Source organism: Parabacteroides distasonis, assembly GCF_004793765.1.
Classification (GTDB): Bacteria; Bacteroidota; Bacteroidia; order Bacteroidales; family Tannerellaceae; genus Parabacteroides; species Parabacteroides distasonis_A.
In genome coordinates, this window is record NZ_SRYM01000004.1 from 1 (window position 1) to 57,671 (window position 57,671).

Annotated in this window: 47 protein-coding genes and 2 pseudogenes (1 of these 49 running past the window's edge); 34 read left to right on the forward strand and 15 right to left on the reverse strand. The window is 47.9% G+C overall.

Translation table 11 applies throughout. The features are described from left to right. Positions 1 to 80: 80 nt before the first annotated feature. A complete protein-coding gene (gene mfd / locus E5342_RS02060) occupies positions 81 to 3,443 on the reverse strand; it encodes a transcription-repair coupling factor (RefSeq protein ID WP_135958712.1) in 3,363 nt (1,120 codons plus the stop codon). A gap of 111 nt (positions 3,444 to 3,554) precedes the next feature. Between mfd and E5342_RS20080 the strand changes: the two are divergent. Then, positions 3,555 to 3,716, forward strand: a pseudogene (locus E5342_RS20080) (transposase family protein); the annotation flags it as partial. Here E5342_RS20080 and E5342_RS20085 read toward each other — a convergent pair. Beyond that, a complete protein-coding gene (locus E5342_RS20085; protein WP_349237374.1) occupies positions 3,706 to 3,825 on the reverse strand; it encodes an integrase core domain-containing protein in 120 nt (39 codons plus the stop codon). The pseudogene E5342_RS20080 and the gene E5342_RS20085 sit on opposite strands and share 11 nt — an antisense overlap. Positions 3,826 to 3,980: 155 nt before the next feature. Here E5342_RS20085 and E5342_RS02075 point away from each other — a divergent pair, with 155 nt between their 5' ends. Together E5342_RS02075 and E5342_RS02080 are read left to right on the forward strand one after the other, a co-directional pair. Then, on the forward strand, positions 3,981 to 6,347 hold the full coding sequence (locus E5342_RS02075) for an outer membrane beta-barrel family protein (RefSeq protein WP_121735630.1): 2,367 nt from the start codon (positions 3,981 to 3,983) through the stop codon (positions 6,345 to 6,347). A gap of 203 nt (positions 6,348 to 6,550) precedes the next feature. Beyond that, positions 6,551 to 7,876 carry a PhoH family protein gene (locus E5342_RS02080; protein ID WP_121735631.1) on the forward strand — a complete coding sequence of 442 codons (1,326 nt, stop codon included), beginning with the start codon at positions 6,551 to 6,553 and terminating at the stop codon, positions 7,874 to 7,876. Between the two features lie 74 nt (positions 7,877 to 7,950). On the opposite strand, the gene E5342_RS02085 is transcribed toward E5342_RS02080, so the two are convergent. The 5 genes from E5342_RS02085 to E5342_RS02105 form a co-directional block, all read right to left on the reverse strand. Then, positions 7,951 to 8,373, reverse strand: a complete 423-nt coding sequence (locus E5342_RS02085; protein WP_135958713.1) for a putative quinol monooxygenase — start codon at positions 8,371 to 8,373, stop codon at positions 7,951 to 7,953. A gap of 355 nt (positions 8,374 to 8,728) precedes the next feature. After that, positions 8,729 to 9,814: an LptF/LptG family permease gene (locus E5342_RS02090; RefSeq protein ID WP_121735633.1), complete on the reverse strand. Its 1,086-nt coding sequence runs from the start codon at positions 9,812 to 9,814 to the stop codon at positions 8,729 to 8,731. A gap of 12 nt (positions 9,815 to 9,826) precedes the next feature. After that, positions 9,827 to 10,957 carry a tRNA guanosine(34) transglycosylase Tgt gene (gene tgt, locus E5342_RS02095; protein WP_135958714.1) on the reverse strand — a complete coding sequence of 377 codons (1,131 nt, stop codon included), beginning with the start codon at positions 10,955 to 10,957 and terminating at the stop codon, positions 9,827 to 9,829. Positions 10,958 to 10,993: 36 nt separating this feature from the next. Beyond that, positions 10,994 to 12,631, reverse strand: a complete 1,638-nt coding sequence (locus E5342_RS02100) for a 4Fe-4S dicluster domain-containing protein (protein WP_135958715.1) — start codon at positions 12,629 to 12,631, stop codon at positions 10,994 to 10,996. Between the two features lie 6 nt (positions 12,632 to 12,637). Next, complete coding sequence (locus E5342_RS02105) at positions 12,638 to 13,570, reverse strand: DUF362 domain-containing protein (protein WP_135958716.1); 933 nt, start codon at positions 13,568 to 13,570, stop codon at positions 12,638 to 12,640. Positions 13,571 to 13,910: 340 nt separating this feature from the next. Here E5342_RS02105 and E5342_RS02110 point away from each other — a divergent pair, with 340 nt between their 5' ends. Next, complete coding sequence (locus tag E5342_RS02110; protein WP_135958717.1) at positions 13,911 to 14,690, forward strand: hypothetical protein; 780 nt, start codon at positions 13,911 to 13,913, stop codon at positions 14,688 to 14,690. Between the two features lie 3 nt (positions 14,691 to 14,693). Continuing rightward, a complete protein-coding gene (locus E5342_RS02115) occupies positions 14,694 to 15,575 on the forward strand; it encodes an aldose 1-epimerase family protein (protein ID WP_135958718.1) in 882 nt (293 codons plus the stop codon). A 69-nt stretch (positions 15,576 to 15,644) separates the two neighbouring features. Here E5342_RS02115 and E5342_RS02120 read toward each other — a convergent pair whose 3' ends face one another. Together E5342_RS02120 and E5342_RS02125 are read right to left on the reverse strand one after the other, a co-directional pair. Further along, on the reverse strand, positions 15,645 to 16,331 hold the full coding sequence (locus E5342_RS02120) for a potassium channel family protein (protein WP_121735639.1): 687 nt from the start codon (positions 16,329 to 16,331) through the stop codon (positions 15,645 to 15,647). A gap of 12 nt (positions 16,332 to 16,343) precedes the next feature. Next, positions 16,344 to 18,164, reverse strand: a complete 1,821-nt coding sequence (locus E5342_RS02125; RefSeq protein WP_121735678.1) for a TrkH family potassium uptake protein — start codon at positions 18,162 to 18,164, stop codon at positions 16,344 to 16,346. A 243-nt stretch (positions 18,165 to 18,407) separates the two neighbouring features. Between E5342_RS02125 and E5342_RS02130 the strand changes: the two genes are divergently transcribed. From E5342_RS02130 to E5342_RS02150, 5 genes are all read left to right on the forward strand, one after another. Beyond that, positions 18,408 to 19,148: an NUDIX hydrolase gene (locus E5342_RS02130; protein WP_121735640.1), complete on the forward strand. Its 741-nt coding sequence runs from the start codon at positions 18,408 to 18,410 to the stop codon at positions 19,146 to 19,148. Between the two features lie 12 nt (positions 19,149 to 19,160). Further along, entirely contained in the window at positions 19,161 to 20,645 is a 1,485-nt protein-coding gene (locus tag E5342_RS02135; RefSeq protein ID WP_121735641.1) for a xylulokinase, read from the forward strand. Positions 20,646 to 20,680: 35 nt separating this feature from the next. Continuing rightward, a complete protein-coding gene (gene xylA, locus E5342_RS02140) occupies positions 20,681 to 22,009 on the forward strand; it encodes a xylose isomerase (RefSeq protein ID WP_135958719.1) in 1,329 nt (442 codons plus the stop codon). Between the two features lie 97 nt (positions 22,010 to 22,106). Further along, positions 22,107 to 23,654, forward strand: coding sequence for a D-xylose transporter XylE (xylE, locus tag E5342_RS02145; protein ID WP_121735643.1), 1,548 nt, complete (start codon positions 22,107 to 22,109; stop codon positions 23,652 to 23,654). 22 nt (positions 23,655 to 23,676) lie between these two features. Next, positions 23,677 to 24,315, forward strand: a complete 639-nt coding sequence (locus E5342_RS02150) for a hypothetical protein (protein WP_135958720.1) — start codon at positions 23,677 to 23,679, stop codon at positions 24,313 to 24,315. A gap of 108 nt (positions 24,316 to 24,423) precedes the next feature. On the opposite strand, the gene E5342_RS02155 is transcribed toward E5342_RS02150, so the two are convergent. Then, positions 24,424 to 25,221 (reverse strand): DUF6261 family protein, encoded by a 798-nt coding sequence (locus E5342_RS02155; RefSeq protein ID WP_121735646.1) that lies wholly within the window; start codon positions 25,219 to 25,221, stop codon positions 24,424 to 24,426. Positions 25,222 to 25,753: 532 nt separating this feature from the next. Here E5342_RS02155 and hypD point away from each other — a divergent pair. From hypD to cysQ, 4 genes and pseudogenes are all read left to right on the forward strand, one after another. After that, complete coding sequence (gene hypD, locus E5342_RS02160) at positions 25,754 to 28,114, forward strand: trans-4-hydroxy-L-proline dehydratase (RefSeq protein ID WP_432707213.1); 2,361 nt, start codon at positions 25,754 to 25,756, stop codon at positions 28,112 to 28,114. A gap of 3 nt (positions 28,115 to 28,117) precedes the next feature. Next, positions 28,118 to 29,023, forward strand: a complete 906-nt coding sequence (locus E5342_RS02165; protein ID WP_135958722.1) for a glycyl-radical enzyme activating protein — start codon at positions 28,118 to 28,120, stop codon at positions 29,021 to 29,023. Positions 29,024 to 29,069: 46 nt separating this feature from the next. Then, positions 29,070 to 29,241 (forward strand): annotated as a pseudogene (locus E5342_RS20090) (TolC family protein); the annotation flags it as partial. A 53-nt stretch (positions 29,242 to 29,294) separates the two neighbouring features. Further along, on the forward strand, positions 29,295 to 30,104 hold the full coding sequence (cysQ, locus tag E5342_RS02175; protein WP_121735649.1) for a 3'(2'),5'-bisphosphate nucleotidase CysQ: 810 nt from the start codon (positions 29,295 to 29,297) through the stop codon (positions 30,102 to 30,104). A gap of 262 nt (positions 30,105 to 30,366) precedes the next feature. Here cysQ and E5342_RS02180 read toward each other — a convergent pair whose 3' ends face one another. Continuing rightward, a complete protein-coding gene (locus E5342_RS02180; protein ID WP_183128539.1) occupies positions 30,367 to 30,558 on the reverse strand; it encodes a transposase in 192 nt (63 codons plus the stop codon). Positions 30,559 to 30,798: 240 nt separating this feature from the next. Between E5342_RS02180 and E5342_RS02185 the strand changes: the two genes are divergently transcribed. From E5342_RS02185 to E5342_RS19265, 8 genes are all read left to right on the forward strand, one after another. Further along, a complete protein-coding gene (locus tag E5342_RS02185) occupies positions 30,799 to 31,917 on the forward strand; it encodes an acyltransferase family protein (RefSeq protein ID WP_135958723.1) in 1,119 nt (372 codons plus the stop codon). 8 nt (positions 31,918 to 31,925) lie between these two features. Continuing rightward, positions 31,926 to 32,780 carry an acyltransferase family protein gene (locus E5342_RS02190; RefSeq protein ID WP_135958724.1) on the forward strand — a complete coding sequence of 285 codons (855 nt, stop codon included), beginning with the start codon at positions 31,926 to 31,928 and terminating at the stop codon, positions 32,778 to 32,780. A 27-nt stretch (positions 32,781 to 32,807) separates the two neighbouring features. Further along, positions 32,808 to 34,019 (forward strand): L-serine ammonia-lyase, encoded by a 1,212-nt coding sequence (locus tag E5342_RS02195; protein WP_121735651.1) that lies wholly within the window; start codon positions 32,808 to 32,810, stop codon positions 34,017 to 34,019. Between the two features lie 38 nt (positions 34,020 to 34,057). Continuing rightward, the gene (locus E5342_RS02200; protein WP_135958725.1) at positions 34,058 to 35,062 is read left to right on the forward strand and encodes a glycoside hydrolase family 43 protein; all 1,005 of its coding nucleotides are present in this window, start codon (positions 34,058 to 34,060) and stop codon (positions 35,060 to 35,062) included. A 132-nt stretch (positions 35,063 to 35,194) separates the two neighbouring features. After that, positions 35,195 to 35,713: a hypothetical protein gene (locus E5342_RS02205; protein ID WP_236651421.1), complete on the forward strand. Its 519-nt coding sequence runs from the start codon at positions 35,195 to 35,197 to the stop codon at positions 35,711 to 35,713. An 18-nt stretch (positions 35,714 to 35,731) separates the two neighbouring features. Then, on the forward strand, positions 35,732 to 36,253 hold the full coding sequence (locus E5342_RS02210; RefSeq protein ID WP_121735653.1) for a DUF4833 domain-containing protein: 522 nt from the start codon (positions 35,732 to 35,734) through the stop codon (positions 36,251 to 36,253). Between the two features lie 56 nt (positions 36,254 to 36,309). Next, the gene (locus E5342_RS02215) at positions 36,310 to 36,459 is read left to right on the forward strand and encodes a hypothetical protein (protein WP_432707212.1); all 150 of its coding nucleotides are present in this window, start codon (positions 36,310 to 36,312) and stop codon (positions 36,457 to 36,459) included. Between the two features lie 71 nt (positions 36,460 to 36,530). Further along, positions 36,531 to 36,686: a hypothetical protein gene (locus E5342_RS19265; RefSeq protein WP_160217460.1), complete on the forward strand. Its 156-nt coding sequence runs from the start codon at positions 36,531 to 36,533 to the stop codon at positions 36,684 to 36,686. Positions 36,687 to 36,732: 46 nt separating this feature from the next. Here the strand turns inward: E5342_RS19265 and E5342_RS02220 are convergent, their stop codons facing one another. Continuing rightward, positions 36,733 to 38,277, reverse strand: a complete 1,545-nt coding sequence (locus E5342_RS02220) for a sensor histidine kinase (protein WP_135958726.1) — start codon at positions 38,275 to 38,277, stop codon at positions 36,733 to 36,735. A gap of 197 nt (positions 38,278 to 38,474) precedes the next feature. Here E5342_RS02220 and E5342_RS02225 point away from each other — a divergent pair, with 197 nt between their 5' ends. Beyond that, positions 38,475 to 40,346, forward strand: a complete 1,872-nt coding sequence (locus tag E5342_RS02225) for a glycoside hydrolase family 127 protein (RefSeq protein WP_135958727.1) — start codon at positions 38,475 to 38,477, stop codon at positions 40,344 to 40,346. 15 nt (positions 40,347 to 40,361) lie between these two features. On the opposite strand, the gene E5342_RS02230 is transcribed toward E5342_RS02225, so the two are convergent. Next, on the reverse strand, positions 40,362 to 41,249 hold the full coding sequence (locus E5342_RS02230; protein WP_121735679.1) for an AraC family transcriptional regulator: 888 nt from the start codon (positions 41,247 to 41,249) through the stop codon (positions 40,362 to 40,364). A 94-nt stretch (positions 41,250 to 41,343) separates the two neighbouring features. Here E5342_RS02230 and E5342_RS02235 point away from each other — a divergent pair, with 94 nt between their 5' ends. The 9 genes from E5342_RS02235 to E5342_RS19565 all read left to right on the forward strand — a co-directional run bounded on the left by E5342_RS02235 (position 41,344) and on the right by E5342_RS19565 (position 53,409). Beyond that, on the forward strand, positions 41,344 to 42,765 hold the full coding sequence (locus tag E5342_RS02235; RefSeq protein WP_135958728.1) for a rhamnulokinase: 1,422 nt from the start codon (positions 41,344 to 41,346) through the stop codon (positions 42,763 to 42,765). 38 nt (positions 42,766 to 42,803) lie between these two features. After that, the gene (locus E5342_RS02240; protein WP_135958729.1) at positions 42,804 to 44,063 is read left to right on the forward strand and encodes an L-rhamnose isomerase; all 1,260 of its coding nucleotides are present in this window, start codon (positions 42,804 to 42,806) and stop codon (positions 44,061 to 44,063) included. Next, the gene (gene rhaT, locus E5342_RS02245; RefSeq protein ID WP_121735680.1) at positions 44,063 to 45,088 is read left to right on the forward strand and encodes an L-rhamnose/proton symporter RhaT; all 1,026 of its coding nucleotides are present in this window, start codon (positions 44,063 to 44,065) and stop codon (positions 45,086 to 45,088) included. The genes E5342_RS02240 and rhaT overlap by 1 nt, the downstream gene beginning before the upstream one ends. Positions 45,089 to 45,099: 11 nt before the next feature. Beyond that, positions 45,100 to 45,900: a rhamnulose-1-phosphate aldolase gene (gene rhaD / locus E5342_RS02250; RefSeq protein WP_121735658.1), complete on the forward strand. Its 801-nt coding sequence runs from the start codon at positions 45,100 to 45,102 to the stop codon at positions 45,898 to 45,900. A gap of 3 nt (positions 45,901 to 45,903) precedes the next feature. Next, positions 45,904 to 47,652 (forward strand): alpha-L-rhamnosidase C-terminal domain-containing protein, encoded by a 1,749-nt coding sequence (locus tag E5342_RS02255; RefSeq protein ID WP_121735659.1) that lies wholly within the window; start codon positions 45,904 to 45,906, stop codon positions 47,650 to 47,652. A 68-nt stretch (positions 47,653 to 47,720) separates the two neighbouring features. Beyond that, on the forward strand, positions 47,721 to 50,303 hold the full coding sequence (locus tag E5342_RS02260) for a family 78 glycoside hydrolase catalytic domain (RefSeq protein WP_135958730.1): 2,583 nt from the start codon (positions 47,721 to 47,723) through the stop codon (positions 50,301 to 50,303). A 147-nt stretch (positions 50,304 to 50,450) separates the two neighbouring features. Further along, positions 50,451 to 52,637, forward strand: a complete 2,187-nt coding sequence (locus E5342_RS02265; protein WP_432707214.1) for an alpha-L-rhamnosidase C-terminal domain-containing protein — start codon at positions 50,451 to 50,453, stop codon at positions 52,635 to 52,637. A 110-nt stretch (positions 52,638 to 52,747) separates the two neighbouring features. After that, positions 52,748 to 52,912: a hypothetical protein gene (locus E5342_RS19270; protein WP_005856488.1), complete on the forward strand. Its 165-nt coding sequence runs from the start codon at positions 52,748 to 52,750 to the stop codon at positions 52,910 to 52,912. A gap of 128 nt (positions 52,913 to 53,040) precedes the next feature. After that, complete coding sequence (locus E5342_RS19565) at positions 53,041 to 53,409, forward strand: DUF6169 family protein (protein WP_282593903.1); 369 nt, start codon at positions 53,041 to 53,043, stop codon at positions 53,407 to 53,409. A 41-nt stretch (positions 53,410 to 53,450) separates the two neighbouring features. Here the strand turns inward: E5342_RS19565 and E5342_RS02275 are convergent, their stop codons facing one another. Then, the gene (locus E5342_RS02275) at positions 53,451 to 54,092 is read right to left on the reverse strand and encodes an HU family DNA-binding protein (RefSeq protein WP_135958733.1); all 642 of its coding nucleotides are present in this window, start codon (positions 54,090 to 54,092) and stop codon (positions 53,451 to 53,453) included. A 412-nt stretch (positions 54,093 to 54,504) separates the two neighbouring features. Between E5342_RS02275 and E5342_RS02280 the strand changes: the two genes are divergently transcribed. After that, entirely contained in the window at positions 54,505 to 55,785 is a 1,281-nt protein-coding gene (locus E5342_RS02280) for an ATP-binding protein (RefSeq protein WP_135958734.1), read from the forward strand. 77 nt (positions 55,786 to 55,862) lie between these two features. Here E5342_RS02280 and E5342_RS02285 read toward each other — a convergent pair whose 3' ends face one another. Beyond that, entirely contained in the window at positions 55,863 to 56,273 is a 411-nt protein-coding gene (locus E5342_RS02285; protein WP_135958735.1) for a hypothetical protein, read from the reverse strand. 639 nt (positions 56,274 to 56,912) lie between these two features. Between E5342_RS02285 and E5342_RS02290 the strand changes: the two genes are divergently transcribed. After that, positions 56,913 to 57,671, forward strand: partial view of a hypothetical protein gene (locus E5342_RS02290; protein WP_135958736.1) — the 5' portion only. The gene runs 450 nt beyond the window's last position; only the first 759 of its 1,209 coding nucleotides appear in the window; it begins with the start codon at positions 56,913 to 56,915; its stop codon lies beyond the right edge, outside the window.

A 57,671-nucleotide genomic window follows, 5' to 3' on the forward strand; every position in this document is an offset into this window, starting at 1 on the left:
CATGAGTATGCTAATTATCGTTAACCGTATTCTGTTTTTATATTATAGTTCATATCTTTTCGTGTTTGTAAGAGGATGTGTCAAAAGTCGGTTGAGTTTATTTTTTCCATCTCTTGCAGGTAACCGCATGCCGCTTCCACCGTAGGGACGTTCTTGATCACGATGCTTCGCTTGCCATTCTGCTCCCGGAGGTTGCATTCACGGGGATGCTTCTGGATGAAGCCCAGCAGCTTGCCGAACGCCTCGCTTTGGTAATACGGGCTATCCGGGTTATTCACCAAGAAGAGGCTCATCTGCCCTTTCTTCAGGACCACTTTCTCCATACCCAGTTTCTTGGCCATGCGGCGGAGGCGCACGATCCGGATCAACTCCTTGCCCTCCTTCGGTATCTTGCCGAAGCGGTCTTTCAAGCGCTCCGTAAAGGCGAGGATATCACGTTCCTCCTCCATATTATCCAACTCCCGGTATAGGGAGATACGCTCCGAGTCGTTGGGGATGTAGGTGGGAGGGAACATCAATTCCAGGTCGCTCTCGATATAGGTCTCCCGGACGTACTCGCTGCCCGTATCCCAGTGCCCTTCGGCATTATCGGCGTAAAGATCGGCGAATTCCTCGCTTTTCAACTCGTCTACCGCCTCCTCCAAGATCTTCTGATACGTCTCATAGCCTAGGTCGGCGATGAAACCGCTTTGCTCGGCGCCTAGCATGTTCCCGGCTCCCCGGATGTCGAGGTCTTGCATGGCGATATGGATACCACTACCCAGCTCGGAGAAGTTCTCGATCGCCTGCAACCTGCGTCGTGCCTCCTGCGTCAGCGAGGTGAGGGGCGGGGAAAGGAGGTAGCAGAAGGCTTTCCGGTTGCTTCGTCCTACACGTCCGCGTAGCTGATGGAGGTCGCTAAGCCCGAATTGCTGGGCGTTGTTGATGATGATCGTATTGGCGTTGGGCACGTCGATGCCGCTCTCCACGATACTGGTGGCGATCAATACGTCGTATTCATAGTTCACGAAATCGAGGATGATCTTTTCCAGCTTCTCCGGCTCCATCTGCCCGTGCCCCACGGCTACCCGTGCGTCGGGGACTTCCCGCCGTACCAAGGCTTCCATCTCGTAAATGTTTTGGATACGGTTGTTGATGAAGAACACTTGCCCGTTCCGGCTCATCTCGAAATTGATCGCTTCCCGGATGATATCGGGGTTGAAACGCTCCACCTCCGTCTGTACGGGATAACGGTTGGGCGGTGGCGTGGTGATGCTGGAAAGGTCCCGGGCCCCCATCAAGGAGAACTGTAGGGTACGGGGGATCGGGGTAGCCGTCATTGTTAAGGTGTCCACGTTCACCTTCAGTTGCCGAAGCTTCTCCTTGACGGATACCCCGAACTTCTGCTCCTCATCGATGATAAGCAAGCCCAGATCCTTGAAACGTACATCCTTGCCGACGATCCGGTGGGTGCCGATCAAGATATTCACCTCGCCCTCTTTCAGCTCTTTCAAGGTAGCCTTGATTTGCGCGGCCGTACGGGCCCGGCTGATATAACCGATCTTGCAAGGGAAATCCTTCAAGCGCTCATAAAACGTCTGGTAATGCTGGAAAGCCAGTACGGTGGTGGGTACCAACACGGCCACCTGCTTATTGTCCGATACCGCCTTGAATGCCGCACGGATAGCTACCTCGGTCTTTCCGAAACCAACGTCTCCACAAATCAGCCGGTCCATCGGACGGGTACTTTCCATATCCGCCTTGACCTCGGCGGTAGCCTTCATCTGGTCCGGCGTGTCCTCGTAGATGAAGCTGGCTTCCAGCTCATGCTGCATGAAGCTGTCCGGCGTGTAGGCGAAACCCGTCTCTTGCTTGCGTTTGGAATAGAGGAGGATCAAGTCCCGGGCGATATCCTTCACCTTCGCCTTGGTACGTTCCTTCATCTTTTCCCAAGCGCCCGTGCCGAGCTTGCTCAACTTAGGAGGCTCGCCGCTCTCTTTCCCCTTGTATTTCGATAATTTATGCAGGGAATGGATGCTGACGAAGATGATATCGTTATTCTGATAAATCAATTTGATGGCCTCTTGCATCTTACCGTTCACCTCGGTACGTACCAATCCCCCGAACTGTCCTACGCCATGATCGATATGTACGATATAATCCCCCTGCGAGAACTGGTTCAGCTCCTTGAGCGAAAGGGTGATCTTTCCGCTTCGTGCTTTATCGCTCTTCAGGTTGAACTTATGGAAGCGGTCGAACAATTGATGGTCGGTGAAAAAGCAGATGCGTAGCGTATCATCGGCGAATCCCTCGTGTATCGTGCGGTTTACGGCGGTGAAAGGGATATTGTCGCCCCTATCCTCGAAAATCATCCGGATACGGTTGGCTTGTTTCTCTTGATCGCTCAATATATATAATGCATAACCCTCGTTGAGGTATTTATGGAACGACTCGCTCACCCGGTCGAAATTCTTATGATAGATCGGCTGCGTTTGCGTAGAGAAATGGATGGTAGCGTCTGCCGTTCCCATCGGTCGTGCCCCGAAATGGATGCGACGGAAATCCAAGACCTCCCGTAGGAAGTCCTCCGCTTGGACTAATTTCTTCCGCATCTGGTCGATATCGGCGAAGGATTCCTCGTCGGCTACCACCGGATCGTCGTTCCATACGCTTCCGATGCGCTCCTTGCACCATGCGAGATCTCTCGCCGCTATGAAAGTATTCCGGGGAAGGGAGCCTAGCAAGGAAGTACTATCCTTGGCGTTCTTGCTCATCTCCGGGACGATATAGATGCTGTCCAGTTTCTCCTTGCTGAGTTGCGTCTCCACGTCGAACGTACGGATGGTCTCCACCTCATCGCCGAAAAAGTCGATACGGTAGGGGAACTCGTAGGAGAAAGAGAAAACGTCGAGGATACTGCCCCGGAGGGCGTACTGCCCCGGCTCATATACATAATCGACCTGCTCGAAGCCATACTCGTCCAGTACGTCGGAGACAAACATATTATCCAGCTTCTCGCCCACGCTGATCTTCAAGGTGTTATCCTTCAATACCTCCCGGGCCACGACTCGTTCCGCCAAAGCGTCCGGATACGTAACAATCACGAAAAAGGCGTCCGGGTCTTGCAACCGGCTGAGTACCTCGGTGCGCAGGATCTCGTTCGCCGGATCGACATGCCCATACTTAATGGCCCTTCGGTAAGCGGACGGGAAGAAGTATACCTCATTGCTGGCGGTAAGCTGCATCAAGTCGTGATAGAAATAGCCGGCTTCCTCTTGGTCGTTCAACACACACACATAACTTCCCCTTCCTTTCGTAAAAAGAGAGGCAATCGTCATCGCCGGACCCGAGCCACTCAGTCCCTTTAGGAATATATTGTGGGACGTATCGTTTTTCAGTAGGGTGTCCAGCGCCGTCACTTGTAGGTGAGCGGCATATAGTTTCAATAATTCTTGTACTTCCAAAGCGATATCTTGTTTCCGCGAAGGTAACCTTTTCTTATAAAAAATAAGCCACATTATCCTAAATCCAGAGTGACTGCACTCAAATTACTCTAAAGAGTTTACCATTGCAATATGAATCCATCTAATTATTTTTCAGCAGTGACAGATCCTCGTGTAACAGGTCGCAGTCTACATTTGTTGTCAGATATATTAATGATAGCTTTGTGTACTTATCTGACAGATGGAACAGATCATGAAGACATGCGTCTGTTTGCCTTAGAGCCTAGAGAAAAGTTGGATGATATACTTTCTCTACCCAACGGCGTACCTTCAGAAGAGTCTTGCCGTTCAGTGAGGAATGCGGTCGTTTCTTATTGTAGAACTCCTGCCATTCCATAGCCATCGCATTCAAATCAAGTGTATTGTCCGATAATCGGCGATAAGACTAAATAACATTCCTGGTAAGACAAGGTAAGACTTCGTAAGTGAGTGGTAACATACTTTCTTTTAAGAATACGTTTCTTTTGCATAAACGAAAAATGATAAAAGCAAACCGATATGAAACGTACGATTTACTACACGATTTTATGCTTGCTGATGAGTTTTGGTAAGATGATGGCACAAGGTATTTCCGGGAAAGTGAAGGATGGCAAGGAATTGCCGGTAGATGGAGTGGCGGTGATTTTACAGACCCTCGACTCTGTATATGTGGATGCCGTGGTTACTGATACACTTGGGAATTTTCGATTGAATCATCCGCTGGACCAGTTGTATCGACTTATTTTCCAACACATCTTATATAATGCGGTAGAGAAGGAGATAACTACCGCCAACGTAGGTACGGTGGTGCTGGAGGAGAAAGATTATCAGTTGGCCGAAATTACCGTAAAGGGAGAATGCCCGCAAGTGAAGCTAGAGGGAGGCAAACTGACGTATGATGTCCCTCAACTGATGAAGGATAAGACCGCCACGAACGCTTTTGAGATCATCAAGGACTTACCGGGGCTTATCGAACGAAATGATAATCTGGAACTGGTAGGGGCCAGTCGTTTGAATATAATCTTGAATGGCCAGTTGACGACAATGTCGACAGATCAATTAATCCAGTTACTGAAAACTATGCCGGCCTCAAGGGTCGAAAAGGCCGAGGTGATGTATAACGCTCCAGCTAAATATAATGTCAAGGGGGCATTACTCAATGTCGTATTGAATAAGAATGAGTCCGAGACTCCTTCTTGGCAAGGAGAAACGGGTGTGGATTACACCCAATATCGCCATGCGAGGGGAGATGCGCATATGAATTTACTTTATACGAATAAGGGCTTTAGCATGGATTTCCTGTTGGATGGAAATAAGAGACGGGATGTGATGGGGGAGGATATGTTGGCCTACCATACATTAAATAGTGGTATGACGGAAATAAGCCAACATAATCGGGCCCTTGTCCATGTAAATAGAGGAACGGTTCGTCTGGGAATGGATTATACGTTCGCAAATGAGGATAAACTCTCTTTTGCATATTATCTGAAGGGAGATAAAGTCTTATCGGACCGTGATGCCTTTACCTCATATTTGGATCTGTCGAAGCCGGAAAATAAAAGTGAGAGTATGAGCTTGGTCCGTGACGACGGGCACTCCGCTATCCATAATATACGTTTACAGTATGACGGACATGCCGGGATATCGGCAGGAGCGGATTTTACTCGTTATCATTCGCCTTCGGTACTTGATTACCAGGATACGAATACGAATGGTTCCCGGACTGATATGATAAATAATACGAGACAGGATGTATCCCGCTGGTCCGTATTCCTAAATAAGACACATAGTTTCGCTTCTGGGTGGGGATTGAATTACGGTGTGCATGGAGGTTACGCCTCGTCGAAAAACTATTCGGGGTATTTATATGATCAAGGTGCTGGCTATGAGATGGACGAGGAAGCGTTGGAGGATAATACACAAAAGGAATACATCGCTGATATTTTCGCAGAGGTATCGAAAAGCTTCGGAGACCGTTTCTCTGCTACGGTCGGGCTGAAAGGGGAATATTTTAAGTCTGACTACGCCTCTAGCCGGGAAAATATGAACCTATGGAATGAGGGGGCGTTGTTTCCCACCGTATCCCTGAGCTATACGTTTTCTCCCCGACATATTTTACAGTTCGATATAAGTAGCGATAAGACCTACCCCGATTATTGGCAAATCTCCCCGCAAGTAACGCCTCTAAACTCTTACTCGGAGGTGGCGGGAAATCCCTTGTTGAAACCTTATCGCACGTATGAGGGGCAGATGGTCTATATCTTCCGCCAAAAGTATATGCTGGTAGCGTTCTGTGAATACACGCCGGATTATTTCGCCCAACTTCCTTATCAAAGCGATACGGAACTGAAGACCGTTTTTCGTTTCGAGAATATGGATTATAGTCTGGAAGCGGGATTGGCGGTGATCATTCCTTTTAATGTAGGTCGTTTTTGGAATAGCCGCATCACACTGCGAGGTTGGAGGATGCAAGAGAAGAATGATAACTTCCACGGTATCTCATATAACCGTGAGGCTTATCTCGGGTTAGCGCATATGAGTAACACTTTTAACCTATGTGATAAACCGAATTTAAAAATGACGATAGATGGCCAATACGTGACTCCCGGTGCCATCCAAGGTATATACGACTTGGGTTTCATGTATGAGATATCCGCTGGATTAAAATGGACTTTCTTGAATGACCGTGCTAGCTTGACACTTAAAGGAGACGATATTTTCGCCAGCAGCATTCCACGTAGCATCAAAATAAACCAAGGCAATCAATGGAGCCGGATGAGGAAGTTGAATGATGAGAGATGTCTGAAATTATCTTTTGTCTGGAAGTTTGGTGGTTACAAGGAGAGGGAACATGATTCGATAGACACATCCCGTTTCGGAAAATAATAGATACCTTGTAGTTTCATCCTAATGAACTCTTTGTTTCAATAGGATGAAACTGATGCTCTTCTAAAGGAAATCCTATATTGCTTTGAATTGGTCAATATGACGAAATTATTGGTGTGTGTAATTAATTTTAGTAGGCTAGAACTATCAACGTGTCTGAATTGTTATTATATTAGATGCAATAATCATTAAATCGAAAGGCCATGGGAGCAAAGAAGAATTTTGTGTTGGACACGAATGTCATATTACATGACTATAAGTGCGTCGAGAACTTTCAGGAAAATGATATCTATCTACCCATCGTGGTATTAGAGGAATTAGACAAGTTCAAGAAGGGGAGTGAGCAGATCAATTATAATGCCCGTGAATTTGTTCGGGAGCTGGATTTATTGACTAGTAATGACCTGTTCTTAAAAGGTGCCTCACTTGGACCGGGAAAAGGTACACTCTATATCGTGACCGGTGATAAGTACCAGGAGAAAATAGCGCATTCTTTTCCGGATAAAACACCAGATCACCGTATCTTGTCTTGTGCGTTGACAATAGCCGAGAAGAATCCGAAGATCACGACAACCTTGGTCAGCAAGGATGTGAACCTTCGTATGAAGGCTCGTTCTTTGGGTATTCCCGTTGAGGATTATATCACGGATAAGGTCGTGAATGTAGATATTTTCGAGCGTGCGCAAGAGACCTATGAGAATATAGACCCCGATTTGATCGACAAGATCTACAGCTCTCCGGAAGGTGTGGATGCAGATTCGTTGGATATCAAGTCTAAGCTCGACCCCAATGAATGCTTTATCTTGAAAAGCGTACGTAATAGTGTATTGGCTCGCTACAATCCGTTTACGGATAAGATCAAGAAGGTGGATAAAGGCACGAACTTTGGTATCCAGCCCCGTAATGCCGAGCAGAGTTTCGCTTTCGAGGTATTGAACGATCCGAATATCAAGCTTGTGGGGCTGACCGGAAAGGCCGGAACCGGAAAGACATTGTTGGCGTTGGCCTCTGCCTTGAAACAAGCCGGCACGTATAAACAGATACTTTTGGCCCGTCCGATCGTCGCTTTGGCGAATAAGGATCTTGGTTTCCTTCCGGGTGACGAGAAGCAAAAGGTCGCTCCTTATATGCAACCTTTATTCGATAACTTGAACGTGATCAAGACCCAGTTTGCCCCGGGTAATCCCGATGTCCGTAAGATCGACGATATGCAGAAGAACAACCAGTTGGTGATCGAGGCGTTGGCCTTTATCCGAGGTCGTAGCTTGTCTGAGACTTATTGTATCATCGATGAGGCCCAGAACCTCACGCCGCATGAGATCAAGACGATTATCACCCGTGCGGGAGAGGGAACGAAGATGGTCTTCACGGGAGATATCCAACAGATTGACTCCCCGTATCTAGACGCCCAAAGTAATGGCTTGGCCTATATGATCGACAAGATGAAAGGACAGGACTTGTTCGCCCATATCAACTTGATAAAAGGCGAGCGAAGCGAATTATCTGAATTGGCGTCAGATCTTTTGTAATTAAATATAGGGAATTGAAGATTGAAAATAAACGCTTATGTGAAGCTTGATTTTTAATCTTCAATTCTTAACGATTAATCGTTTACGCTCGGACAGACATAAATCTTCCGGAAACTACCTTTATAGGAAGGGTCTCCCATATCCTTGATCTCATTGAGGTGTTGTTTAAGATGAGCTGTCTCTCCATGCTTTTGCAATTCCCTGTCGTTTTTCCAAGTCTCGGCGATAAAGAATTCGGTACTATCGGTGAGGGACTGATACATGCCGTAGTCGATACATCCCGGTTCTAGCAACGTGCTTTCCTTGCATTTCAAGAATGATTCCTTTAAGGCGGAGACACATTCGGGTTTTACTTTTCGTTTGATATTCAGTACGACTTCCATGGATTCTTTGCCGTTGGCGCAGGAATCGGCGGTGGCTTCTTTATTGCTTCCTCCATGCGTACAACCGGATAGAGCGATTAATACGCAGGCCATTGATATAAACACTTTCTTCATGATAGATTGTTTTTAAGTATTTGATACGACAAAAGTAGTAAATGATGGGAGAATATGGAGGCTTTGTTTGTGAGAGATTGATATTATTTTGATCTAAACACAGGAATCGAACATCTGATATTAAATTATTGTTGTTAATGGAAGTTGGAATGGATATATTTGTGAGTGATCTATGATAGAGCCTGCTATCAGTAATTTGATTTGGGGCAAAGTAAGCACTACAACTACTTCCGAACGCAAAAACGTTAGAGTTTGGACTTAATTTCACAAAATAATTGAAAATCCTAGGTTATAGAGACGGAGCGTGCCCCGTCTCTACAACTGGATGAAATTAGGTGGGGTTTAGTCAATTCCTTTACCTTGGTGCTTTCTGATATAAGAATATCGCTATAAACGTATAAATTATATTTGGTATCCAAGCCGCTACGGCAGGACTCACATAACCATTAATAGCGAAGGTGGAAGTAACCGTCATAAACAGGATGTAAGAGAAACTCAACGCCAATCCGATACCGATATTCATACCCATACCTCCCTTTATTTTCCGGGAAGACAACGACGCTCCGATAGAAGTCAAGATAAACGCCGCCATGATCGTAGCGAAGCGCTTATGATACTCGATCTGGAAGGTCTGTATATTCCCGATACCTCTTTTTTTCTGCCGGTTGATATACGTATTCAGCTCGGGCGTTGTCATCGTCTCGCAATCATTCACGGAAATCAGGAAGTCCGAGGGCACGATGGTCAAGGTCGTATCCTTACGGGAGCCTTGGGAAATATGTTCCCGCATGCCATCGAAATCACGGATCATATAATCGATAACGGTCCATTGATAAAGCGAGTCGTATTTGATCGACTTGGCGGTCAGACGGGAGATCAATTTCTTATCTTCGAAATGCTCCAAAGAGAAACGGTATCCCATGTTCGAGCGAGCGTCATAGCTATCGAAATAAGCGATAACACCCGGCTCGATCTCCAATTGGGCGTTCTTCACGTAGTCCACCTTCTTGTTGCGGATATACTTGTTCTGGAAATCAATACGAGTCTCATTCGCAGGGGGAATGATGTAAGCGTTCAGGATAAACGTCACGATAGCGATAATCGTAGCCGAGACCGCATAAGGAAACATTAACCTACGGAAACTCATACCGCTGGCAAGCATCGCTATGATCTCCGAACGATCCGCTAGCTTCGACGTGAAAAAGATCACGGCGATAAATGTAAACAACGGACTGAACAAATTGGCAAAATAGGGGATAAAGTTCAAGTAATAATCCAAGATGATCGCCTTTAAGGGGACATCCGGATTCAAGAATTTATCGATCTTCTCGTTTATATCGAAAACGACGGAGATAGAGATAATCAAGGCGATAGCGAACACGTACGTGCCCAGAAACTGCTTGATGATATACCAATCGATCCGTTTTAGTTTAAATTTCATCTGTCTCGTTTTTTATAACCGGTTCGCTAATTGACGGACCATACCACTTTTCCATGTAGTAAAATCGCCAGCGATGATATGTGCCCTCGCTTCTTTCACCAGCCATAGGTAGAAAGCGAGGTTATGGATAGAAGCGATCTGTAAGCCAAGCATTTCTTTCGCCTTGATCAAGTGGTGCAGATAAGCCTTGCTATATAAGGTATCCACGTAGGAATGTCCGTCCGGATCGACCGGCGAGAAATCGTTCTCCCATTTCTTGTTACGCATATTGATAGTACCGAAGCGGGTGAAAAGTTGGCCGTTGCGTCCGTTACGGGTCGGCATGATACAGTCGAACATATCAATGCCCCGTTCGATCCCTTCAAGCAGATTGATCGGGGTACCTACGCCCATCAAGTAACGAGGCTTATCTTTCGGTAAGATATCGTTTACGACTTCGATCATCTCATACATCTTATCGGTAGGCTCGCCAACGGCCAGTCCCCCGATAGCGTTTCCATCGGCGCCTTTTCGGGCCACGTTCTCCGCCGCCCTCTGCCGCAAGTCCGTATAGACGCATCCCTGTACGATCGGGAAGAGACTTTGTCGGTAGCCGTATTTCGGCTCCGTGCTGTTGAAGCGGGCAAAACAACGATCCAGCCAACGCTCGGTCAGGCCCAGTGATTGCTTGGCGTAATTGTAGTCGGCATCTCCCGGGCAACACTCATCGAAGGCCATGATGATATCTGCGCCGATAGAGCGTTCGATATCCATCACCTTCTCCGGCGTGAACATATGCTTGGAACCGTCGAGATGCGAGCGGAACTCGGCTCCCTCTTCATGCAGCTTGCGATTGTCGGAAAGGGAGAATACCTGAAACCCCCCGCTATCGGTCAATATCGGCCGATCCCACGTATTAAACTTATGCAAGCCTCCTGCCTGCTCCAAGATATGGATACCGGGACGAAGATACAGATGGTACGTATTCCCCAAGATGATTTGTGCCTTGGTATCTTCCTTTAGCTCGGTCATATGTACACCCTTTACCGTACCTTGCGTACCCACGGGCATAAAAATAGGCGTCTCGATTACCCCGTGATCGGTGGTAATCAAGCCCGCCCTAGCGTTCGATTTCGTGTCGTTATACTGTAATTCAAATGTCATGTATCAAAAATTTGTGACAAAGGTAGCATTTTTCTCTTAGAATCCGAAGTCATCTATTTCTACCTTTTTCACCTCTTCCTCTTTGGGCTTCTCCACGAATTTGTGTACCTCGTTTGCCTTGATGATGATCGCTCTCATCGGGCGTACGGGACAGATCGATTCGCAGCCGCCACAACCGATGCAAAGATCGGGGTTTACTTGCGGGATGGTCAGCGTGCCCTCGTAAGGAACCATATGCACGGCTTGGGTAGGGCAGTGCTCCGAGCAGGCCCCGCAGTCCGTCCCCTCTGTCTTTACGATACAGCGGTTGATGAAGAAGGTGGCGATGCCTACTTGCGTAGTCGCTTTCTCTTCCTTGGTAAGCGGCTTTATAGCGTGCGTGGGGCAAACCTCCGAGCAGACCGTGCATTCGTAATTGCAATAACTGTCGATGTAAGCGATACGGGGTTTCAACATATAATCAAAGCCATACTCTAATCCCGTGGGACGTAGTACATGACTCGGGCATTGGGTCACGCAAATCTGGCATCCGGTACATACATCCTTGAAACGCTCTATGCTGATCGCTCCCGGCGGTACGATAGGGAGCCATTTCTTGCCGTGCTTATCTTGCCCGTGCTGTCCTTTACAGTGTCCGTCTTGCCCCTCGCATGAATGTTGCCCTTTGCCATGCCCTTTTTCAATTCCTTGGGCAATGGTGGATACGATCGGGAGGGAGACCGCTACGGTAGCCCCTGCCGTGAGGAACGTACGGCGGCTGTTCGGAGCGGTAGCCTGTTGGATCACGTCTGTTTGTATGCGAGCTGTTTCGGCTTCTTTCTTGAAGGAAGGCTTGAAACGATATTGCAATCCTCCTTTAGCGCACGAGGACACGCAGTTGAAACAATCTACGCAACGGGAGGTATCTACGGCGAGGTTCTTGCTGTCGATAGCCTCCGCCTTACAAGTGTGCTCGCAATTGCCACAGTGCGTACAAGTTTCTTTGTCAAAGGAGATCCGGAAAAACGAATACCGGGAGATAAGGCTCAACAATGTTCCTACCGGGCAAAGCGTATTGCAGAACAACCTTCCCCGGAATACGACCATGATGATGAATACGAGCAAGGCGACCAAAGCGGATATCACGCCGAATACCGTCACGTTACTGATCGTGACGTGATAAAGCGTATAGTTATCCATCTGTGCCAATCCGTCGGCCAGCAGGTTATTGACCCACATGACGGCCGGACGGAACAAGTTGCTCGCGATACGGCCGAAGTTACTGTACGGATCTAGCAACGTACATAATTCGATCATCCCGAAAACAGCCAATACGAATGTAAGCCCGAGAATAGAGTACCGTAAGATATTCATAGGCTTATGATAGCTGAACCTGCGTACTCCTTTCTTTTTCTTCTTTCCGATACAGAAAACCCGGTTGATAATATCTTGCAATACGCCCGCCGGGCAAATGACCGAGCAATAGATCCGGCCGAACAATAAAGCCAATATGAATTGGAAGACCACCAACCCCGCCATTCCCCCTAAAATAGCAGGCATGATCTGGAGATGCAACAACGTGTGCAGGTTGTCCGGCAATACATCGGCGAAATCAACGAAGAATAAAAGTATGGGTGCGAAAATGAGGATCGCGAGTACGACCCGCAATCCTTTTAGGTAATTAGGCTTTTTCATCCTCGATTATATCTTAATACGTTTGATCGTGACATTATCCAGATTCGTCGTACCCAGCTTTAAAGCCTCGCCTTTACCGATATGACCTACGGCGGCCATATCCAGCTTCTTCACTTGGTTGAACAGGCGAAGGGCAGCGGTGTCGATAGTGACGATATTGGTGGAGGCGATCAAGGATTTCAAGGTAGCCACATCGGCCGCGCTCTTTCCTTGCGGGCCGTTTTGGTGCATGATACGATAAGCGTCCACGATGTTCAATACCGGTTTCTTTTGCCAAGTGCAAATATCGGCGATGCATTGTTGCAAATCATTTTGATGGAAGAAACGGCGATCCCATACGATTCCCATATAGTTCTTCATGGCGCAAGTCATCTTCGCCCCACCATGGTTCTTCAATACGGGGACGTTGATCCATGCGTCAGCCTCGATCAGGGCCTCATGGATCTTGGCGCTTTTCAGGTTCACGCCACCCGGGATGGATACTTCCTTGAAATATTTCTCATCGTTGGCAGGCATGATGATACCTCCGGCCTCTTTTACGGCTTCGGCGATCCCGCTCGTCTCATAGCATTTCTGCCAGTTATCGCAGGTGTGGTCGAATACGGTCACTTTAGAGGCGCCGGCCTCCAAACATTTCTTGACCAAGGCTTTCACTAATTTGGGGTTCGTATTACCGGCCAATTCAGGAGAGCGGTCCCAACCGATATTCGGCTTGATCACGATCTTTTGTCCTTTCTTTACGAAGTTTCCGATACCGCCAAGGGCTTCCAAGGCTTTATCTAGCATCACCTCCGGCTCTCCACCCATAACGGCTACCATATCGGGAGCCTTTTCTACGGCTACGGTGTTTGTGGAAAGGGCCGCTTGCAGACCTTCAAAATTTAAGGATAGAGCTGCGCTAGCGATGACACTGGTCTTTAAAAAATCACGACGTTTCATAATTGTATACTATAATTGGTTTATATTTTGATTTACGGTACAGTCTTTTTTTGCTCGTTTGTTATTCTGAACAAAGATAATGATTATTTTGATATGCGAGTCAACTCTTTTTACAAAGTAGAACGAAAGTAGTCAACTAAAATAGCGAAGCTACACGCTGCTTTTTACTGCAACGCTCGTGCAGTGTTACTGCAACAGGCATTGCAGTACCGCTGCATAAGCCTTGCAGTACTACTGCAACCCGGGTTGCAGTAATCTTGCGTAATAAGATAAATTCTTGTCGGAAGGCATATCGGTTCTGATAATATTTTCCTACCTTGCGAGGCAAAAAACAGATTGTATGGTTTTATATTGTAGAGTATCATTGAACGCTTTTGTCGAAAGCTTTCGGAATACCTCGGGGCCTGATTCCTTTTTCACGCTTCCGGCGAAGGGGTTGATGCATATCGTGCCGCAAGAGGAGATCGAGTATGGGCTTTCCTTGCTTAGGGAGTCTATCGGTTTGTATGAGGAACGCAAAGGGATACCTGTGGAAAAGAGCAAGAAAGCGATGCCCTTTTTCAGACAGGACAGCCGGATGCTGGTGGGGCCGGAGATAGGCATGTACGTGATCCCTTTGTATGAGAAACCCGGTGAGCCGGCCCGGTCTGCCGAGCCTTCTCTGCTCCTTGAGCTGGACTATCAGTCGTTGGGCGAGCTTTGCCTGTTCGAGAATTATTCCCTGTTGTCTTGTAAATATGAGAGGGAGCCTATCTTGAACCATTTTACGGCACAATTGGAAAAGGAATACGATACCTTCTTTTTTGATGAGGAGCACACGGGCTTTACGCCTGATTCCCGCTTTTTCTCGATGCTGTGTAACGCCTGTCTGGAGGTGAAGCATCCTTCCTCGGTGGGGGATAAGGAATGGCGGTTGGCCTCGCTGCAAGCTACGGACGAGGTGCTCTATCGTTATGAGCATGGAAACTTGATCCCATACGTCCCGGTATCGATGCCGGTAGACTGCCTGAAACGGGTTTATCTGGAAGATTTCCGGCGGCAGCCCTTATTATTCGGGACTTTGAACGGTTTCTTGAAAAGCAAGGGACTTCCCGCCGAACAATTACTAAACTTATCATAAGGAATGAAGACAGTATCAAATCAAGAACTAACGATCCGTGTCGCCGAACATGGAGCGGAGTTGAGTAGTATCGTAGCGAACGCTACGGGAAAGGAGTATCTCTGGCAAGCGGACCCCGCTTTCTGGAAACGTCATTCCCCGGTATTGTTCCCGATCGTCGGGAGCGTATGGAAGGCCGAGTATCGGAACGAGGGAACCGTGTATCCGCTGTCGCAGCACGGCTTTGCACGGGATATGGATTTTACGTTGATCGATGAGGCGGAGAATGAGTTGCGTTTCGCGCTGGAAAGTACCCCGGACACGTTGAGAGCCTATCCGTTCCCTTTCCTTTTGGAGATCGGGTATCGTTTGGAGGGCAATAAGGTGGAGGTGCTTTGGCGTGTGAAGAATACGGGAGATCAGACGATGCATTTCCAGATCGGCGCTCATCCGGCTTTCCTGTACCCGAATTATGAGGTGGATCAACCGGATCGGGGGTATTTCGCTTTCGATGTGAAAAAAGATCTCGTATACCGTGCGCTGGTGGAGAAAGGGTGCGTAGGGGATGTGGTTCGTCCGGTACCTTTGGATGCGGACGGCTTGCTGCCGTTGAATATCCATACGTTTGATATCGATACGTTTATCTTGGAGGACAGCCAGATTAAGCGGGTGGACTTATTGGATGTGGAGAAACGTCCGTACCTTTCGCTCACCTTTACGGCTCCGGTGGTAGGCTTATGGTCTCCGCCTACGAGAAACGCTCCGTTTGTCTGTATCGAACCTTGGTATGGGCGTTGCGACCGGGTGGATTATACGGGTGAGTATAAAGACCGGGATTGGGTATGGCATTTGGAACTGGGAGAGGTCTTCGATGCCTCCTATACGATAGAAATAGCGGGGGCTTGATCGCTTCGTTGATATTTGCCGTAGGCAGACGACGCTGATTATATCGTGATCGTCTGTCTATGTTTTGCTTTAGATGTTGGCTATTTTATTCAATAGCTCTATCTTCCCGAATAAGATCAGTAGATCATCCGCCTCGATCACCAATTCCTCGGTGATGCGGCTGATAACCTTGTATTCTGTCTGTGTGAGCCCGATCAGGTTCTTTTTCTCGTAAGGGCGTTCGATCGCTATCAGATGGATGCCGAAATTCTCCTCGAAATCGATGTTCTTGATGGTTTGCCCGACAAGAGTGGCCGGTGTCTTGATCTTATAGAGATGTTCCGTGTCGGTTACTTTATACCAATGCCGGAACAGGCCGCCTAAAGACGCTTGGGAGGTGTACATCGTAGAGAAATCCTTTTCCGGGGTGATGATCTCGCTTACCCCGATCGCACGGATTACTGTCTCATGGATCGAGGAGATCGCCCGCACGATCAGTTTGCCCGCATCCAAGCTTTTCAATAAGGCGACAGTCTGAACGGAAGTCCCGAAATCCTTACCGAATGTTACGATAATGGCATCCATCTCACTCAAAGGCAGGGTGTTCAATGCCTCTTTGTCCGTGGAGTCCAAGGCGACCGCCCCCGCTATGTCGTTTTTCAGCATATCGACACGATGCAGATCCATGTCTACGCCGATCACCTCATTGCCGACACGTGTCAAGTCCTTTGCTATCGCACGTCCTAAATTCCCTAATCCGATTACTAAATATTTCATGCTATCTTGTTTTTACATTAATATATTTTCTTGTGGATATGTATAGTCCTTTTTCGTGTATTCCTTGCAGAAACTTACGAGGAAGGCCAATACCCCGATACGTCCGACCAGCATCGTGCTGATAATGATGATTTTCCCGATAGGGGTGAGATGAGGGGTATAATCGATGCTCAAGCCTACGGTACTCAAGGCGGAAACAACCTCGAACAATAGGGAGAACAATGGCGCCCCTTTTTCCGTATAAGATAATACCCACGTAGCGATCGCCACCCACATGAAGTACATCATGATGATAGCGAATGCCCGGCGGATAGCGAATGGGGCGATCTCCCGTTTTCTCACTTCCACTTTATCTTTCTCACGTGCGGCGTTCAGGGTCGTAACCAGAGCTACGAAAACGGTGGTCACTTTCAATCCGCCGCCGGTGGACATAGGGGCGGCTCCAATTACCATAAGGATCCACGTCAGCATTAAGGTCGGAGGGGCCAATGTAGTCATATCCGCCACGTTGAATCCTGCCGTTCTAGGCGTGACGGCGCCTAAGAACGCATTTGCCAGTTTCCCCCGCAAAGGAAGGTCGCCCAAGGTATTGTCATACTCGAAAAAGAGGTAGAAAACTGTTCCGGTAATTAATAGGATCAAGGTAGATATAACAACTATGTACGTATGTACATTAATGATACGGGGCGTATGGATATAATGCTTTTGCTTACCGATCAATATCTTGATACCATTCATCAGCAAGTGATGCAAGAGTTTCAGGTAATTGAAGACGATCGGGAAGCCCAAGCCTCCGAATATAATCAGCATGGCTATCCAGAAATGGAGGTTGTACTTATCCGCCACTAACGGATCGTACATATTGCCGCTCAAGGTAGAGATCCCTGCGTTACAAAAAGCGGACACGGCATGAAACATTGCGTAGAATAATTCCTGCTGCGTACCTCCCGGCAGGCTTCCCCGTACGTCCATATAAATAAAATAGGCACCGATCCCCTCGATAAACAAGGTCACGAAAAGAATATTTAAGATGACCCGGAATAATCCTCCCGTCCGATCCTCGTTCAACATATCTTTCAGCATCATCTTGCTCGTAAAAGAGGATTTCCCCATAAAGGAGAGGGCGAAGAAAGAGGTAAATGTCATGACTCCTATGCCGCCTATCTGTATTAAAATCAGGATGATAATATGACCAATATGCGTGAAACTGGTGGCTACATCGACGGTAGTTAGTCCGGTTACGCATACCGAGGTCGTGGAGATAAACAAAGCGTCGATAAACGGAATCCGGTGCGTAGTGGCGTTCGGCAACGATAGCAACCCGGCCCCGACCAATATCACGAACACGAAACTGAGCAAGAAAAGCAACGAGGGCTTGATCCGTGTCTGCATCAGCGTGAACGTCTGCCGGGATAAGTGAATCGTGCTAAGTAGCAATAATAAGACATATACGAAGAGAGGTTTCGTAAGGAAAGACAAATAAGGCAAGGAGTGCGCTATGGCATCCTTGAAAAATATTTTGCTGGATAATACGGCGAATAAAAGGAAATAGATGCTGATATCGAGATACAACATTTTCTCCTGTATGATTTCTTGGAACCTCACCACGTACCGGAGTGTTATGCCCGTGAAAAAAGCTAGCAGGATGAATGGGCGGGAACGCTCTAGGATATGGACGGAATCGGGTGTCTGTACAAAGCCGAACTGGTAGATCAATACGAAGAAAGAGGCTAAGGAGGCGAGTAGGATGGTCGCTTCCGCTATCCCGTTCAACAATCCCTTCATTTTATCCCAATAAATCAGCCAGGCGAAGTATATGTTTTTTAGATTCATGTCCGATGTTTTATAAATATATAACAAATGTAGGAAATAAAAGTTAGAGGTTCGTGAAGACGCCTTCATTATTTGTTCTCATGCTAATTGTTTTACTTACATTATGTGTTGTATAGCATATTGTACGATTTACGATATTGAAAATATCAGAAAAATAATTGATTAGTAGGTATAAAAAAGGTATTTTGTAATAGCTTTATTAAGAAAAATACTTATATTTGCGTAAATCTAATTACTGATATCATGGATACACAAAACGAGAATAGAGAGATGCTTTCCCCTTATGTTTCCGTAGACTGCGTTCTTCTCGGCATCAATGATGACAAGCTCACCGTGCTGCTGGCAGAGCGGAAAAGCGAGGAGGGCGAGTTGATCGGCTATAAACTACCTGGTAGCCTGATCTATGAGAACGAGGATTTAGATGACGCCGCTTATCGGATACTGAATGATTCGACTGGCTTGAAGCGTGTCCAATTGAAACAATTCCGTTGTTTCGGTTCCCCCGCCCGTACCTCGAACCGCTTGGACGTGATGTGGCTGGAGGCGACTTCCAAGGTGAAGATCGGACGGTTGATCACGGTCGCTTATCTTGCCTTGTGCAAGAACAGTAGGAAGACGTGTTCGGCCGATAAATCCGACTCGATCCGCTGGTGCCCGATCAATGAGCTTCCCCGTTTGCCATTCGATCATAAAGAGATTATCGAGGCTGCCATACAGGAGATCCGTAATTGGGTGGAGAAGGAGCCCGCCATCATTTTCGACTATATGCCGATGAAGTTCACGGCGTTTCAGCTTAGGCGCACGTACGAGGTGATCTATAACCGTGAGATGGACGTGCGCAATTTTCATAAGAAGATGAATTCCTTGGATTACGTGGTGCCCACGGAGGACATGCAAGACGGGGTCGCCCATCGTGCCGCACGGTATTATCGGTTTGATAAGGTGAAATATAATCAACAACGTTCGAAGTTTAATAAGATATAAAACCATACGATTATGTGTCTGTTAGGATGTGACATTGGAAGTTCTTCCATCAAGGTCTCTATTATCGATGAGGAGACCGGGTTAACAATAGGTGCGGATTTTTATCCCAAAGAAGAGGCCCCGATTAAGGCGTTGCGCCCAGGGTGGGCGGAGCAAAATCCAGAGGATTGGTGGTCGTACGTGAAGATCGCTATGAAAGGCGCCATGAGCAAGGCGAAGGTGAAAGGCGAGGATATCAAGGCGATCGGTATCTCGTACCAGATGCATGGCTTGGTGGCGGTGGACAAGAAGATGGAGGTGCTTCGTCCATCTATTATCTGGTGCGATAGCCGTGCTGTTCCTTATGGCGAGCGTGCGTTTAAGAATATAGGCGAGAAACGATGCCTTACCCACCTATTGAACTCGCCGGGTAATTTTACCGCTTCCAAGCTGGCTTGGATCAAGGAGTACGAGCCGGATATTTACGGCCGTATTCATAAGATCATGTTGCCAGGAGATTTCATAGCCATGCGCCTTACGGGGGATATCGTGACTACGGTTTCCGGTTTGTCGGAGGGGATCTTCTGGGACTTCAAGAATAATGCTTTATCGGAGGATTTGATGAATTATTATGGATTCAGTAAGGATCTGATCGCCGATATCCGTCCGACGTTCGGTGTGCAGGGCGAGGTTACCGCCTCGGTTGCGGCCGAGTTGGGATTGAAGAAAGGTACGCCGGTTACCTATCGTGCGGGCGACCAGCCGAATAACGCTTTATCATTGAATGTATTGAATCCGGGTGAGATAGCGGCTACCGGCGGGACTTCCGGAGTCGTGTATGGCGTGAACGGCAAGGTGAATTACGATACGCTTTCCCGTGTGAATACGTTCGCCCACGTGAACCATACGACGGAGCAGACCCGTTTGGGTGTCTTGTTGTGCATCAACGGAGTCGGTATCCTTAATTCTTGGATCAAACGGAATATAGCGCCAGAAGGTATTAACTATAATGAGTTGAATGATTTGGCGGCTACGGTTCCCATTGGTTGCGACGGACTTTCGATCTTGCCGTTCGGAAACGGGGCAGAGCGTATATTGCAGAATAAGCAAATCGATTGCTCGGTTCATGGATTGAACTTTAACATACATACCAAGGCGCATATGGCTAGGGCGGCGCAGGAAGGTATCGTGTTCGCCTTTAAATACGGTATGGATATCATGAATGAGATGGGGATCGATATTCAGGTAATCCGTGCGGGGAATGCGAACTTGTTCTTAAGCCCGATTTTCCGGGATGCTTTGGCGGGCGTGACGGGTACGGTGATCGAACTGTATGATACGAACGGTGCGGTAGGAGCGGCCAAGGGTGCCGGTATTGGTGCCGGTATCTATAAGAATGCGGAAGAAGCGTTCGCTTCCTTGAAGAAGATTAACGTGATCGAGCCGGACGGTTTCAAGGCGAATGCTTATTGTGGGGCGTTCGAGATTTGGAAAGGACGATTGGAGCAATCTATTTAACAGCAGAATTATTTACATTTTTAATATATATTATTATGAGTTACTTTAGAGGAGAGAAAGAATTTTTCCCGGGAATCGGACAGATTCAGTTTGAGGGACGTGAGTCAAAAAATCCGTTGGCATTTCATTATTATGATGCGGATAAGGTAGTAATGGGTAAGACACTAAAGGATCATTTACGCTTCGCTATGGCTTATTGGCATACCTTGTGTGCCGAGGGAGGTGATCAGTTTGGTGGTGGTACAAAATCATTCCCTTGGAACGACAGCACGGACGCTATCACCCGTGCGAAGTACAAGATGGACGCCGCTTTCGAGTTTATGACCAAATGTAATATTCCTTACTATTGCTTCCACGACGTGGACGTGGTGGACGAGGCTCCTACGCTGGGCGAGTTCGAGAAACGTTTGCAGACGATGGTGGAACATGCCAAGGAGCATCAAGCCGCTACCGGAAAGAAACTGCTATGGTCTACCGCTAACGTGTTCGGACATAAGCGTTATATGAACGGTGCCGCTACGAACCCTTATTTCCCGACCGTGGCATGCGCTGGCACGCAGATCAAGAATGCTATCGACGCTTGTATCGCCTTAGGGGGTGAGAACTATGTGTTCTGGGGTGGTCGTGAGGGTTATATGAGCCTATTGAACACGAACATGAAACGTGAGAAGGATCATTTGGCTATGATGTTGACGATGGCCCGTGATTATGGTCGTAAGAACGGTTTCAAGGGTACGTTCCTGATCGAGCCGAAACCGATGGAACCGACGAAACATCAATATGACGTGGATTCGGAGACCGTGATCGGCTTTCTTCGCCATTATGGACTGGACAAGGATTTCGCCTTGAATATCGAGGTGAACCACGCTACCTTGGCCGGACATACATTCGAGCATGAGTTGCAAGCCGCCGCCGACGCCGGCATGTTGTGCAGTATCGACGCGAACCGTGGCGATTACCAGAATGGTTGGGATACGGATCAATTCCCGATGGATATCTATGAGTTGGCACAGGCTTGGCTGGTTATCCTTGAGGGAGGTGGCTTGACTACCGGAGGTACGAACTTCGACGCCAAGACCCGCCGTAATTCTACGGACTTGGAGGACATCTTCATCGCTCATATCGGTGGTATGGACGCTTTCGCCCGTGCTTTGATGATCGCCGCCGATATCCTTGAGCACTCAGACTACCGCAAGATGCGTGCCGAGCGTTACGCTAGTTTCGATGCCGGCGAGGGTAAGGCATTCGAGGATGGCAAACTTACACTGGAAGATCTTCGTACGATCGCTTTGCGTGACGGCGAGCCGAAACAGATCAGCGGTAAGCAGGAGTTATATGAGATGATTATAAATCTGCATATCTAAATAATTAAAAAATCGAGAATTGGGAATTGAAAATTATCGTGCGTAAGCCCTAGTTTTCAGCTCTCAATTCTCGGTTTTTCACTTATAAATCTATTCCATGAAAAATAACAACACTTATATTTTCGCTCTAACCTTGGTTGCTACCTTGGGAGGCCTGCTGTTCGGGTATGACACGGCGGTAATCTCCGGTACGGTAGAGTCTTTGCGTAAGTTCTTCATCGAGCCGCAAGGATTTCCGTTGGATCAGGCGAACGCTTTGGAGGGCTTCGTGGTAAGTAGCGCATTGATCGGATGTATCCTAGGTGCCTCGTTTGCCGGGTGGATCAGCCAGCGTTACGGCAGGAAGCCGACGTTGATCTTGGCCGCTATCCTTTTCTTGCTTTCCGCTATCGGTTCGGCTTGGCCGGAGTTATTTATCGGTATGCCCGGAAGTGGGGATCATACGTTTATGTATGCATTCGTGGCTTATCGTATCTTGGGAGGTATCGGTGTGGGACTAGCCTCCATGGTATCGCCGATGTATATCGCCGAGGTGGCTCCCTTCGATCGCCGGGGGAATCTGGTGGCATGGAACCAGTTTGCCATTATCTTTGGTATGCTGGTGGTCTATTTCGTGAATTATACGATCGCTCTTCAGGGAGATGCCGCTTGGCTGCATACGATTGGTTGGCGTTGGATGTTCGCTTCTGAGATTATTCCGGCGGTATTGTTCCTCTCGTTCTTGGTGTTCGTGCCCGAGACGCCTCGTTACCTCGTGATGCGTGGGCATACGGAGAAGGCGTTGGTGGTCTTGAGGCATTTGATGGATCAGGCGGACGCCGGCCGTGAATTGGAGGACATACGGAATAGTTTCAAGGAGAAAGCTCCATCGATGAAGCCTTACTTTCAGTTTATGGGGACTTGGTTGGCGTTGTTCTTGATTGGTTACGGGTTGTTGTCGTGGGCAGGTAATACGAGCGCATTGGAGATCGCCTTGTTGGCTAGCTTCTGTATCGCCTTGCTGTTCCCGATCCGGTCGTTTGGCGTGCTGATCATCTTGGTGGGCGTGTTGCTCTCCGGTTTCCAGCAATTCGTGGGGATCAACGTGGTGCTTTACTATGCCCCGGAGATCTTCAAGACGATGGGAGCGGCTACGGACGCCGCCCTTTTGCAACAGATCGTGGTAGGGGCGGTGAACCTGTCGTTTACTGTATTGGCTATTTTCACGGTGGATAAGTTCGGACGCCGTCCGTTGATGATTATCGGGGCGCTCATCATGGCGGTGTCCATGTTGATCTTGGGAACTACTTTCTACACCCATTCGGTGGGTATGGGATCGTTGGTTTGCATGCTGGTTTATACGGCGGGGTTCGCCATGTCGTGGGGGCCGGTCTGCTGGGTGTTGCTGGCGGAGATCTTTCCGAACTCTATCCGATCCACGGTGATGAGTATCGCCGTGGCGGCACAATGGATCGCCAACTTTTTGGTATCATGGACTTTCCCGATGCTGGATAAGAACCAGTACCTGACTGATATGTTCAATCACGGTATGGCCTATTGGATCTATGGCGTGATGGGTATATTGGCGGCGTTGTTCATCTGGCGTTTCGTCCCCGAGACGAAGGAGAAGACGCTGGAGGAGATGGATGACTTTTGGCGGCGTTAATTCGGTATAATTGATAGTGATTATGGAAAAGGAAAATATAGACCCCAAACTGGTTCTCGCCCTCATGGAGCGTGAGATTTGTCGCCGGGCGTTATTGATGCACATGTTGATGCAGGGTTACGAGCATTTCGTCTCGATCCATATGCTCAAGCAGTCGATGAAGGCCCGGAAATTCACCTACGAGGAAGCGGAGCGTTTTGCCGATGTGTTGGAGCGGCACACGGGTATCAAGGTCGCTCCCGAGAGGTTCATCCGTAATGAGGACGAGGATGCGAACGAGCTTCTGGAGCATTACACGGAGCTGGAGCGAATGCGCAACAGTCAGTTGAGCGATACGATGCGGCCGATCCACGATGGCTTCAATCGGTATCTGCATCATAATCTTCACGTGGATGTAACTCATGCCACCCGTCTGCGGATTGCCTTGGAAGCTTTCTTGACTTTCGCGATGGGCGACATCGACTGGCAAGAGATGCGACGGAATATCTTGGATGTAGACTTGCGGATCATGAAAGCCGTGCCGATCGATTCCGTGGCTGTCCGGCATGATTTCCTCCGTTTCGAGAACGTGTATCATGAGATTTGCCTCAAGTGTGCGAACCGCGAGCGTAAGCGGCGGGGAGAGCCGCCTGGCGATAACTTCCAGATCAATATCTCCTAGATGGGAGGATAGGGGGAATGACAAAGATGAGGGGGAGGGTGTCTCGCGACAGCCTCCCCCCCTTTATTACAAATAATATGCTTGTGAAAAAAAATATCTTGTAAGTGGTTACGCCTCCGGTTGCCCGTTCGTCTCCTCTTCCTTCCGCTTGTTGGCGCTCTTCGTGGCACGTGCCTTGATGATCGCACTCTGGCGGTCGATGAGGGTGTTGAGGGCGTTGATCACGTCGATGTAATCGGTGTCGCCGTTCACTTCGGCGAGGGCGTTGAGGCGTTTCACGGCGGCCCGATATGCGTTGTCGGTGGCTAGGCGGGCGGCCTTGGTAGCGCCGGTCACTTTCGTGGCGTTTTGCGTGTTACGCTCGGCGAACAACTCCAGGAAACGAGCCGTTTCGGTCTTCAGCCGGCTTACCCAGCCGTCGATATGGATGGCGGCGAGGCGGTTCGTGGTGATCTCGTCCGCAGATATCTCGTCGGGCGACTCCGAGTCCGATACGCCGTCGAATTCCTCCAGCTCTTGTATCAGGTTATGCAACACGCCGGCCTCCTCCAAGTAGGGCAGGGCGGTGGGATTGCCGTATTTCTTGAGGATGATACGGGCCTGCCGTGCCACCTCGGCGATGGCGGGGTCGAAGAAGCCTTCCATGGCGGATACCTGGCTGTTCAATCCCCGGTAAAGCTTATCGCAGACGGTGTCTTGGGTTATGATGGGCTGGCTGAGGACATGCTCGCCGCCGCTTTGTTTCAACGCTTTGTCGAACGTCTCGTAGGCGGTTTTGTAGACTTGGTACACGGGAGCGAGTTTCTCGTCCGTGCATTTACCCATCTCTGCTATAGCTATTTTATGAAAGCCGAAGTCTTCTTCTTGGCGAAGGCGACTTTGATCGATGTACTTGATTTCACTCATGTCTAGTCGTTTTTAGATTTAAAGTACGTTGTCAAGAGTTCCCGACAGCTGTTTTTTGTTTGTTTTTTCCTTGTCAAGAGTTCCCAACAGCCGTTTTTTGTTGTCCTTCTTGCTGTCGGGAGTTCCCGACAACGTTTTTTTTGTTGTTTTTCTCCTGTCGAGAGTTCCCGGCAGCTGTTTTTTGCTGTTTTCCTCTTGTCGGGAGTTCCCAACAGCTGTTTTTTATCATTGCCATGCCAAATGTAGTTTAATTTTTCTTGATTTAGCTATAATCTGCTAATAAATTTCTTATTTTTGCCATTATACTTCAAAAATAAACAAGCGTTATGTTGCACAAAGGCTATCGGATGCTTTTCAACTGTCTGATGTTTTACCTCTAACAGATAGTATTTCCCCATTCCCGGGGAGACGTTTCGCTATACATATATATTACATTACGTTATCCTTTAAAAGTAAGTCTATGAATACAACCAACCGTACGCTGCGACGCGTACACGATACCGTTCCTTCCGTGGAAGCGAACAATTTCGGGATGAACGACCGTATCAAACGCTTGCGCCGGCAGACCTTCGAGGCCCAGCCTTCCCTATCCATCGAGCGTGCCTTGATCGAGACCCGTTTCTATCAGGAGAATTACGGGAAGTATCCGATCCCTATCCTGCGTGCCTTGAACTTCCTTGAGATCTGCAAGCGGAAGACGATCTATATCGGCGAGGACGAGTTGATCGTCGGCGAGCGGGGGCCCCGCCCCAAGGCCGTGCCTACCTTCCCGGAACTTACCTGCCATAGCGTGGAGGACTTGCATATATTGAATACCCGGGAGCTGCAACGTTACACCATCAGTCAAGAAGATATCGATACCTACGAGCGGGAGGTGATCCCGTACTGGAAAGGCCGTACCCAGCGGGAACGCATCTTTAGTCACGTCCCCAAGGAATGGAAAGAGGCGTACGAGGTGGGTATGTTCACCGAGTTCATGGAGCAACGCGCGCCCGGGCATACCGCTTTGGACGGCAAGGTCTACCAATATGGCCTGCTGGACTTGAAGAAACGTATCGAGGGGGAACTAAGCGCCTTGGATTTCATGAACGACCCCGAGGCCACGGATAAGCAGGAGGAGCTGACGGCCATGTCTATCTCCTGCGACGCCGCTATCCTGCTGGCCGGGCGACATGCGGACTTGGCCGACGAGATGTCTCTCACCGAGAAAGATCCCCGCCGTGCCGCCGAGCTGAGGAAGATCGCCGAGGTATGCCGCCGGGTTCCCGCCCACGCTCCCCGTACCTATTGGGAAGCGATCCAGATGTACTGGTTTGTCCACCTCGGTACGATCACGGAGCTGAATGGTTGGGATGCCATGAACCCCGGTCATTTCGACCAGCATCTGGCGCCTTTCTACGAGAAAGAAATCGCCGCCGGAACCTTGACCCGTGACGAGGCGAAAGAGTTGATGTCTTGCTTCTTCATCAAGGTAAACAATCATACCGCCCCGCCGAAAGTAGGTATCACGGCGAAGGAGAGCGGAACCTATAACGATTTCACGAACCTGAACATCGGCGGCATCCGGGCGGACGGTAGCGATGGCGTAAGCGAGGTCTCCTATATCATGTTGGAGACGATCGAGGAGCTGCATATCCTCCAGCCCGGCAGCGCCATCCACGTCAGTGCCCGTACGCCGGAGCGTTTCCTTCGTGCCGGGTGCAAGGTGATCCGCCAAGGCCATGGCTACCCGTCGGTATTCAACCCGGATGTGTACGTGCAGGAGTTGATGCGGCAAGGCAAGTCGCTGCGTGATGCCCGCGAGGGAGGTTGCAGCGGTTGCATCGAGGTGGGCGCTTTCGGGAAGGAGGCGTACGTGTTGACCGGTTATCTGAACGTGCCGAAGATATTGGAGGTGACGCTGCATAACGGCGTAGATCCGGTAAGCGGTCGCAAGGTTGGTCTGGAGACCGGCGATCCCCGTGGTTTCCGGACGTATGAGGAGCTTTACGCGGCGTTCATGCGCCAGATCCATTATTTCGTGGACATGAAGGTGCGGGTCAGCAACTATATCGACCGCATGTTCGCCAAGTACGCCCCCGCCACGTTCCTCTCCCTGTTTATCGATGATTGTATCGCGAAGGGTAAGGATTATTACGATTGCGGGCCTCGTTACAACACCACTTATATCCAGTGTACCGGATTAGGCACGATAACCGATAGCCTTTCCTCTTTACGGAAACACGTCTTCGAGGATAAGACCTTCACGATGGAAGCCTTGTTGGACGCGATGGCGGATAATTTCGAGGGACATGAGCCGATGCGCCAAATGATCCTGAACCGTACGCCTTTCTTTGGCAACGATGATCCGTACGCCGACCAGATCGCCGTCCGTGTCTTCGACGATTTATATGATGCGATCGAGGGCAAGCCGAATACGAAAGGGGAGTGTTTCCATTTGAATATGTTATCCACCACTTGCCATGTCTACTTCGGCAAGGTGATGGGAGCCACCCCGAACGGCCGCTTGGCCGGGCGTGCGATCTCCGATGGTACCTCGCCCTCACACGGAGCCGATACCCACGGGCCGTCCGCCGTTGTCAAGTCCCTCGGCAAGCTGGATCAGGTGAAGAGCGGCGGCACGCTGCTGAACCAACGCTTCCTGCCCAGCCTGCTCCGGCGGGAGGAGGATATCTCGAAGCTGGCCTCCTTGATCCGTAGCTACTTCGCCTTGGGTGGCCATCATATCCAATTCAATATCGTGGATACGGAAACGCTTTACGCCGCCCAGAAGTGTCCGGAGGACTACCGGGATCTGCTGGTCCGTGTAGCGGGCTATAGCGACTATTTCAACGATATGAACGCCGATTTGCAAGCGGACGTGATCGCACGTACGGAGCAAGAGACTTTCTAGGCCATGCTGTTATTCGATATCAAACGATACGCCATAAACGACGGGCCGGGCATCCGTATCACGATCTTCATGAAAGGATGCCCGCTTGCCTGCGTATGGTGTCATAACCCAGAAGGCATATCGCTCCGGGCGGAGAAGCTGTATACGAGAAAGAAGTGCATAGGTTGCGGGTCCTGCGTGAATGCCTGCCCCGTCGGGGCGTTGACCTTGACGCAGGCGGGCATCGTCACGGATGGAGCTCTGTGCCGCACATGCGGTAGATGCGCGGAGGTTTGTCCTACCTTGGCGATGGAGATGTCCGGCCGTGAGTATTCTCTGGATGAGGTCATGTGTGAGATCGAGAAAGAAACGGTCTTTATGGATCGTTCCGAGGGAGGCGTTACCTTCTGTGGGGGAGAGCCGTTGTCGCATCCCTCGGATTTGGTTGCCCTGCTGGATCGTTGCGGAGAGTTGGGAATCCATCGTGCGGTGGATACGACCTTATTCGCCTCGCCGGATACCGTCTGGAGAGTAATGGAGCGCACGGATCTTTTTCTGGTGGATTTAAAACATATGGATTCTGGTAGCCATCGTCGTTTCACGGGTGTCCCGAACGAGCGTATCTTCTCCAACCTCCGGATGATTGCCGAAGCCGGGATGGACTTTCTAATCCGCATTCCGTTGATCGAGGGCGTCAATGCGGACGAGGAGAATATATCCCGCTCTGCCACCTTCCTAGCCTCCTTACCGTGGAAACGGAAAGTCGTCAATCTTCTCCCGTATCACGACATCGGAAAAGGCAAGCACGATAAGCGAGGAACCCTCTACAACCCCGGGTACCTTCCGCTATTCACCCCTTCCGAAGCAGTCCTGCAAAGGTGTATCGATCAATTCGCCTCTTGTGGAATAACTGCGTTGATCGGAGGATAATAGTGCCTTCGTCCCCAAGACACCGTAATTGTCGATCCATTCCCCGGCCGGGGAGAATGTCTGCCTTAATACGGACTATTATAAGGCGGGTACGGTAACGCTGAAGCGATCTTTTAGACATCTAATCGCTCCTTCAGCAAAGCCGTGATCAGTATACGGGCGATTATATGGCTTATTTGATCAAACGTACGGAATATTTACAGGCAACAGGGCGTTAATTTGTTTTTTTTCCATATATTTGCTTATTAACAAAATAATAAAACGAGAAGTGATGATGAGCTACGCCAATTATCTTTACATAGCGATCCGTGCCGCGGTAGACGCAGGCAAGTCGATCATGGATATTTATAACGATCCCGACTCAAACTTCGGGATAGAGAGAAAAGCAGACAACTCACCGTTGACAAAGGCCGATAAGGCGGCCCATCGATTGATAACAGACGCTTTGTCCGTTACCCCGTTTCCGGTCTTAAGCGAGGAAGGGAAGGAGATCCCGTTCAAGGAGCGCTCCAAATGGGAGACGTTGTGGATCGTGGACCCGCTGGACGGTACCAAGGAGTTTATCAAGAAAAACGGTGAGTTTACCGTGAATATAGCCTTGGTGGAGAAGGGTGTTCCTGTGCTGGGTGTCATCTATGTGCCTGTCCGGAAGGAGTTGTATTTCGCCTCCTCCTCCGTGGGGGCTTATAAGTTTATGGGAATCGATAGCAGTAGCCAGCCCTCGATGAACGAGATGAAACAGGGAGCGATACATTTACCCATGGCACTGGCGCATCAGGGAGTTGTGGTAGTAGCGTCTCGGTCTCACCAAACGGAGGAGACCACCGCTTTCATTGATAATCTCCGCAAGCAGGGAAAGCCCGTTACGTTGATCAGTAGCGGTAGCAGCCTGAAGATTTGTCTGGTTGCGGAAGGTTCGGCCGATATCTATCCCCGTTTCGCCCCGACGATGGAGTGGGATACCGCTGCCGGCCACGCCATTGCCAAGTCTGCCGGTTGCGACATATATCATATCGATGGTAAGACTCCGCTTCGCTATAACAAGGAAGATTTGCATAATCCATGGTTTATCGTGAAGTGAGGGACTACTTTCGGCTCTCTCTCATACTCCTTAGATACTCGCTCCGCTAAAGCTGTAAATATCATGGCGGTTGTACTTAGACAGATTCCAAAGGTATGATATGGTTATTCTAAAGCGTATCTGATAAACATGAATAGACAACCATATCAGGTGAAATATAAAATCCAATGGAAAATAACTATATTTGAATCGTTGAAAAGGATACACTTAGTGGTATCCTTTTCTGTTATTGTCTACATTGATGCTATGGTATTGAATTCTTTTAGAGTTGTTTATAGTTAAACATAATTCTTCTTTCATCGTTCTTTCTGGCCCGGCAGGCGTCCTCTTTGAACGTAACGTCAAGGTTCCGGTGCGGCTGGTTCTCGATGGACCAGTGGCCGCACCCTAACATGTTGAAGTAAGCGGCTTTGGGAAAGTCCTCATCACTGATATAGTACCGTGTTGCGGTCATCTGTATGTTCCCCGTTTTAAACTTTATAAATTCGAATTTCCCAATGAAAAGGTTCGCTATGGCTTTCTGAACTTTATAACTCCTTTTTATTCATCTATATTCGATGAGGAAAGAGGTATACGCCGAAAAATTGGAGGCTGAATGCGAGGAGAAAGACCAAGAGCATCTTTTATGTCAAATCCTATCCGTATATGAGCAAGTTTCATTATATTTGTGTTGACTTTAAATATAAGCAGATTTATGGAAAAACAAAAACAACAACCTCAGCGGTTGCAATCATTGGATGCTCTTAGGGGTTTTGACATGCTCTTTATTATGGGCGGTGCTTCTTTATTTGTCGCTTTGGCGACATTGTTTCCGAATCCTTTATTTCAGGTGATAGCCGGGCAGATGGAACATGTGGAATGGAACGGGTTGGCGCATCATGACACGATCTTCCCATTGTTTCTTTTTATTGCGGGTATCTCGTTTCCGTTCTCACTAGAGAAGCAACGAGGAAAAGGTATGACGGAAGGGGCGATTTATAAGAAGATCGTTCGTCGAGGAATTACCCTGGTTTTCTTGGGATTGGTATATAACGGGCTACTGTCGTTTGATTTTGACCACCTGCGTTGTGCGAGCGTGCTGGCGCGTATCGGGTTGGGATGGATGTTAGCGGCCTTGTTGTTTGTCCGTTTCGGTTGGAAAGTGCGTGCGGGGATAACGGCTTTTATCTTGGTTGGCTATTGGTTGGCTATGGCTTTTGTGCCTGTGCCGGATACTGGAGGAGCGGGACCGTTCACGTTCGAAGGTAACTTGGTGGGATATATTGACCGCCTGTTTCTTCCCGGACGTTTGCACGAGACTATTTTTGATCCGGAGGGTTTATTCTCCACCGTCCCCGCAATTGCCACAGCGATGCTGGGTATGTTCACCGGTGAATGGATCAAGCTGAGGAAAGAGGGGCTGACCGACCGGAAGAAAGTACTTTGTTTGGTAGGAGCGGGAACTGTGCTGTTGATCGTTGGTTTGTTATGGAGCTTGGTATTCCCGATCAATAAGAAGCTATGGACAAGCTCTTTTGTCTGTGTAGTAGGTGCTTATTCCGTTTGGATGTTTGCTTTGTTCTTCTATATTATAGATGTATTGGGGTGGCGTAAATGGACCTTGTTTTTTACCGTGATCGGCATGAATTCTATTACGATCTATTTGGCGCAGCGTTTCATCCGTTTCTCCTATACTTCCGAGGCTATATTCGGAGGGTTGGCGAAGTTGATGCCCGAAACCGCCCAGCCTTTGGTTAGCGCTATCGCATATATCGCCGTTTGTTGGGGATTCTTGTATTTTTTATATCGTCAACGTATTTTCTTGAAAGTATAATAAAACGGATGGAGAAGAAGAAATTAAATCGGTTGGAGTCATTGGACGTACTTCGTGGCTTCAACCTTTTTTGTTTGGTGGTGTTGGAGATGGTGTTGCATCCGCTGGCCCATGCGATCGCTATGGGGTATTTGATCGCTTCTTTGTTATTCTTGCATGTAAGGATACGGGTACAGATCGGTATAGCGGCAGTTCTTTTATTAATCTTTTGGGGAGCGATGGAGTTTATTACGGTCGGTAACTATGGGGGAGGTTCGTACGCCCCGGATAGTAATTTGGCCGAATGGATCGACCGTACCGTATTGGGACGTTTTCGGGATGGGGCGACGGTGGAGAACGGGGAGGTGATATTCGCTACTTGGTATCGTTATACATGGATACTAAGCAGCTTGAATTTCGGGGTAACCGTGTTGACCGGGTTGTTCGCCGGATATATCCTAAAGAACAAATTATATTCCGAGCAGTTCAAGTTACGGATGTTATTCGGAATAGGTTTGGGTATGGTTATTGCCGGATGGCTTTGGGGTATCGAGCTTCCCGTTATTAAGAAATTGTGGACCAGTTCGATGGTGTTGGTGAGCAGTGGGTACTGTCTCTTGCTTATGGGGCTGTTCTATTATTGGATCGACTATAAAGGGCATCGAAAGTATACGACTTGGCTGAAAGTGTATGGCATGAATTCAATACTGGCTTATATGCTTACTAACGTGGTAAGTTTCAGGTGTATCGGCGAATCCTTGTTTTTCGGGGTCCAGCAATATTTAGGAAATTATTATCTAGTGTTCATTGCCATGTGTAATGTATCGGTAATTTATGTACTTTTGTATGCGTTTTATAAACATAATATTTTCCTTAAAGTATAGAAACAAGAAAACTTAGATCGAAGAAAGATGGAATCAATCAAACAAATATACCGGATGGGACATGGCCCTTCAAGCAGTCATACCATGGGACCGATGCGTGCGGCACAAATGTTCTTGGAACGTAACCGAGGTGCTGTTCATTTTAACGTAACCTTATATGGTAGCCTAGCTGCTACAGGAAAAGGCCATATGACGGATGCCGCTATTCTTGAGGTATTACAGCCGGTTGCGAAGACAAATATTACTTGGGAACCCAAGATCTTCTTGCCGTTCCATCCGAATGGGATGTTGTTCGAGTCGTATAATGAGAGTGGCGAGGAGCTGGATACGTGGACCGTATATAGTATCGGCGGGGGAACCTTGGCTAACGAGTCTTTCAATGAGTTGAGGACGGAACAAGTGTACGATATGCATACGATCAAGGAGATACAGGCTTGGTGTGAGAAGACTGGGCATTCCTATTGGGAATATGTCGAGCAGCACGAAGGCCCTTCTATCTGGGATTATCTGGCAGAGGTATGGGATGTGATGCAGGATGCGGTTCGTCGTGGCCTGGAAGCGGAAGGTATCTTGCCGGGAGGCTTGGGGATTCGTCGTAAGGCTTCTGATTATATGATCCGTGCGAAAGGTTATGGTAGCAGTATCAAGAGCCGGGGAATGGTGTATGCCTATGCCTTGGCGGTGTCTGAGGAGAACGCATGTGGTGGAAAGATCGTGACCGCTCCGACTTGTGGTTCTTGCGGTGTAATGCCTGCGGTCCTTTATCACTTGAAAGAGACGCGTGAGTTCCGGGATTCCCGTATATTGCGTGCGTTGGCTACAGCGGGCTTGTTTGGAAATGTGGTGCGTACGAATGCCTCCGTATCGGGGGCTGAGGTAGGTTGCCAAGGTGAGGTTGGGGTGGCTTGCGCTATGGCTGCGGGTGCTGCCAGCCAATTGTTTGGTGGTACGCCTGCCCAGATCGAGTATGCTGCCGAGATGGGATTGGAGCATCACTTGGGATTGACTTGCGATCCTGTTTGTGGTTTGGTACAAATCCCTTGTATCGAGCGGAACGCTTTTGCCGCCGCCCGTGCGCTTGACGCGAATACGTTCTCGAACTTCTCCGACGGAAAACACCGGGTCAGTTTTGATCAGGTGGTTGAGGTGATGCGCCAGACAGGTAATGATTTGCCTAGTCTTTATAAGGAGACCTCGGAAGGTGGTCTGGCGAAGAACATGGAGACCTCGAATAATTAAAAGATATGATTTGATTTACTAATAATAATTTACTATTGATGATAAACGGAAAGAAAAGCTTGTTTTACACAGTATTGATGGCCAGTGCCTTGATGTCTTGCGGAGGCCCTAAACAGGCTCCAAATGAAGAGGTTGCGAAGAGTGGTAATCCTGTATTCGAGGGTTGGTATGCCGATCCGGAGGGAATTATTTATGGGGATACCTATTGGATTTACCCGACTACGAGTGATTTATATGAGAAGCAAACCTTCTTCGATTGCTTCTCTTCCAAGGATTTGGTGAATTGGACCAAGCATACCGCTATCTTGGATACGGCAGAGGTGAAATGGGCTAAGATCGCTATGTGGGCTCCTTCGGTAATCAACAAGGACGGTAAGTATTATCTTTTCTTCGGTGCGAATGACGTGCATGAGGGAGAGATCGGAGGCATCGGTGTTGCCGTGAGCGATCGTCCGGAAGGGCCTTATAAAGATTTGCTGGGTAAGCCGCTGATCAACGAGATCGTGAACGGGGCGCAGCCGATCGACCAGTTTGTTTTCCACGACGCTGATAATGATGAGTATTATATGTATTACGGTGGTTGGAAGCATTGCAATATGGTACGCTTGAATAAAGATTTTACCGGACTTATACCGTTTGAGGACGGAACGATTTATAAAGAGGTAACTCCCAAGGATTATGTGGAAGGCCCGTTTATGTTTAAGAAGAATGGTAAATATTACTTCATGTGGAGTGAGGGCGGCTGGACTGGACCGGATTACAAGGTAGCTTACGCCATATCCGATTCTCCTTTTGGCCCGTTCGATCGTATCGGGGAGGTCTTGCGGCAAAATTTCGATATCGCTAACGGAGCGGGGCACCACTCAATCATGCATGTGCCGAATTCGGAAGATTACTACATTGTGTACCATCGCCGTCCAGCCGGGGTTAAGACACGTGACCACCGGGAGACTTGTATCGAGAAGATGACGTTCAGTGAGGAGGGATTGATCAATCCCGTGGAGATTACGGTTGAAGGAGTTGAGGCTCACACGATCCAATAATTACTTCCGATAGAAACAGATGACGGATTCGAAGAGAATCCTCCTTCCTCTCGAAGGAAAAAAGAAGAATTACATAGCAAGAAAACTTAGGTTTTATTTGCTATGTAATTTTTTACGCTACTTTTGACATATATGTCAAACCTCGAGGGCGAGTTAAATAGGAATCCGGAACGTTTATTTCAGACCGTTCTGAAAGATCCGAACAAATACAGCTCATCCTTTGTCTTCGACGTCAGGTTGAAACATATAAAATCCGGTCCGGTCACATTGTTCGAGCAGAAGGAGGACAGCGGGGTAAGCGATGAGCTGGCGACGAGTCTGGAGCAATTGCCCGTTCATCCGTTGATCTTGGGTTGGCTGATCTCTGCCGTGATTCGTTTGTGCGTAGGATCGGCTACGGTGGCAGCGTTGACGGCGGCAAGTGTGGTGATGCCTTTAGTTACGCAAACGGGGGCGAACCCGAACTTGATGGCTTTATCTTTGGGGTCGGGTAGCTTGATGTTCTCGCATCTCAACGATTCCGGGCTCTGGATGTTTAAGGAATATTTTAACCTGAACATAAAGGATACGATCTGTTCGTGGTCTATCATGGATACGATCGTGTCGGTCGTAGGATTGATCGGGGTAATGATCTTAAATATGATTGTATAACAAGAGAATGATTGAGCAATGAGAAAGAGATGGCTGCTTAGTATTGTTATTATGCTTTTCCCTTTCGTCGCCTCGTTTGCGGCGGACCCAGAGGAAGGTACTTATCCAACGGTCGGGAGGCTTTTTCATATAGCGCGAAGTGTAAATAAGAACTTGGTTTGTTACGATGTGAATTTGAGGGACGGTAAGCTGGATACGCATGATCCCTTGAATGTTTATTGGGTCAATCGAGAAAAGCATCCGGGGGAAACCAATGGCTTGAGTTATATCCAGCGGAAAATGGCTTACGGGTATAAACTGATCTCGGCAAGTGATAACGCTTGTGTATGCTCATTAACCGCTTATCCCTCCCGCCAGTTGACGATTACCAAATGTGATTCCCGCTATGTATGCTACATAACGATCAACAACCAACAGGCGATTCTTCAGTCTCTCTACGTTAAAGCCAGCTCCAAAAATCCTTTAAGCGTTGAGTATGTAGAACTCCAAGGAATCTCTGTCGCCACGAATCAACTGGTAACGGAAAAAGTCAGGAAATAGACCAAGCGGAGAATGCCCGTGCGATCTCGGCTCTTTGCGAGGCCGGGAATATCACCTTGGATGTTCTTATCGATCTGAACGTGGGAATGAATCGTACCGGAATTCTCCTGGAGAGAGCGGAGGCGCTGGTGGATGAGATTCTGCCGTTGAGATCTCTGCGGAGCTATCGGTACGTTGCCAAGGTGCGGATGCGGCGTACGCCTTGACAGAGTGTGTGTTCCGCATTTAGCTCTTTGGAAAGACGGTGAGCTCGCCGACTCGTTCATCACCGTGAATCATGGGGAAAGAGTTGTTGCGTACCATGGATCGCTTGGGTATGATTCTTGACGTTGACGCGAACCATGTGGCTATCGGCAGTGATCTGGATGGCGCTTTCGCCGGAATAAGCTACTGCAACCCGGGTTGCAGTGATACCGCGATGCGGATGCAGTAACACTGCATCCGCATCGCGGTAAAAAGGCAAACAAGGTGAGTCTATTTTATATCTGCAATACCAAGACGAATCGGCATCCTTTCTTGTATTCCTTATCGATAGATAGGGTTCCGTTTAGTTTGCTTGCCATTAATGCGCAGATCGGTAGTCCCAATCCATCGCCTTGCGCTAAATCCTTCGCCTCGTTAAAAGGTTTGAATAAGTCCTCTTTTAGATCATCTGGTATGCCTGTGCCGTTATCCGTAATGATGAATTGGCAAACATGAGCACCCTTCCGTTTAAATTCCAGACGAATATTACCGCTGGAAGTATATAATGCGGCATTTTTCAACAAATGCAATAAGATTTGTTCCAGATGCTCAGCATTCGTCTTAATCTCCAATTGGGGTACGTCCATTACGAGATTGACCTCCGGTTTAACATCCCCTTTAACCTTTTCCACGATTTTCTTGCTGAAGTTTCCTACATTAAAAGAACTAACCTCATACGGTTCCATCAACGTATTCTCCAAGGAGGAAAGCTCTTGGATATGAACCGTGAACTGCTTTAAAGCCTCTATCCGTGTCAATACATCCTCGGCTTGCTTCGGAGCTACCACCTGCAATTCCTTAGCGGATGTGTTAAGCTTGTTCAAGGTAGGCTCCATCTGAACCGATATGTTTTGGATGAATTGGGCCTGCTGCTCGCTATGTTCATTTGTCGTCTGAATGATTTTCTTTAATTTCTTATTCAGCACGATAAAGCGCAGCAAAAGGAATCCTAAGAAAAGCAAGGCGGCTATAAGGATCACCACGAATGTGATAAGTCCGACAATCATATATTGCTTAACAGACAGTTTATCGTCTTTCTCCTGTATCGTCTGTAAGCTTTGATCGTACTTTTGCTGTAACGCTCCCAATTGATCCTCCGCTGTAAGAGCCTTTACGGAGTCTGTCCATACGATGTATTTCTCATAGGTACGTTCCATCAGCGAAGCATTGTTTGCCTTGCGAGCTATAGAGATCAGATTCCGGTAGCAGTCGCTCACCTTCTCGTACTCTTTCTTCTCCTTATACTGGTTGATCAGTTTTTGGAAAGCGGCATCTCCCTGTTCGTTTTGCCCGAACGTATAATAATAACCCGCTTGGGTATATAATAAATTGTTCGATAACTTCTCATCGCCCGCTTGGCTGGCCAGATTATCTAATGTGCTGAGTTGAACTTGCGCTTGGGCGGTGTTCTTTAGTTTAATGTACATTTCCAGCCGTTCTTTCGTTATTTGGAAATGTTGCTCATAAAGCGGTTTCTGTAACTTCTGTTCTTCGGTTAAGATAAATTGGTTCATCTGGCGGCAAAGGTCGAAAGCCTCTTGATAATAATTCTCGCGATAGTATAGATAAACCGCTTGCGTACCGGCATTGATCGCTTGTTGATAATCACCTTTTCGGGATAAGCTTTTGTAAGCTTGTAAAAAAAGATAACGAGCTTTGGTGTAATCTTTTTTTTCCAGGCTGCTTTGTGCCTGTGTCATAAATTGATTCGTCGTGCTTTGCGCCTGTGTGACAGGGTAGAAACAAAGCATAAAAGATAGTAAAAGATAAATGACCCTCATAACTTAAATTTTTTTTGAAGTAAAAATATGTATTTACTGGGATTCACACAAAATATATCAAGGGAAAAATAATAGATATCTTATTTTAAGATGTGATTTGTGTGTCAATATTCATATTTATTCTGTCAATTCTGAAAGTTCCGAACAAGTGGATTGTACTATCTTTATCACATTATTAACCTTAAAAAATTGTGTTTATGAGTATATCCGTATTAACAAAAGGCATGTCGTGCCTATTCTTTTGTTTTTGTGCTTGTTGTATGAATGCGCAAGTAAGAAACACTGATCCTGTACGTCGCTTGAGGATATCTGGTTATTTGGGGCAACGGATCGACGCTTGTATCGAGTATCGAGTGAAAGCTCAAGATGTGGATCACTTGGTGGAACCTTTCCGGCATAAGGAAGAGACCTCGCGCTGGCAATCGGAATTTTGGGGAAAATGGATACAAGGGGCGATCGCCTCATACCGTTATGATAAAGATCCTGAGTTGTACAAGATTATTAAGAATGGAGCGGAATTGTTGATGGAAACCCAATTGCCAAATGGATATATCGGTAACTATTCCGAGGAAGCACAGTTGAACCAGTGGGATATATGGGGGCGAAAATACACGGCTTTAGGTTTGATCGCTTATTATGACTTATCTGGGGATCGAAACGCTTTGGATGCTGCCTGCCGGGTAATCGACCATTTGATGACGCAGGTAGGGCCTGGAAAAGTGAATATCGTGACGACCGGTAATTATATAGGAATGCCTAGCTCTTCGGTACTTGAGCCGGTGATGTATCTGTATAATCGTACCCGGCAAGATAAATATCTGGATTTTGCCAAATACATCGTAAAGCAATGGGAGACTCCGGAAGGCCCTCGATTGATTAGTAAGGCGATTGCGGATATTCCTGTCGCCGGACGTTTCCCACATCCAAAGGTTTGGTTCTCTCCGGAGAATGGACAAAAAGCATATGAGATGATGTCTTGTTATGAGGGCTTGTTGGAACTTTACAAGGTCACTAAGAATCCATTATATTTATCTGTGGTGGAGAAAACGATGAATCATATTATCAATGAGGAAATCAATGTGGCCGGTTCTGGTAGTGCGTTCGAGTGCTGGTATGGAGGCAAGGCGTTACAGACTTATCCTACCTATCATACGATGGAGACTTGCGTGACATTCACGTGGATGCAGATTTGTGACAGGATGCTCGGACTAACCGGAAATTCCTTATATGCGGACCAGATCGAGAAGGCTATGTATAACGCTTTACTAGCCTCGCTGAAAGCAGATGCCTCACAAATAGCGAAATATAGTCCGTTGGAGGGCTGGCGGCATGAAGGAGAGGAACAATGCGGTATGCATATCAATTGTTGCAATGCGAATGGACCTCGTGCTTTCGCGATGATTCCGCAGTTCGCTTATCAGGTAAATGGCAGACGTATTGATGTCAACCTATATGCGGCTTCGAGCGTGGAGGTAGAGTTGGATAAAAAGACGAGGGTGTCGATGACGCAGGAGACGGACTATCCGATAGACGGGCAAGTCCGGATTGTGGTGGAACCGGAGAAGACGAGTGATTTTACGATCGCCTTGCGCATCCCGGCGTGGAGTGAGCGAACTGTGGTGTCTGTCAATGGTGAGCCTTTAACGGATCTGTTGGCTGGAGCATACCTGCCGATTCATAGGACTTGGGAGAAAGGGGATGAAATTACGGTGGAGTTGGATATGCGGGCTCGCTTGGTAGAGCTGAACGAGGCTCAAGCGATCGTAAGGGGCCCTTTGGTGCTGGCTAGAGATAGCCGCTTTAAGGATGGAGATGTGGATGAGGCTTCGGTGATCGTCAGCAAGGATGGTTATGTGGAATTAACTCCGGTGCAAGCCCCCGATTTCGCTTGGATGGCTTTCACCGTTCCTATGGTTTTAGGAACGGATTTGGAAGGAAACGGCAAGGCTCGCCCGATTCATCTGTGCGATTTCGCCTCAGCTGGTAATACGTGGAATCAGGCGGAACGTTATAGAGTTTGGCTACCAAAAACATGGAATGTCATGCGTACGCCTTATAAACCTTATTGAGTGGTTCACTCCAGCTCAATGCGTCCGATCCCGGAACTCCGAGGGTGTAACCCCTTCTTTCTTCTTGAAAAATGTGGAGAATTGGCCGGCATTCTCGAAATGCAGGCTATAGGCGATCTCGGAGATCGTCAAAGGGGTGCTGGTCAGAAGCTCTTTCGCACGAAGGAGCTTCTGTTGTAATTGATATTGGGCGGGGGAGACGCCGGTGTATTCCTTGAACATCCGGCGAAACCATGAATAACCTAAACCAAGGCGAGCAGCGATCTCTTCCGGACTTAAGGGGTCCTCGATGTTCTCCTTCATTAATATACGTGCCTCGTTGATTTTATCTACGACATAGGTGTTCGTGAAGGAGTTGTTCTTTTCCTTATAATATACGGAGCCTAATATATGAAGCACGATACTGGAGATCATCTGTTGGTAACCGGATTTCTCCTCCGAGGCGAACTTCAGTATATCCTCATAAAGTCCGACGATCGTAGCGCTCAGCCCGATCCGGTGTAGCGGCTCTTCCTTGGTAAAGAATTTCTTCTCCACACGTTTATCGATATGAATGCCCCGGAAACCTACCCAATACTCATCCCATCCCGTTTCCCGGTCTGGATAATAACTATGCCATTCCCCGGGGAAAAGGAGGATCATCGTCCCTGCGTTTATCTTTTGCGATTTACAAGACTGGGAGGAAAAGTAGCCGCTACCTTTCGTTATATATACCAATTGGTACTCATTTAGGATGCGCCCGGTCTGAGGCTTGAAATTATACTTCTCCGGATGCCGGGAAAGTGGATAGGCGCAACCCGGCGGGATGAATTGGTATCCGACCGTCGTAACAACGACTCCCCATTCCTCATCCGTGGCACTGATAGTCAAGTAACGTAGTAAATCATTCCGCAGTTCGTTCATGTCAGATTTGAAAGGTTTAAAATCATTTTCGTAAGCAAATATAGCAATAATGCTTCTACTTTTGCTTTCGTCAAACAAATAACTTTGTTAAGCCATGAAGGAATATAATTTTCTAGCCTTTGATATAGGGGCTACCAGTGGACGGGCCGTGCTTGGAACCTTAAAGGATACCAAATTTGAAATGAAAGAGATTCATCGGTTCCCGAATCCGATGGTGGAATTACACGGACGGTTTTATTGGGATATCTATCATCTCTATACTTCTCTTATAGAAAGCTTGACGATATGCGCCCGGCAAAGAATCCGGTTACACTCAATTGGAATAGATACATGGGGAGTGGATTTTGGGTATGTGGCTTTGGATGGCTCTTTATTGGGTTTACCTCGTGCTTACCGAGATCCTTATACGAACGGCGCTCCCGAGGACTTTTTCAAACGGATTCCCAAGGAAGAGGTCTATAAGCGGACAGGTATTCAAGTGATGCCTTTTAATAGCTTGTTCCAGCTTTTCAGGGCGGGGCAAGATTCGTTTATCCCACAGGAAGTGGCAGAAAGGATATTATTCATACCGGACCTTTTGGCTTATATGTTGACGGAGCGTATGGTATGTGAATATACGATTGCTTCCACGTCTCAATTATTGAATCCGGAAACCCATAAATTCGATTACAAGCTCTTGGAGGCCGTGGGTGTATCTCCTACCTTGATGTGCCCGGTCGTAATGCCGGGAACGTTGATCGGGCGGTTGAGCGAGTCGATCGCCCGTAAGACAGGAATCGGGGAAATCCCGGTAATCGCCGTAGCCGGTCACGATACGGCGTCGGCGGTAGCGGCTGTCCCGGCTTCTTCTCCTAATTTCGCTTACTTGAGTAGCGGTACTTGGAGCTTGATGGGTATCGAGGTGGAGAAGCCGATCATCAACGAGGTCTCTTTCAAGAATAATTTTACGAATGAGGGGGGCATCGAGGGTACGACCCGCTTTTTGAAGAATATTACAGGTATGTGGATCTTAGAACGTTGCCGGGAGCAATGGAAGCGGTTCGGATTGGATTATTCGTACGATGATATGGTTCGGATGGCGGAGTTAAGCGAGTTTCCCTCCTTGATCAATCCGGATGATCCTCGTTTCGCCAATCCTGAGAGTATGCTACGTGAGATTACGGCCTATTGTGAGGAAACCGGGCAAGCTGTTCCCGCTTCGGACGCCGATTATATACATTGTATATTTTATAGCTTGGCGAATCGTTATAAAGAGGTGTTGGAAATACTCAAATCGATGTCGCCACATCCGATCGAACGATTGCATGTGATAGGTGGGGGCTCTCGGAACGATCTGCTGAATCAGTTGACAGCTAACGCTATCGGTATTCCCGTATTGGCAGGCCCGTCTGAGGCGACAGCCATTGGAAATTGCTTGATACAGGCTAAGTCGGCAGGATTACTGACGGATTGTTGGGAGATGCGAAGACTGATAGCCACCGCATTCCCTCCCAAGGAATTTTATCCGGAAAGGTGATACACATTGAAATCATATAAATTTAAAAACATCATACCATGACAAAAGACAGTTTAATTCAACAGGCATTTGACGTAGCGGCAGAACGTTATGCGGCCGTAGGTGTAGACGTTCGTAAAGCTTTAGAGGATATGAAGAAAATATCCCTATCCCTGCATTGCTGGCAGGCCGATGACGTAAGCGGTTTCGAGAACCAAGGCGGCTCCTTGACCGGTGGTATACAAGTGACTGGCAATTATCCGGGACGTGCCCGTACTATCGATGAGTTGCGCTGGGATGTATTGAAAGCGAAATCCTATATCCCCGGTAATCATCGGCTTAGTCTGCATGAGATCTATGGGGATTTCCAAGGGGAGAAAATAGACCGTGACGAGGTAGAACCTCGCCATTTCGAGAGTTGGATGCAATGGGCAAAGGAGAATGATTTCAAGCTAGACTTTAACAGTACCTCTTTCTCGCACCCTAAAAGCGGAGATTTGACCTTGGCGAACCCCTGCGATGATATCCGTAACTTTTGGATCGAGCATACGAAGCGTTGTCGCTGGATCAGTGATGAGATGGGTAAAGCCCAAAACGATCCTTGTATGATGAACCTTTGGATACATGACGGGAGCAAGGAAGTACCGGCTAGCCGTCTACGTTATCGCCGTATCTTAGAGGAGTCTCTGGATGAGATATTCGCTACCGAATATAAATGGATGAAAGATTGTATCGAGGCGAAACTATTTGGTATCGGCTTGGAGAGTTATACGGTAGGATCCTATGATTTTTATTTGGGTTACGGAGCGAAAAAGAACAAGATCGTTACCTTAGATACCGGCCATTTCCATTTGACGGAAAGTATCGCCGATAAGGTTTCCTCCCTGTTGTTGTTTACGCCCGAGATCATGTTGCACGTAAGTCGTCCGATCCGTTGGGATAGCGATCATGTCGTGATCTTGAATGACGATGTGCAGGATTTAGCCCGTGAGATCGTGCGTTGCGACGCCTTGGACCGGGTACATATCGGTTTGGATTATTTCGACGCTACCATCAATCGCATCGGTGCTTACGTTGTTGGTAGCCGTGCCACGCAAAAAGCCTTTATGCTCGCTTTGCTGGAGCCGATTGCCTTGCTTCGCCAATATGAGGATGAGGGCAAGTATTTCCAGCGTCTTGCCTTGCAGGAGGAAGCGAAAAGCCTGCCTTGGGGTGCGGTTTGGGATATGTATTGTCTGCAAAGCGGAGTTCCCGTAGGAGAGTCTTATATCGCTGAGATCGAGAAATATGAGTTTGACGTTACCTCAAGACGGCAATGATAGAGATCGGGATCGGGTTGTTGATCATTGCGATCGGTAGTTTCGGGCAAAGTAGCTCGTACGTACCGATCAATAAGGTCCGGGATTGGAGTTGGGAAAGTTTTTGGTTGGTGCAAGGTATCTTCGCTTGGCTGGTTTTTCCTTATCTTGGGGCGATGTTGGCGGTACCGGAAGGGAGTACCTTACTGGAGTTATGGTGTTCGCCGGGTAGCTTGGGAGCGGTTATCTATGGCATGCTCTGGGGTGTCGGCGGGTTGACTTTCGGGTTGAGTATGCGTTATCTGGGCGTAGCTTTGGGACAGAGCATCGCCTTGGGTACATGCGCCGGTTTTGGTACGCTTTTCCCGGCTTTGTTCGGTGGAACGAATCTGTTTGAGGGAACCGGATTGATCCTGTTGACCGGTGTTTGCATTACCTTAGCGGGTATCGCCGTGATCGGTTACGCCGGAAGCCTGCGGGCCCGGAATATGAGTGAGGAGGAGAAGAAAGCGGCGGTGAAGGATTTTGCCTTGACTAAGGGTTTGGCGGTAGCCTTGCTTGCCGGTGTGATGAGCGCCTGCTTCAATTTGGGTTTGGAATCGGGAAACGAGGTGCTGGCGAAAGCGAAAGAGGCGGGAGCTAGCGATCTGTTCGCCTTGAATCCCGTGATACTGTTGGTTACTTTGGGCGGCTTTTGTACGAACGCTGTGTATTGTATTTTCCAGAACGTGAAAAACGGGACGGGTAAGGATTATTTCTCGGTATCGGGAGGTACATTGCTGAATAATGTCTTATTTTGCGCTTTGGCAGGTGTGCTTTGGTACTCGCAGTTTTTCGGGTTGGGGATGGGAAAGAGCTATTTCTCGGATTCCCCGGTTATGCTGGCTTTCTCGTGGAGTATCCTGATGTCGCTGAATGTTATTTTCAGTAATGTCTGGGGCATCTTATTAAAAGAATGGAAGGGCGTGGATCGCCGGACGATCGTGGTATTGATTACTGGCATGTGCATCTTGATCCTTTCCTTATTATATCCGAATATAGTTTAATTAAAATAGACATGATAACACTAAGAAACAATGAACGCCTAATGGCGGAAATAGATCGTATCGCCGAGGTCGCCGGCTATTTGTGGATCAAGGGGTGGGCCGAGCGAAACGGAGGAAATATATCGGTGAACCTGACTACTTTATTGAGCGAGGAGGAGAAGGCCTTGCCGGCTTTGGTTTCCTCGATCCCCTTGCAAGAGGCGATGACGGCCTTATGCGGGCACGTCTTTTATGTGACGGGTACCGGAAAACGGATGCGTTACGTGGCGAAAGATCCTTTTGCCAACGGCTCTTTGATCCGTATCGCCGCCGATGGGAAATCGTATGATATCTTAGCGGAGCAACCGATCCAGCCGACTTCTGAGTTACCTTCCCATTTACTGATGCACAATTTCTTGCGTGCGAAGGGACGGGATAACCGGGTGGTATTGCATACGCATCCGACGGATATTATCGGTATGACGCATTGCAAGCCGTTCTTGGATTCGGAGAAGATTACCCGCACGTTATGGAGTATGATCCCGGAATGTCGGATTATCGTGCCGAAAGGGGTCGGTATCGTTCCTTACGAGATACCGGGCACTTTGGCGTTGGCGCACGCTACGATCCGCCAGTTGGAGGAGCACGACGTGGTGTTCTGGGAGAAGCATGGTATCCTTGCCGTCGGTGAGGACCTAATCGAGTGCTTCGATGCGATCGATACGTTGAGTAAATCCGCCCAGATCTATTTTAGTGCCCGCATGACCGGTTACGAGCCGGAAGGTATGACGGATCAGCAATTGGATGACTTGGTTCTGGCTTTTGGACTCTAGCGTATGCGAAAGAAATTAATCATTCTATTCATAGGGATCGGTTCGTTCACGTTGTTCGCCCAGCAGCGAGACCATCGGACACGGGAGTATATCGCCCCGGTCCGTATTGTCTGGCAGCAAGATAGTTCGCGAATTACGGGAGCGGACCATTTGCTTGTTTCAGGCAACGGACAGTCGGATTTGGCGAATAATCGGTTGTGTGTGTTGAAAAGTACGCCAACCGAACATCCCGCTTTGCTGCTTGATTTCGGGAAGGAGTTGCAAGGCGGTCTTCAGTTGGTGACCGGTATGCCATCGTCTCACGATCCGGTTTCCGTGCGGGTTCGTTTCGGCGAGTCCGTTAGTGAGGCTATGTGCGAGATAGATGGTGCGAACGGGGCGAGCAACGATCATGCGATGCGGGATTTCGTGGTATCGCTTCCTTGGCTGGGTGTGCAGGAGATCGGTAATTCCGGTTTCCGTTTCGTGCGTATTGATGTATTGGGTGATTCTACGGAGTTGCAATTAAAAGAGGTCCGTGCGATCTCCACGTTTCGGGATATTCCTTATCTGGGCTCTTTCCGTTGTAATGACGAGCGGTTGAACCGGATCTGGAAGACTGGTGCATACACGGTTCACTTGAATATGCAGGAATATCTATGGGACGGCGTAAAACGGGATCGTCTGGTCTGGGTGGGGGATTTACATCCGGAGGTAATGACGGTCAGTTCCGTCTTCGGTTATAATGAGGTGGTTCCTAAGAGCCTGGATTTGATTCGGGATATTACGCCGCTGCCTAGTTGGATGAACGGTATCAGTTCGTACTCGATCTGGTGGTTGTTGATTCAGCGGGATTGGTATTATTACCAAGGGAATCTTGCGTATCTACAAGAGCAACGCTCTTATATGACTGCTTTGTTGCGTCACTTGATCTCGAAGGTTGACCCAAGCGGACAAGAGAAACTGGATGGGAACCGTTTTTTGGATTGGCCTTCCAGTGAGAATACACCCGCTATCGATGCCGGTCTTCAATCTCTGATGATACAGGCCATGCGTGCGGGAGAGGAGTTATGTACCGTCTTGGGTGAGGATGTGTTGGCCTCGGAGTGCCGTGCGGTAGCTTCCAAGGCTGTAACGTTTTCCCTTCGGAAGAAATCCCGGTTCCCTTCGGAGAAAGATCGGATTACGCCTGGGGATAAACAAGCCGCCGCTTTGATGGCTTTGGCAGGTATCATGGATGCTAAGGAGGCGAACGAGCGTTGCTTAGCCGTGGACGGGGCGAAAGGCTTCTCTACGTTTTACGGGTATTATATGTTACGGGCGATGGCATTGGCTGGTAATTTCCAAGGTGCGTTAGATGTGATCCGTACGTATTGGGGAGCTATGCTGGATGTAGGTGCTACAACGTTTTGGGAGGATTTCAATATGGAATGGCTTCCGGATGCCGGGCGTATTGACGAGCTGGTTCCTGCGGGAAAGAAAGATATTCATGGGGATTATGGGGCGTATTGCTATCAAGGTTTCCGTCATAGCTTGTGCCATGGATGGGCTTCGGGACCCACATCGTGGTTAAGCGAGTACGTATTGGGCGTACAAGTGGTGGAACCGGGTTGTCGTACGGTGCGTATTGCCCCGCATCTGGGAGATCTCGAATGGGTGGAAGGTACGTTTCCCACGCCTTATGGGGTGATTGAGATCCGGCATGAGAAAGATATGGGCGGCAAGGTCATCAGTAAAATTCATGCTCCTAAAGAAATCCGTGTCTTGCGATAGAGACGGGGGTATGCCCCGTCTCTACGACAATAGGTGGAAATTTAATTACTAAAATATATGATGCTACTATGCGAATAAAACAGTTCATTTATATCTATGCTTTCGCCATCCTCTTATTAGGCGGTTGTGAAAGCAATAATGAATTAACGATACCTGCTAATCTCCGTACGGAATACCTTACAGAGCCTATCGGCTTGGATACTTCGTCTCCTCGCTTTACATGGGAATATGCTGGAAATGAGGAGGGCTTTAAGGCTTCTCGCTATGAGATACGGATCGGCACGAGCCCGGATGACCTGCGGCCTTATGCGGAAGGAATGGCCCTGAAGCCTCATACCCGTTATTACTGGAATGTTACGGTATGGGATGGTGAGGGGCGTCCGTGCGCTACCTCGGAGACGGTTTCTTTCGAGACCGCTAAGTTCAATCCCTCGGATTGGTCCGCCTCTTGGATTACCGATCATAAGGATAAGGAGTTCGAGCCTGCCCCTCTGTTCCGCAAATCTTTTCTGGTGGGCAAGAAAGTGAGGGATGCCCGTGTGTACGTAGCATCCGCCGGGTATCATGAGTTATTCATCAATGGCGAGCGGGTCGGAACGAATTATCTGGACCCGGGGTATACGCATTTCGATAAACGTATCTTGTACGTGACGCATGATGTTACCTCTTTGCTGAAGCAAGGCGACAACGCCGTGGCCGCTGTTCTGGGAAACGGCTGGTACAATGAGCAGTCCGTGGCGGTATGGAATTTCCATGAGGCACGCTGGCGGGATCGTCCCCGCCTGCTATGTGAGTTACGTATTACCTATATGGATGGTACGACGGAGGTGATTGGTTCGGACGAGACTTGGAAGACTTCCACCGGAGCCTATACCTATAATAATATATACAGCGGCGATAAATTCGATGCCCGGCTGGAAGAGGCCGGATGGAAAACCGCTCATTTCGACGATAGTAAATGGGAAGCGGCACTTCCGGCGCAGGCTCCGGCACCTCTGTTGGTAGCCCAGCAAATGCCGGGAATCCGCATTACGGAAGAGGTGAGGCCCGTGTCGATGAAACGTTTCTCCGATCAGTTATATGTATATTCTTTCCCTAAGAACATGTCCGGCCTTTGCCGCTTGAAGGTGAAAGGTGAGGCGGGAACCCGTATCACGTTAAAACATGGTGAGTTGTTGAAGACAGACGGTCGCTTAGAGCAAGGCAATATCAATGTATATTATCATCCGGTCAAGCCGGACGAGGTATTCCAAATGGATGTCTTTACCTTGAAAGGTACGGGAGAGGAGGAGATCTTCATGCCTTCCTTCTCTTATCACGGTTTCCAATACGTGGAGGTGGAGAGCAGCCGTCCCGTTACTTTAACGGAAGAGAACTTGACCGGCTTGTTTATGCATACCGATGTCCGTCCGTCCGGTTCCTTCGCTTGTTCGAATCCTCTATTGAATAAGATATGGGAGGCTACGATGCAGGCTTACCGCAGTAACCTGCACAGTATCCCGACCGATTGTCCGCAACGGGAGAAGAATGGCTGGACCGCTGATGCCCATATTGCGATCGACCTCGGTTTGCTGGGCTTTGATGGTATCACGCTTTATGAGAAATGGATGGATGATATTATCGACAACCAGCGTGAGGCGGGTGAGATTTCCGGTATCATTCCTTCCAGCGGTTGGGGATATGGCGAGTGGCCGGGTCCGGTTTGGGACGCTGTCATGTTTATCATCCCGAACGCCTTGTATGATTATTATGGCGAGTCTCGCAGTATAGAACGCTTATATCCTACGATGCTGCGATATCTGGATTATTTGAAGACGAAAGAGAAAGACGGTTACTTGCCGTTTGGCTTGGGTGACTGGGTGTATTGGAAAGCTACGACGAATAATGAATATACCTCTACCGCCTACTATTATCTGGATTATAAGTTGATGGCTCGCTTCGCCTCTTTGCTGGGCAAGGATGCCGCTCCTTATCAAGAGAAAGCGAATACGCTCAAATCCTTGATCAACCGGAAGTTCTTCAACGCCGAGACTGGTGTGTATGCCGAAGGAACCCAAACGGCGCAAGCCTTGGCCTTGTATCTGGGACTTGTACCGGAAGGAAAGGAACAACTCGTGGCGGATAAGCTGCGTGAGGTGGTAGCGGGAAATAACTATTTCTTGGACTTCGGTCTTTTAGGCAGTAAGACCGTTCCGGCCATGCTTACGAAATATGGCTATATCGAGGATGTCATGAAGATGATCACGAAGACTGAGGCACCTTCTTGGGGATATTGGGTAGAGACGATGGGTTACTCCACATTGCCGGAGACGTGGACACTTAGTCCGGAGTTTGCCGACGCTTCCTTGAACCATGTTTTTATGGGAGATGTCTCCGCTTGGATGATGAATCAGCTGGCTGGTATCAATCATGACGACTCGGCTCCGGGTTTCCGTCATATCCGTATCACACCTCATTTCGTGAAAGAACTGGATTGGGTGAAAGGTGAGTATCATTCCGTACGCGGCCGTATCGCCAGCGAATGGAAACGGGAAGGGGATAAGGTTATGCTTACCGTGACGATTCCGGCTGATTGCTCCGCCGATATCGTGGTAGGCGATCAGACTGAGACCGTATCCGCCGGTACGCATACATTTACGTATCCTGTATGATCTTATAAATCCGCTGTTTATTGCCGTGGGCTTACGATGGGCATTGTAAGCGGTTTACAATGCCCATTGTTAGCTTCTTACAATGCCCATTGTTAAATACTTAAATGAAGAGATATGAAAAAACGTATATGTTCCTATTGGTTGGGGATGCTGGTGGCACTATGCTTACTGGATGCTTTCTCCTTGTCTGCTCGAACTGTTTTCCCTTGGAAAGCCCAATGGATTAATACCGAGCGTTGCCAAAGCGCTACGAATACTTGGTTGATCTACCGTAAATCATTCGCTGTGACGGATGTCCCGAATCAACTCATCGCCCGTATCGCCGCCGATTCCAAGTATTGGCTTTGGATCAACGACCAACTGGTTGTCTTTGAGGGTGGCTTGAAAAGAGGACCTTCTCCTTCCGGGACTTATTACGATCCGGTAGATATCGCCCCTTACCTGACAAAAGGCTCGAACACCATCGCTATCTTGCTCTGGCATTTCGGGAAAGACGGTTTCAGCCATATTAACAGCGGGAAAGCGGCTTTGTTATTCGAGGCGATCGCTCCGGGACTGGAGATCGTCTCCGACGCGAGCTGGCAGTGCGCCTTGTATGAGGCCTATCAAAATACCGAGGCCCCTTTCCCGAATTACCGTATGCCGGAGAGTAATATCCGCTTCGATGCCCGTCAAGCGATAACAAACTGGAACCGTACGAGTTTCGAAGGTTCCCTTCCGGGGGCGGTCTGCGTCGGTAAGGCGGGGAAAGCTCCTTTCGGGGAGCTGGTGGAACGTCCGATACCCCAGTGGAAAAACAGCGGCCTGTTATCCTATGTATCCGTCCGGGAATCCTTGAAAGGCGATACCTTGTTCTGTCGTTTGCCCTATAATGCCCAGATCACTCCGTATCTGAAAGTAGAGGCGGAGGCCGGGAAGACTATCCACATCCGGATGGATAATTACGAGGGAGGAAGCGAGCGCAACGTACGTGCCGAATATATCACCCGTGAGGGTGAGCAGGAATACGAAAGCTATGGCTGGATGAACGGCCATGAGGTCTATTACATCATCCCCGAGGGCGTGAAGGTGCTGGATGTGAAATACCGTGAGACCGGTTACAACACGGACCTCGCGGGCTCTTTCCATTGTGACGACCCGTTCTACGACGAGCTTTGGCAACGTTCTGCCCGCACCTTATACATAACGATGCGTGATAATTATATGGACTGTCCGGATCGTGAACGTGCCCAATGGTGGGGTGACGAGGTGAATGAGCTAGGCGAGGCTTTCTATGCCCTTTCTCCGTCCGGGCAGAAACTAGCCGTAAAAGGCATCCATGAATTAATGAATTGGCAGCGGGAGGACGGAACGCTCTACGCTCCGGTTCCGGCGGGTAATTGGGATAAGGAGCTTCCTTTACAGATGTTGGCGTCTATCGGTTGGTACGGTTTTTATACGCAATATTATTATAGTGCCGACAGTAGTTTCGTACCGATGATATACGACCGGATGCGCCGTTACCTGCACGAGGTTTGGCAAGTCGATAAGAGTGGCTTGGTGATCGAGCGTCAAGGTGCTTGGAGTTGGGGCGACTGGGGCGAGCACGTCGATATGGGTGTATTGACCAATTGCTGGTATTATCTGGCCTTGAAAGCGGAGCGAGCCTTCGCCCTGCAACTCGGCAAGGATAAGGATGCCGATGAGATCTCCCGGATGATGCGTAGCATAGAACGTTGTTTCGACACGAAGTTCTGGACGGGTTCCGCCTATCGCTCCCCCGGCTATAAAGGGGAGACGGACGATCGCTCCCAAGCCATGGCGGTTGTTTCCGGGCTGGCCTCGAAAGATAAGTACCCGGCGCTGACGAAGGTACTTAAAAAGGAGTATCACGCCAGCCCTTATATGGAGAAGTATGTCCTAGAGGCCCTTTTCCAGATGGGCGAGCCGGCGTTTGCCTTGGAACGGATGAAGCAACGTTACACCCGTATGCTGGATTATGCCGAATACACGACCTTGTTCGAGGGATGGGGCATCGGAGCCGAGGGCTTCGGCGGCGGCACGATCAATCACGCTTGGAGCGGTGGCCCGCTTACCTTATTGAGCCAGAAGGTCTGCGGTATCGAGCCAACCTCTCCCGGCTTCCGTACCTTTAGGATTGCGCCTCAACTGGGTTTCTTATCGGAAGCCTCTGCCAGCCTAGAGACTCATTATGGAACCATCCAAGTAAGCATCAAGAAGAAAGGCAAGCGATTGAGGTTCGATCTCCAAATCCCGGAAGGTACCTCCGCCGAACTGATAAGACCGAACGGCACTCGCAAGCATCTCGGCCCGGGGCACTATCAAGTGGATTAGTGATCTGTGTGTTTGTTATATTTCTCAAAAACAGAAGCAAAGAGTAAATATTTTGGTAAAGAACGGAATTTATCCTACATTTGTAATATATAAGTATTATATCGAAGGATATGGAAAAAGAGAAAAATAGCAAGATTACCAGAGAAGAGGCTTTGCGTCGGTTGGAGACCGCACGGAAGCTAAAGCGAGAGTATGTAGCTAAACTGGAAAAAGAGATGAAAGAAGAGTTTAAGAAACGTACAGGGCAAGAAGCTACTTATTTTGAAGTATGGTAAGCCTTAACCTTGAACGTATAAATTCTAATTCTCCTTATGCGGTAACAGCTCTTAGGGATTCTATGTGTTTCCGGTTTGTTACGGACTTTGGTGTGATTTATTATGTCAGTTTTCTCGAGGACGAATTGATGCTTAGTGATGAATCCTATCAATTTATTATTGCTAATACGAATAATAGAAAGTCTCCTCGTGATTCTAAGTTGAGGCGGGCGATAATGGCGATAGTCTATGAGTTTTTTGAATGTTCTAATACAACTCTGTTGTATATTTGTGAGACAGGAGATAGCAAGCAGAGTATGCGCAATCGCCTTTTTGAGTTTTGGTTTCATTCCTCGCCGCGTAAATCTGATTTCGCTTTCATGTCTGCGGACATCCGAGATGCGGATGGGATACAGAATTATGCGGCGATTATTATTCGACTCGATAATCCCAATTTGAAGTCTATAGTCGCGGAGTTTACTGAAACAATACAAATACTTAGTCAAAAGCCGGAGTAAAATGTATGTATTTTCTCCGGCCCGGGGCACCATTGGGTGGATTAGTGATCGCCCTCTGTTTTCCTGCGGACATACACCCGGTGGCTTCCATAACCCGATAGGGTAATTCCACTCGCCGGGTCGCTACTGAGGCGTAGTAGCTCACGGTTTGCGCTACTACGTTTTAGTCCGGTGACAGCCATGTAGTCTTGTATGCGCAAGAAAGGATGTTCATCCAGGTAATCCAATGCCCGTGTCCGGCGTTCCTCTTCGGTGAAGGGCGATTTCCGGACACGGCTGATACCTCCCCGTCTTAAATCGCAACGCAGGTTAGTCTCCCGTATCAGCTCCTTGTCGGCCCGGTAGTTGATACCATTCACCTCAATGCTCCGTGCGTTACGCTTCGGTTCGTCACCATCCAGCGAGTCGATCTCCTTGTTCTTCGCCACGCCTAGGCGGGGCGTGAACGTACCGATGCCATCCAACGTGACCGACTGCCCTTCCGCCATGCAATAGGCCAGATGTTCCGCTACTGTCGTCATCACCTGTATTACGCTACCCCTGCTCAAGCCCGATCCGGGGTAGGTGATCCGTTCCACGAAATCCTCCATGTCCATGTTCCGTTGTATCTTCATCCGATAATACACAGGCTTTTCCCCCGTCCCGTTCAGGTCGCACATCTCTTGCTTGATATATTCTGCCATAACTGCTACTAGGTATAATTGTTTGTATCTTCAAGTTAAAAACATTCTTCTTACTATATACAAATATACTTATTACTTGATCTATTTCCAAATTATCACCGTGGAATATATAGACCACGTCGTGATTTGTATATTCCACGTCTTGATCTGTACAGACCACGTCGTGGTTTGTAGAATTATATAGTATGCGAACAAGAATCCATAAGCTATCGAGCAAGGATTCATATAGGAGTAGAGCGTTTTTTGCTTAGGGGAGTAGAGGGTAGACAGGAAGGTAAAAGAACGTATACTGCGTAAATAATGTACGTCCGTATACCTTATATCCGCGTATTTATGTATATTTGTATGGCGAATTGGTGCTGAAAAATGTGATGATTAGCTATGTTTATCCGCGTAAAAATGTTGTATTCATATGGAAAGAACTGTTTTAAAGGAACTTATTGAATGGAAAGAAAGAGCGGACAGAAAACCTCTTATCCTTAATGGTGCCAGACAAGTGGGCAAGACTTGGTTACTCCATGAGTTTGCCAGGCTTGAATATAAGAAAGAGGCTTATGTCGTATGTCGTAAGAACAATCTTGCCCGGCAGCTTTTTACACAGGACTTTGATGTGGAAAGAATTTTGCGCGGTCTTCGTGCCATGACTTCGGTGGATATCACTCCTGGCGATACGCTCGTCATTTTGGATGAGGTACAAGATATCCCGGAGGTATTGGAGGCGTTGAAGTATTTTAAGGAGGAAACTCCGGACTACCATATCGCGGTGGCGGGTTCGCTTTTGGGAATTTCTTTGCATGAGAATGTATCATATCCGGTAGGTAAGGTTAATGTCATCAACCTGTATCCTATGAGTTTCGAGGAGTTTCTTATGGCGAAAGGAGAGAAAGAGGCCTGTAAACTACTTATGAGCCGTGACTATGGGATGATGAGTCTGTTGCATGAGAAGTATGTGGATCTTCTCCGCCAGTATTATTATGTGGGAGGCATGCCGGAGGCTGTTTCGAAATACGTGGAGACCGGAGCTTTACGGGAGGTAAGGCGTATCCAGCAGGAGATTCTCCAAGGTTACGATCTTGATTTCTCGAAACATGCGCCCAAAGAGCAAGTGCCGCGTATCCGGATGGTTTGGAACAGTGTGCCGTCTCAATTATTCAAGGAGAATAAGAAGTTTATCTATGGCGCTTTACGTAAAGGCGCGAGGGCCAACGACTTTGAGCTTTCCATACAATGGCTTGTCAATGCGGGTTTGTTGTATAAGATACCTCGATGCACGAAACCCGAGTTGCCGCTCGCCGTTTACGAGGACTTATCGGCTTTCAAGCTTTATATGGTAGACCTAGGCTTGATGGGAGCGATGGTCCAGACCGATCCTGCGCAAGTCTTGATAAAGAATGATATATTCAAGGAGTATAAGGGTGGACTAACTGAGCAATACGTTTTGCAACAGATGAAAAGCAAAGGCGTGTCTCCCATTTATTATCATACGGCGGACAATTCACGCCTAGAGCTTGATTTCATCATCCAACGGGGAGCGGAAATGATCCCGATAGAAGTGAAGGCCGAAGGTAATGTCCGGGCTAATTCCTTGATGAACTTATTGGACAAGGTACCAAGCCTGCATGCGGAGCGATATTCCATGCTGCCTTACAAGGAGCAAGGCAACCTGACGAATATTCCTCTTTATGCGGTATGAAATAGCAAAGGGCTGATCCCGGTTATCATCATCGCCTACGCCCAAGGCGATGACGATAACCGGGAAAGCATTATCTACTAGCCTTTCTGTCGCTTGGTGACTGTGAATTTAGAGTATTTCTCATACTTGGAGCCTTTGGAGAATATATCCGGCATATGTCTCGCCGCAAACCGTAACTTCTCCTCATCCGTATGGAAATCCTTTCCTTCGCAATATTTCTCTATGTCTTTGACAGCCTCAAGGAAAGCGTCTTTTTGGGATTCGGTCACGATCGGTAGCTCCGTTGAGTCCGCCTCTATTGCGTTTCTCGGATCTGCCGGTGCGATCATAAAGATCTTTTCGTTACATTCCCCCATCTTGATGTGAAACTGCACGTATTGCTCATCGGTAAGCTCAAGGAAATCTTCTTCTTTAAGGATAAATCCATATTGGAATGTTAACTGCATGGCCTGCCCGCCCCAACCGAATAGTAAATCAAAAATATCCATAGCGTAAATTTTTATAAAGTTATTAATGTTCTAGTATGAAACCTAAGTTAAGGTTTGGGGCAAAGGTAACGTAAAAGCTGGGAGATACAAGTAAAATCGGGGTTTTGTTTATTACGTTTTAGGATATCCTATGTATTCGGATCGTATGATACCTATTTTCTCTAGTAGTTATATACAATAAGTCTTTCGATATGCTCTCTTTTGTAAACGACTGATAATTAGTGCTTCAAAAACAAGATGATGTTTTCTCAAAAACTTGTACGTGTTTCCCAAAAAACTCGTACAAGTTTTTGAGAATTCATGTACATGTTTTTCGTGAAAACGGCACGAACGAATATACGAAAGATCGGAAATAGACAATAACTCATCTTCTTGGAATCTTTATAAATATCCATGGAAAAAGAAATATGTATATTAGAAATTATATATATTTGCGAAGTCTCCTTACGCCGATGCCGTTAAAGTCGGCGGGCGAGGGAGGGCATATACATAAAGGCGTTTACTGAACGCTTTGGTTTTGACGCTATAAGAATCTCGCAAATTCAGTACAGTTTGTCAAGGATTATGTGTTGATTTTTATGTTGCATTTATTGGTTATGAGAATGATATATAATGAATGTTTATTATTTGATAATTGTTATGGGAAAATTGGATGATATAAGATTAACGGTATTATATATTGAATATAAAAATTTTTTTATTGATATATTAAGTAGGTTTTATAATTTCGAAAAATGTGATGTGTATCATTATGGTGAGATTCTAAATATTGATGAATTGTGTCTAAATAACGCTTTAAATTGGGATATATATCTGATAGAATTTTTTGGAAGGGGAAGGGTTAATTGGAAATATTTGAGTAAAAATAGATGCTTGCAATGTACGGTAGAATTACTTGATGAATATTATGATTGTTGGGAATGGAATATGTTGTCTTCTAATGAGGGAATATTTTGGACTGAGTTGATGATTAATAAGTATAAGTCTAAATTGAATTGGGATTTATTGAGCTTGAATAAATCGTTGCCATGGTCTATTGATTTTATAAATCGTTATATAGATAGATTTAATTGGGCTAATTTAAGTGCTAATCCATCGTTGCCTTGGTCTGACCATTTGTTGAAATATTATGAGGATTTGTGGGATTGGAACTTAATAAGTTCCAATCCGTCGTTGCCTTGGACTGATGATTTAATCATTAAATATATAGATCGTTTAAATTGGGCAGGATTAAGTATGAATCCATCATTACCTTGGAGCTTAGAGTTTATACGAAAGTATGAATGTAACTGGATCTGGGGATATTCGTCAGATTGGTTAATGACTGATAATATTGGTTTGTGTGGTAACTCGGGTATTCATTGGAATGAGGAATTGATAGAGATATTTGATGATTTT

Coding starts and splice junctions, on each gene's coding strand:
- E5342_RS20085 (WP_349237374.1), bottom strand. CDS start 3,825: ATGGCTATGGAATGGCAGGAGTTCTACAATAAGAAACGACCGCATTCC.
- E5342_RS02075 (WP_121735630.1), top strand. CDS start 3,981: ATGAAACGTACGATTTACTACACGATTTTATGCTTGCTGATGAGTTTT.
- E5342_RS02080 (WP_121735631.1), top strand. CDS start 6,551: ATGGGAGCAAAGAAGAATTTTGTGTTGGACACGAATGTCATATTACAT.
- E5342_RS02085 (WP_135958713.1), bottom strand. CDS start 8,373: ATGAAGAAAGTGTTTATATCAATGGCCTGCGTATTAATCGCTCTATCC.
- E5342_RS02090 (WP_121735633.1), bottom strand. CDS start 9,814: ATGAAATTTAAACTAAAACGGATCGATTGGTATATCATCAAGCAGTTT.
- tgt (WP_135958714.1), bottom strand. CDS start 10,957: ATGACATTTGAATTACAGTATAACGACACGAAATCGAACGCTAGGGCG.
- E5342_RS02100 (WP_135958715.1), bottom strand. CDS start 12,631: ATGAAAAAGCCTAATTACCTAAAAGGATTGCGGGTCGTACTCGCGATC.
- E5342_RS02105 (WP_135958716.1), bottom strand. CDS start 13,570: ATGAAACGTCGTGATTTTTTAAAGACCAGTGTCATCGCTAGCGCAGCT.
- E5342_RS02110 (WP_135958717.1), top strand. CDS start 13,911: ATGGTTTTATATTGTAGAGTATCATTGAACGCTTTTGTCGAAAGCTTT.
- E5342_RS02115 (WP_135958718.1), top strand. CDS start 14,694: ATGAAGACAGTATCAAATCAAGAACTAACGATCCGTGTCGCCGAACAT.
- E5342_RS02120 (WP_121735639.1), bottom strand. CDS start 16,331: ATGAAATATTTAGTAATCGGATTAGGGAATTTAGGACGTGCGATAGCA.
- E5342_RS02125 (WP_121735678.1), bottom strand. CDS start 18,164: ATGAATCTAAAAAACATATACTTCGCCTGGCTGATTTATTGGGATAAA.
- E5342_RS02130 (WP_121735640.1), top strand. CDS start 18,408: ATGGATACACAAAACGAGAATAGAGAGATGCTTTCCCCTTATGTTTCC.
- E5342_RS02135 (WP_121735641.1), top strand. CDS start 19,161: ATGTGTCTGTTAGGATGTGACATTGGAAGTTCTTCCATCAAGGTCTCT.
- xylA (WP_135958719.1), top strand. CDS start 20,681: ATGAGTTACTTTAGAGGAGAGAAAGAATTTTTCCCGGGAATCGGACAG.
- xylE (WP_121735643.1), top strand. CDS start 22,107: ATGAAAAATAACAACACTTATATTTTCGCTCTAACCTTGGTTGCTACC.
- E5342_RS02150 (WP_135958720.1), top strand. CDS start 23,677: ATGGAAAAGGAAAATATAGACCCCAAACTGGTTCTCGCCCTCATGGAG.
- E5342_RS02155 (WP_121735646.1), bottom strand. CDS start 25,221: ATGAGTGAAATCAAGTACATCGATCAAAGTCGCCTTCGCCAAGAAGAA.
- hypD (WP_432707213.1), top strand. CDS start 25,754: ATGAACGACCGTATCAAACGCTTGCGCCGGCAGACCTTCGAGGCCCAG.
- E5342_RS02165 (WP_135958722.1), top strand. CDS start 28,118: ATGCTGTTATTCGATATCAAACGATACGCCATAAACGACGGGCCGGGC.
- cysQ (WP_121735649.1), top strand. CDS start 29,295: ATGATGAGCTACGCCAATTATCTTTACATAGCGATCCGTGCCGCGGTA.
- E5342_RS02180 (WP_183128539.1), bottom strand. CDS start 30,558: ATGACCGCAACACGGTACTATATCAGTGATGAGGACTTTCCCAAAGCC.
- E5342_RS02185 (WP_135958723.1), top strand. CDS start 30,799: ATGGAAAAACAAAAACAACAACCTCAGCGGTTGCAATCATTGGATGCT.
- E5342_RS02190 (WP_135958724.1), top strand. CDS start 31,926: ATGGAGAAGAAGAAATTAAATCGGTTGGAGTCATTGGACGTACTTCGT.
- E5342_RS02195 (WP_121735651.1), top strand. CDS start 32,808: ATGGAATCAATCAAACAAATATACCGGATGGGACATGGCCCTTCAAGC.
- E5342_RS02200 (WP_135958725.1), top strand. CDS start 34,058: ATGATAAACGGAAAGAAAAGCTTGTTTTACACAGTATTGATGGCCAGT.
- E5342_RS02205 (WP_236651421.1), top strand. CDS start 35,195: ATGTCAAACCTCGAGGGCGAGTTAAATAGGAATCCGGAACGTTTATTT.
- E5342_RS02210 (WP_121735653.1), top strand. CDS start 35,732: ATGAGAAAGAGATGGCTGCTTAGTATTGTTATTATGCTTTTCCCTTTC.
- E5342_RS19265 (WP_160217460.1), top strand. CDS start 36,531: ATGGGGAAAGAGTTGTTGCGTACCATGGATCGCTTGGGTATGATTCTT.
- E5342_RS02220 (WP_135958726.1), bottom strand. CDS start 38,277: ATGAGGGTCATTTATCTTTTACTATCTTTTATGCTTTGTTTCTACCCT.
- E5342_RS02225 (WP_135958727.1), top strand. CDS start 38,475: ATGAGTATATCCGTATTAACAAAAGGCATGTCGTGCCTATTCTTTTGT.
- E5342_RS02230 (WP_121735679.1), bottom strand. CDS start 41,249: ATGAACGAACTGCGGAATGATTTACTACGTTACTTGACTATCAGTGCC.
- E5342_RS02235 (WP_135958728.1), top strand. CDS start 41,344: ATGAAGGAATATAATTTTCTAGCCTTTGATATAGGGGCTACCAGTGGA.
- E5342_RS02240 (WP_135958729.1), top strand. CDS start 42,804: ATGACAAAAGACAGTTTAATTCAACAGGCATTTGACGTAGCGGCAGAA.
- rhaD (WP_121735658.1), top strand. CDS start 45,100: ATGATAACACTAAGAAACAATGAACGCCTAATGGCGGAAATAGATCGT.
- E5342_RS02255 (WP_121735659.1), top strand. CDS start 45,904: ATGCGAAAGAAATTAATCATTCTATTCATAGGGATCGGTTCGTTCACG.
- E5342_RS02260 (WP_135958730.1), top strand. CDS start 47,721: ATGCGAATAAAACAGTTCATTTATATCTATGCTTTCGCCATCCTCTTA.
- E5342_RS02265 (WP_432707214.1), top strand. CDS start 50,451: ATGCTGGTGGCACTATGCTTACTGGATGCTTTCTCCTTGTCTGCTCGA.
- E5342_RS19270 (WP_005856488.1), top strand. CDS start 52,748: ATGGAAAAAGAGAAAAATAGCAAGATTACCAGAGAAGAGGCTTTGCGT.
- E5342_RS19565 (WP_282593903.1), top strand. CDS start 53,041: ATGCTTAGTGATGAATCCTATCAATTTATTATTGCTAATACGAATAAT.
- E5342_RS02275 (WP_135958733.1), bottom strand. CDS start 54,092: ATGGCAGAATATATCAAGCAAGAGATGTGCGACCTGAACGGGACGGGG.
- E5342_RS02280 (WP_135958734.1), top strand. CDS start 54,505: ATGGAAAGAACTGTTTTAAAGGAACTTATTGAATGGAAAGAAAGAGCG.
- E5342_RS02285 (WP_135958735.1), bottom strand. CDS start 56,273: ATGGATATTTTTGATTTACTATTCGGTTGGGGCGGGCAGGCCATGCAG.